A 57,671-nucleotide genomic window follows, 5' to 3' on the forward strand; every position below is an offset into this window, starting at 1 on the left:
GAATCGCGCGCGCCAGCACGTCGTCGCGATGCTCGTCCGGCCAGCCTTCCATGTCCGCCAGCCGCTCGATGCATCCAACGAGATTCGCGCGGAAGCGCTGAACGCCACCAGCACCAAGGTATTGTCCCCACGGTAGGTAAGGCGCGCGACTGTCCGGATCGGTCAACGTTCCAGACACTGCCTTGACGCATTCCAGCAGATCGTCACGGTGAGCCCTCATCGCGGGCAACTTCCGCTCGATAGCCTTTTCGGGACCCTCGTAATGCAGCCGGTCGCCATTCAGACTCAGCCTCATCGACTGTCTTCGGCATTCGTGCCAGAGGTCCATGGCGTTCACAGGTCACCTCCCGCGATGTTCTTTTTCTCATCGTCGGCAACCGGATTTTCGGGGGATTGGGTGGAGGAGGACAAATAGCCCTCGGATGGCGCTTCATCTCCCGTTACGAATTTTTCTTCTCCGCCCAATTCTCCGTTTCTATCCGAACATCGAAACAAGCCTTATCTGGCAAGGGTTCCAGCGTTTCGCCACCGACTTTCGATACGAAACTCGATTTCTCATTCGAAACATCGAAATGCCCGCCGATATTGGTTTGTATCGATGTTTCGCTTGAAACGGGGGGAGTGGCGGTTTCGCTACATCGGTGAAATGATCGTTGGCAGCGCGATTGCGGCCGGCGTGATGGTGGCAGTGGTTCGTCTGTTTGGACACCCCGTTTGCCACGACTGCGTCTACAAGACGTATCGAATTCCGGGCACGGCTTTACTGTATGCGGCTGGATGGATTTTCGGCTGCCTGATCGCGCGGAAACCCAGCGCAACTCGGAGCAGTCCCACGTCCGTGGCGCGTATTCGCCGCTCACCATGCTGATCAAGCGCGGCCTCGATCGGTCCACTCATTACCTGGCAAACCATCTGGTTGCGCTGAGAGTGACGGTTGTCGCGACCGGGGCGGCAATCATGATTTTGCTGTCCAGATCGAATCTCAAGCCGGCAGTTGTGCCGCAGATTACGCCCGATATCACGCTTCCGCTATTTCAGTTCCTTGCGGCAATCTGGATCGCGGCGGAGACAGCCACGCCGTCCAAAGCCGGCGTTTGGTCCAAACTGGCTGCGTTCGGGGCGTGGTCGTATAGCCTCTATCTTTGCTACAAGATTGCGCTTGCAATGCTGGAAATGACCGGATTCGACGGCACGTCCCCATCCGCGTGGCTCGTACAGGTGTCGTTGGCGTTCGTCATCAGTTATGCGTTCTACCGGATGATCGAAAGGCCTTCGCATCTGATTTCCCAGCGACTACGGAAATACAGGCCGGCTGCCTAAGCTGAGAGATATGGGCAAACTGTTGAAAAAAGAAACTCCACCTGGTTCCTAGCGCTTCTCCGACGCTTCGTCCGTAGCGCGGAGGGCCGCATTCGCCAAGACCAGCAGCCCCGCTTCGTGGTCGCGCAACGCTCCATCAACTGAGTCAAAAGCCTTCTCCAGCGCCTTGTGCCCTGGCTTCGTCGCCTTGCCGCCTTCCGAAATGGCTTCGGCTTCCTTTTTCAGTCGCTTGACCAGCTTTGTCGCGAACCGGCTATCGAGGGTCCCTTCGCGAACGAAAGTGCTGATCTGCGCTGCCAGCGACGCAAGTGTCGCCTCTGTTGTCTCTGTCGAGTCGCTAGTGACCTCAGGCGAAGGCTTCTTGCTCATCAGGATTCTCCAGGTAGTCGTGCGGGGGTTGTTGCCGGACCTGACAGATTCTAGCCCGGTGCGCAGGCTATCAGCGGCGCGGGCAGCACATTGGCCGCACTGGTCACGAGCTGGTCTCCGCATCTCGACGGCGCGAACGGCACCCGGAGGCCAAAGTTTCTCTCTCATCACCACAGGCTGAAGTTGTCCACTATTGCCAGACCGGCTTAGCGTCATGTTTTTGTTACCGTTTTATGACGGGTGAATGAAGGTTATGCACCGAAAAGGTGGATGAACCTGTGGACAACTTTGTAGTAACGCGCCCAAGCCCCTGATCGCACGGGGATTTGCTGCGCTGCCCCTGGAACGAGCATGGCCTGACCATCGACGGACTGCGGAAGGCGCAACAAAAGCAACATCGAGCATCGCTAGACTGGCGATGCCATTGTGCGTTTCTTGACACCCGCCCGCCTTTCTGAGCGGGCTTTTTTTCGTTCTGAGCGACGACCGCACCAGCCCGCCTGCCTACGAATTGATGCCGGGGTAGCGGATGAAGTGCGTGGTAGAGCTGAGCGAAGCCGAGGAAATGAAAAGCGGCCCGCCGCATGGGGGGCCGCCAGACGTCACACAGATGCTATTGTTTCGTTGCTATTCTGCGTTCGTCGCCGTTGCTCCCTGGCTTAGCGGTGCAGCATCGGCAGCACCGCATAGACCGAGCTCACGCAGAAGTAGTTGGCTGCGAGCAGCCAATACATCAGGTTCGCTGTACCCATGTGCCCTCCGTGAAAAGCGGGTTCGTGACAGAAGGGACCGCCTCGACTCCCGGCCAAGGCATCCGGGCGAATTCCTTCCCCTTTCCCGAACGGCGCGATCCTCGCGCCGTTCGTCTTATGAGCGTCCGAAGCTCATACCTCACACCATTCACACGGAATTCTTCAGGGACGATGGCAGTAGTGTGTCGATTCGATGACAGGGCAATTCGCGGGTGAGAAAGGTGCCGTCCGCGCTGGCCTATTCTGTGCGGTTAGCGGTCCGGGGAGCAACGATGCGGTTTCTGGGCCGTGGCGGTTTCCGTTTCCACCCTCGCTTTCACCAGTGAACTATTGCCGCCGCTGAGGTAGCATCGATCCGATCGTGCAAGCATCAAGTCTGCTGCGATGTGGCTTTTCAGAAGGGATCGGCCATGAAACCCGGAACGTTCATCGAACAAGCCGAGCGCGACGCCAAGGTGGTCGACGCAGTGCATCACGCCCAGTACGCCCTCGTCATCCACAACGGGCTCATGGTCCGTTCAGAGGGCGAGGAGTGGCAGATGGAATTTGAGCGGGAAATCGACAGGCTGACAGAGGCGATGACGCTCCTGGGTATCGACATGTCGAAGCCATTGATTGCACCGGTACGCGGCGACCCGCTGGAGGACGAGGACTAACTATTACAGGGTGGTCTTTCAGCCCAGCGCTGCCCGCTGGAGCGGGTCTCAGTCCAACGGATAGCGCCATGTCACGCCGGACCCTGCCAAGATGAGTACACGCTTTCTATTAGGTATGCTGATTGTAGTAGTGCTAGGGTGCACTGCCCTGACCTGTCGTGCTGATTGTTTTGACATCGCTGCCAAATACCAGCATGTGAATCCAGCCATCCTGCGCGCCATTGCGCAGGTTGAAAGCCAGAACAATCCGCATGCGATCAGCCGTAATAAGAATGGGACGGTGGACATGGGTCTCATGCAGATCAATTCAATCCATTTGCCGGAGCTAAACCGGCGTGGGATTCACCGGCGCGACCTCATGAACGTGTGTAAGAACATCTACACGGCGGCCTGGCTGTTGCGCGGGAAGATGGATCGCTACGGCAATACGTGGAAGGCCGTGGGCAGCTACCATTCCGTGACACCTCAATATCGCGGGCTGTACGCCACCCTGGTACGAAGAGAGATCGAACGGGAAGCCGAGACCTACAGGGAAGCCGAGACCTACAGGGAAGCCTCCCTTTATGTGCACTAAGCCACCGCTCACGCTGAGTGACGTGCAGCCAACGCTACTGGTTGAGGAATAGAGCGCGGCTGGGACAAAAGCAAACAGCGGGGGTGAAAAGTGGCGGCGCCACGCGGAGCCGTTCTCCGATCCTCATGGGCGCGAAATGCGGAAAAGAAAAGCGGCCCGCCGCATGGGGGACACAGATGCCATTGTTTCGTTGCAATTCCGCGTTCGTCGTCGTTGCTACCTGTCTTAGCGGTGCATCATAGGCAGCACCGGCTCGGGAACCGCGGACTGACGCGGGCGCTCGCCGCGCTGGCGCTCAGATGTTTATGAAGTGATTTGCGCCTTTCCAGGCTAGTTTCGATGAGGGGCGCTGCCCCTTGATCGCTATTACTTCTTGTCGTGTATCTGTAGCCACTGCGTCGCGCCGCGGTCCCCCGTGCCCAAGCGCCCGGCAGCCACGGTAAGCCAACACAACTGACTCTTGTCGACCCACTCCGGCCGTTGAACCCCGTGCTACCTCAATGGCAGCTCCTGAGGGTCCAGCGGTCATCCGTGCATTCGTCCCGGTCGGCAGGTCCCCTTCGGCCAGAAGAGAAATTCGCGCCACCACCACTCCACATGATTGCGAATGTCCGCTTCGGCACGACGTGTCTGGCAGCCATCGCTAAGGATCGTTCGATGCCTGGCCCCGTCTACATGTCTGTCAGTACGACGTGGTGCGGGCGGGCGTCAGACAAGGCGCGATGGAGGAAATCGCGGAGTACTCCATTGTGGTCGGAGTCTTGCGCTGCTATGGGGATTGAAGAGCTTGGCGTGGTTCATCAAGCGCCGATTCTGGATTACAGGAAAATCGCCAGTGCAGCGCTGCAAAAGGTATTCGGCGTTTCGAGCTTAACCTTTAATTGAACCACGCCGCTTTTTTTACTCACTGTTTAGTCATATTGGTGATGTTTGTGATGGCGCTTGCCCGGTCGGTAGCCGCGGGCATAGTCGTCCGCGTACGAGTTGGACCGCGAGATGTTGCCGCCAAGCGCTGAACCCGCGCCGCCGCCCACGGCCGCGCCGACGAGGCCTCCGGCGCGGCCGCCCATGGCATTGCCTGCCGCCGTGCCGGCGCCGCCGCCGAGCGCGCCGCCGACGATGGCGCCTGTGCGCTCCCTGCGGTTTGACGTGACTGCGCCGCCGGCACCGCCGCCGACTGCACCGCCAATGACGGCACCCGTGCTGCCGCCTACTGCGCCACCAACGGCAGCACCGGCCACGCCGCCGAGCGCGCCGCCAAGAGCGTTGTTCATATCGCCGGCCACTGCCGGCAACGACGCCGCAGCGGTGAGCGCTGCAATGGCAACAATCTGGATGATTCTCTTCGACATAAAAAGGCTTTCGTTTTTGGGACGGCGCCGAGTATAACCGGCCCTCCGAAAGGCTGTTGTAACTCGTCGGTTCCACCTCGGTAAGAGGTGTAACAAAATGATCCGGTGGGCTTTTTAGCGAGACGCTGACGGCACCGCGGTATCGGCCTCTCTGCCGGCGTCGAGCCTGGTGTGGCACTGATGGCAGAAGGCGACAGATGTCCGTGATGTCGCGACAAGCATCGATTTGGCGCATTGCGGTTGTTCGCGCCTGCGACTTTCTACGTACCGGACGCGACCAGATAGTGCGTAAGCGCCTCCCATCGCTTGAGGCTATAGTCGTGTGCCATCGCCATCGCCATCGCCATCGCCATCGCCATCGCCATCGCCATCGCCATCGCCATCGCGACGCGCCGAACATGTTCGGCGGGGGAAAGTCCGTTTCCTGGGTGGAGCAGACGTCCAAACGTCCGTGTGAAGGCGCCGGCCAACGGCCGGAGATGGCCGGACACGGCCCGATGCCGAATGGATCAAATGCCTCGCCCGGGATCGACCCGCGTCCGACCCTTGCCGACCCATAGCCGCCGTCCGCGGCTTCCGAAAGCTGCCCGTCACGGCTACTCGTCGTCGGGGGCTAGCGCGCAGCAGGCTTGGGCGCGAGAATCATCGGAACCACCTGCGCACGCGATCCCTTTCAATTGAGGCGTCCGCGTCTTTGCACCGGAGCTTCGATGCGAACGTTCTTGCGGCGGGCTTTCCATGACAGGCGTGGAGTGCTGTGTTGGTGACCGGGGCGAGCTGTAAGGCGGTGATGTCGACCGGTGCACGAATGGGGGAGCGAGACGATGACGACCGTCATCACGACTGTCCACGGCACTTTTGCCAGGCAGGCGGCCTGGGCCCAGCCCGATTCGCCGCTCAGCCAATATCTGACTGCGCATCTGGGCGGGGCGGTTCGGATCGCGCCATTCGATTGGTCGGGCCGCAATTCGTTTGAGGCCCGCGACGACGCCGCAAAGCGCTTGTGCGACCACCTCGAAGCCATCGGCCGCGCAGAGCCGGACAGTCGTCAGTTCGTCGTGGCGCATAGCCACGGCGGGAATGTCGCCCTGCTTGCGGCAGCGAACGGCAGGCTGTCTAAGCCTGTCGCGGGGATTGTCTGCCTGTCTACCCCGTTTCTGCAGGCATGGCCTCGACATCTCGGTGCGGCCCGCATCGTGAGCGCCGCCGCCGGAATCGTCCTGCTCTTCGCGAATCTGCTCTATCTCATGCTGCGCAACCGGGTGGGGAGCTCCTTCCTCATGGCATGCGTAGTCGTGGCGGCCATCCCTACGATCTATATCTTCATGAAGGCCGCGGCTACCTTGGCGGACAACGACAAACCGCGCTGGGTGCTCCCAGAAATGGATCCGCATCGCATGCTCATCTTGCGGGCCGCTGCCGATGAGGCATCGGCCGCCCTGGGCGCGGCGACCCTTGCCTCATCGTTAGTGGCGAGATTCTGGGCGCTCACGTCAGTGGGTGCGCCGCTGTGGATGCGTGCACTGGAACAGGACGAGGCCGACAGGGCACGTCAGACCCGCTACTCGTGGCCGCGGCGCGTCCACGGTCTAAGCGTCATGGGTCTCTTCGTGCTTGGCATCGTTCTTTGCGTGCTTAGCCTGCTGCCGATCAATCCGCCCTGGGTCACCAGAAACCAAGCAACCGCTGTCCTCGTCGCGTCTTTCGTTCTTAACCTTCCGTTCGCTTGGCGCAAGGTACTCGCGATCGCCGTGTTGGCGCCGTTATGGTGGCTTTCGATGCTCTTGGCCGGCCCGGTACTGCTCTTGCTTTCCGTCTTCGCGATGTCGTTCGGGTCGTCGCTTGCCCTGCGTCATTTCCTGTGGATCGTTTCCGCCGAGCCAACGCCTCCCGGCGTGTGGATGACGGTCCAACTGGACCCCGAGAGCACGCCCCGAGGGTTTCGAGGCCTCATGCACAGCTCCCTGTATGACGATCCGCGAGCGCACTCCGTGATCGCCCATTGGATGAAAAAGCAGACGGGCGTTTCACCTGCCGCGGAGCGCAGGGAGGGATCGGCCCCTCGTCGCGAGGCGTAATCGTCATGGGGCGGCTGCGCGTGGTCCGACTACTCAGGACTCGGTCGCCGGCGGGCCTCTTTCCCGACAGAGTGTGGCAAGCCGTGGCTACCCAGCGCCTCTCGCGCGGAAACAGTCTTGTCGGCTTATCCGCTTTCTCGCGGATCATCGCCGATCTGCCAACGTCCGCTGTCTGGCCGACCTCTGCCGGACGCCGATCGGCTGAAGGCGACCCGAAGCAGCCGGTTGTCGTTCTCTTAAGCTGACACTCGGCGAAGAAAGGCGGCTTAACGAACGAAACCAAGGTCTGAGCCTCGCACACCGACAGAGGGAGGCAAACTGTTCGTGCATCAACAACTCGGCGAACGCCGCCCTTTGGCAAGAATTGCTTACTGGCGATTCGCTGCGACCTAAAATGAAAATGAAAGGATGGGTGATCGGCCCATCATGGGGACATTGTCGCCCTACCTAATCGGCAATATTGATCAGTGGATAACATGATGCCTAACAAAAAAGGAATGAGTTTCATTCCGCGTTGGGTTGTCCTTGGAGTGTATGGAATAGCATTGTCGATATTTCTCCCCGTCATGAGCCATGCGCAGCCTACGGAGAACGTAAAGCAGGCCATGAGCATGCTGAAGGCAAAAACCGCCAAGTTGGGTGCACCAGGAATCAAGGGAGAGGATGCTGTTGCGGGAAAACCTGTCCCGGCGTTGTACTTTGGCACGACCAAGATCAATAACAACTTCGCCGTGGTCGATGAAGTGAAACAGGAGATTGGCGGAACTGCGACGTTATTCGTGAAGAGCGGCGATGACTTCGTCCGTGTGGCGACGAACGTGCAGAAAGACGACGGGTCGCGGGCTATTGGCACCGTTCTCGACCCAAAGGGTAAGGCCATCGCGGCCATCCGCAACGGCAGTGCCTACTATGGCGAAGCCGACATCCTCGGTAAGCCTTACGTGACGGGCTATGAACCGATTAGGGATCCCGGCGGAAACACTATCGGCGTCTATTATGTGGGATATCTCAAGGCGCAGTGAGTCGAAGTATGCCATCCCTTAATATCCCGCGTCGCCCCCCCGGCGACGCGGTTTTTGTCGCCTACGTTCCCGCAAGCTTCGAGATTTGAGCATCGATTAACGATCTAGGCGTCGATGTCGATCGGCTGCTCCTGGCCGCACTGAGACGTTCCCCTCGATTCGCTTTGCGGCAAAAGTTTGGGCAAGTACCGCTGCGCGTTCGGTCGAGCCGCCTCGCAGTGACCACAAATCCCGTCAAAGTGTAAGCTCCCGGCCAAGGCATCTTGAACGTGCGTAGCGAGAGGAAGGAGTATCGCGTCCATCAACTTGATGGACAGGCGTACACGGTGATCGCTGCCGAGATAGTGGGATAAGAGGTACAGCAGACGACTGGTCGGCAGCGAATTACCACCGGTGCCTACCGTGCACGCCAGCTGACCCTACCTTTTAGGGGCGGTGGCGCAGCTGCTACCCAACAAGCTTTGCCTTGATCCACGGACATTTAAATGCGGTAGGTCCATACAAGGAACACCGCGATGGCGGCTGCGACGATCATTCCCGCCCAGGCGAGCGGAACGATTCTCAGGGCGAGAAACACTAGCGCAAGCAGAATGACGATCAGCAAGCCGATCAGCGCGAACCTGAGCCTCTTGCCCGGGGCGGCCCCACCATGCGGCCACCACTCGCCGCGCGCGCCCAGCCCGTAGTCGATGAGAACATGATGAATCGCGTGCAGATCCTCGAAAAGGTAACCCGTGATTGACTTTGTATTGTTGTCGATCCGAAAGCTCACAAGCTCGAGCCCATTGACGCGCACCTCGGGCGAGACCGCGCGGATCGCGAAGTGCGCGCCATGGATCGTCACTTCGGTGGCTTGACGCGGACCGAATGAAGTGTCGACGGTGATACGGCGATGCGTGACGTGATCGATGCGTGGCGCCGGGTAGCCGCTAATGTTCACGCCCGGCGGGACATTGAAGTTGGGTGCAGTCCTCACGTTGCCTCCCCTCATTAAACCGTGAACTCCACGTCGTCGCCGCTGATCGCGCCGAGCGGCGTCACGCCGAAGTTAAGCCGCACGCCAGTCACCGCGCCGAGGCGCAACGCCGGGTTGATGCCGGCAAACGCGGCGAGTGGAACGCGCACTGTCTTGAGCGCTGCCTTGGTGATCCAGTCCTGGCCGGGGCGCTGATCGGGAAACGGAACATCCGTGATCGTCCCGATGCGCACGGTTGCCGCTCCACCCGACGTGAGCAACGTGACCAACAGGTCTTGTGGCTGATTCGCGGGGTTGAGGACGGCGCCGCTTTGATACTGCTGCCCAAGCCTGAGCGACAAAAAGGTGAACGCGCGCACGTCGCGGCTATCGACCTCCGAAGAGTATATCTGCGGTACGCTCCAGACGAGCTCGGTCATGTCCGAGTCGTGTGGATTCTGCGATAGCGCCTGCGACGACTGATTTGCCCAGGCGCTCGTGCTAGTGTCGCTGTAGGCTACGGGCTGCGCGAGCCTGTTGAGGTCGCGGCGCAGCGGCGTCTCTGCGGCCAGACCGAGTTGCGCGTCCGCGTCACCGAAGTTGTCAACCACGAGTCGGTTCACGAGCTGGTACTGATGGTGAATTGAGTATGTTTCCAGCCCCGGTGGCCGCGACGGCCCCGAGACGTAGACCTCGTAGCCAGGACTCGCGAGCAGGAGGTCCTGAAAATACGCACTCACGTAGCCTTTCAGGATCGCCTGGTGCTCATCGGGTGAGAGCGTCCCCGGTAGCACCGTCTCGTTATCGGTTGCCACCCATACCGTGTTGAAGCCGTTATGGCGTGCGCGGTGAATGAAGATCATCGCCTTCGGGCACTGCGCATGGTCATAGATAAAGAACGGATTGACCACTACCGACGCGCCCGACACGTCGTTGTCGAACGCCCCATAGACGATGAAGAGCGACGACCCCGTGAAGTCAAGCGAGAGGAAGTTGGTCGGCGCGATCGGCACCACGCAGCGGATCTGAAACGGCGTGCCGCGCTGAACGTTCTTGACCTGCGCATCGACGACACCCTCGGCGCCACGGGAGTGACCGATGAGGCCGATGCGCGCCGGATCGATCATGTTCTGGAGCAGATCGCCCGCAGCGCCGTTGCGCTGCAGCAGCATGCTCACGGCCGCGAGGATCGCGTCACCGCGGTGATCGATGTTGGTGCCGCTTTCAATCGCGTTGACCGAGTTGAGATCGATGCTGAAACAGATCATCCCGAGGCTGGCAAGCTGGCTTGTGAGGTAGCGATAGCCCTGATAGCTCGGCACTGACGAGTCGTGCATGCCGTGCGCGATCACCACGAGCGGATATGGCGCGCCGCCCGGATCGACTGCGCCCGGATTGCCGGGCGCCTGCGGATAGGTCAGCTCGCCGCCGAGCGTGAGTGTCGCGGACGGGCCGTCGGGCGTCGCCGGAACGTTGAGCGTAAACGTCGGCACGTCGCCTGGCGCAGACGGAGTGAACGGTCCTTGCTGCGACGGATCGCCGATTGGCGACGGATCGCCCGTCGAGGTCGGGCTTGTCTGAGCGCACAGCGTTTGACGAGCGTGGAGCTGTGACGCCGCCGTGATCGCCTGCGCGAGCGGAACGGTGACTACGCCACCCTCGGCACTGGCAGTGCCAACGAGCTGGGTGCCGTCCAGCACCTCGACGTACGCGCCTGGCACCGCGCCGGCGACGTTCGCACTGCGATCTCCAATGCGCACCGGAGCGAGCACCTGCGGCGCCGGCAAGGACGCCAGCGAGCCGACGGTGACCGCCGCCGAGAGCGGCCCGTCGACACCTCCCACCCTCTGCGACGCAGTAATGTCATTGCCGTTCTGCAGCGCCGGCCCGACATGCACTGTGACCGTCGAGCCGCCGGCCAATGCGAAGCCGACGGGAAACCCGCTCTGGAACACTCGGACCTGAGCGCCCGGCAGTACTCCGTCGACGGGCACAAGCGTGCCGCAGTCGTAGAGCGGAGCGCGCACGACTGGCGCTGCGATCGACACAGGCCGCGGTTGCACAGTCTGTGGATCGGAGAACTCGTCATGTCCGCACAGCGACTGCTTCGCGCGTACGATCTGGCCAACGGTAAGCGGTGCATTGAGCGCGATTATGTCGAATTGCGACGCGCCCGCGCGTCCAAGCTCGTTCTCCGGCGCGCTCGCGTTCGCCCGTGCGTAAAGCGTAATGACGCCGCCGCCGATCTGGTTGTCGACGCGGACGAGCTGGTCGCCATCGTACAGCACCGGTTCGAGCACTGGCTTGATGCGCGCGTCTGGCGCGATCACAGTAACTGCTGACGACATTGCGCCGTCCGTGGTGCAACCCGCGCGCGCCATCATCGACTGTTTGGCGGTGATCGCGTGCCCCGTGGCGAGTGCTGTTCCGACATTGCAGTGGACCGCACCCCAGCACGAGCAGAACGTGCCGAGCGATACACCGCTATCGAATACCTCGACAGTGGCCCCCTGCGTGAGGCCGTCCATATCGACGAATGTCTGGCAGCCGAAGATCGGCGCGGACAGGTTCGGCGCCGGCAGTGACGCCGGCGCCGCAATCACGTTGCTGGGTGGCGAGAATACGCTCGTGCTCGCGCAAACGGTAGCGGTACCGAACACCTGGTCGGCGGACAGATCGCTCGGGCTGAAGCAGGCCGTACCGTCGCCATCAGCGACCGCGCTGCCCAGCGTGCGCGTACCGTCCACGCCGCCGGTCAAAAGCGTGACCGTTGCGCCCGGTGCCAACCCGTCGACATACACGCAGTTGGCGCAGCTAAAGATGTCAGGCGTAAGGCGCGGGGGGGGCGGCGGGATCTGTACGTCGCCAACCACAACCGCGGGCGAATCGTTGCTCGTTGGGTCGGGCGCCAACGTTTGACGCGCGCTCACGCTTTGATTCGCGGCGAGTTCGCTTGCTAACGTGAAGACTATCCAGGAGTCATTGACCGTCTGCGTCTGAACGGTGGTCCCGTCGACGCGAAGCTCAACACTCGCGCCGGGTACGATGCCCCAGACGGCTACACTCGTGCCGCAGCGAGCCAGTCGCTCCCCCACCGTCGGCGGAAGTAGTGCCATCGCGCCTCCCAGTTAGCTTGGGATAGTGTAGCCATCCCCTTACGTGTTCCAACCGTTCTCGCTAGTTGAAAGGTCGGTGGCAAGCGGCTAGTGTATCGCCACCCATAAGACGAACTCGACCAGTCTGCTTTTAAGCAGTCAAAGTGCTCGATAGGAAGAACCAAGCCAGTTCGCCGTCCGGCACGGGCGCTTCAGGCCCTCTGTAGAATGTCCATTGCCTTTTCGGCATCGTCCACGTCGACCGCGAGATAAGCGATGAACTGTGTGCCTGTAAAGCGGCCGAAACGCCGCGGAGGTTGATCCCCTCATCTGCCAGCATCTGGGTCAATTGCGCGATGATCCCCAGTAGGTCCACACCCATTACACGAACGGAGTGAAGGCTCGGGGTGACGTTGAACCCCACCTGTGTGGCGGCCTGGATCTCCTTGTCCCCCTGCAGCGGTGCGACAAACACGCCCCCTTGCCCAGTGCTTCCGGCGTGCGCCGTGCGACGACGAACGGCAGGCCTACGCCAGCACCCCGCAAAGCGCTTAATACTTGCGCAAGCCCGCCCCGTTTGCCCTCGATGGTAGCTGCCCAAACATCGACACGTTCCACGCTTAGTTCCATGGCAGTCCCTCCCGCCTGTCGCATCTCAACAAAAAAACTACTTCACCACCGGCACGCGAGCAAAGCCCGCGGCCCTCAGCGTAAGCGACACACTGGAATGCTGGGAATCCCCGGGCCGGCATTGGCGGATTTCATGTTATGCAACGCTGGCCCGTGCGCCCAAGAAACCACCCGTGTCGGTTTGCCACCACGTGTCCGCGTCATCCGGTGATTTGCGACGGCAACGAGCCTGCGCCATGGTCAATTGCGACGACTTCGATTTACCTGCAGAGCGACGAGATCAAGCGGGCACGCATGCCCTCGGAAAAACCTTGACTGACCGCCTCAGGGCGTGAAGCGGTCTCTCGCGTTTTCCCGAAACGGACGTTCGCCGTTGCTACACTTTTCATCACGGCGGTCACGCCCGAAGCCCCTGTTCTCCTCAAGAGGCTTCGCAAGCCTCAAGCAGCGGTCATTGTGGGGGAAATAGCTGTTCTTGAGGCGGGTGAACTAAGGACCACAGCGACTCGAATGCTTGGTCGGCGTTTCTGGGAATGATAGATTCGTTCGCTAAACGTTCAAGGTCTTCGTAGGTAGCAACATAAATTCCCTTGCTAGATGCTATTTCTTCATCCGTCAGAGCCTCGCGCTTCATTGTTGTAACGACGACTGGCAGAACCTTCAGATGGGGATTGCCTGTCTGCTTTAGCTTTTCTAGTAGAGCCACCGCTCGGGCAAGTAACTTGGATAACTTTCCATTGTTATTGATCGCTCCGGTTGTGCACTCGATAACCGCAATGTTGCCATTCGGACTTACGGCAAGTAGGTCGGCAGCGTCGGTTGTGAAATGGCTTGAGAGCGGATTGACGGCGAAGCCGTACATGAACATCAGGTTGCCAACACCCGCTTCAAGCACTCGAGCATCTTGTTTGTGTGACTTTGCATCAAATAAAGATTTCTTTGTTCCCTCGAGCTCGGGATCGAATACCTCATGCATCGACCGGCGAACGTTCGCCGCATTGTCGGGGTCGGTAATCCAGCCCTGGTGCATCCAACGACCTTTATACGACGCAAATCCCTGAATGACCGATCCCTTTGGCACTTCGATGTCGACGGAGCCTACGGTCACATACTCCCCATCATCTGACCATGTTAATTCGCTCGAATTGAACGCTCCTCGCTCTGTTGCTTTCGCATCTGGGGCTTGCACTCGATAACCGAGCCTTGCTTGCGTACGATCCACGTCCTTAGCAACACGAATAGCCAAATGGGCAACACCGTTCTGTATGCGTGCGCGTGGACCCAGATCTACCGCGACGACTCCTTCAGCCGTGACATCAAGAGAGCAAACGTCCCACCTCAAAGGGTACAAATGCAATTCGCCCGCCAACTCAACGATTGAGTCGTATGGCATCGCTCCTGAGCGAAGATCGCTCTGGAATTCTGTTAGACGATTCTGGAAAACGTGTGAGCCAGTCGATATCGACAGCCGCAGTGGATGAACGATGGGTGTATAGAAATTCGGCGGAAACTTCTCAAGATATGTCGAAAAACTGCTGTGAGGTTGCGCGTAGCGCCCAAATCGTAGGCAGCCAATGGGCGTCTCAATGCCGTCACCTCTCAATGCTGTGACCAGACTCAGATAGTCAATTCCGAGTTTGGATAGGGGTATCGAACAACCGCATATGGACGGTGTTCTGACCGTGAGTTCCGGCAGCGATTGATTTCCAACTGGATGATAGATGTGGCCTTGAGCAAGCTCAAGGCCGTCCGACCCATTAATCGCAATAAAACTGAAGTTCGTATGCTTGTAGGCATCGGCGCCGGTTGCGTACAGCAACGAGAACTCATCCAATTTCTGCTGTTCATGGGGGGGTAGTGGCGGCATTTCTAGCCCCTCTGTAAACGGGTCGGTCATGACGGTTTCTCTCGTGGCTCAGCCTTGTATGCGCTTTCAGTTCGATTGCCATGTCGATTAGGTTTGTTTCGAGCCGCCGGGCAAAAAGTCGACCTCGGCATACCTAGTGGCGCGGCGATGCGACCACTGCACTTGGACGATTGTCGACGATTTTGCCTCGGACGTCGAACGGCCGGTTATGGCCGAACACGGTCCGATGCTGAACGGGCGATGCGACCATCATCGATCCGGCTGCATCCGGCAGCAATCGACCCACTCCAGACGTTGGACCCGGCACCGGCTCAACGGCGGCTTTTAGGGTAAAGCCGACGTTCGAATGCCCGAACGAGAGCATGGTCGAAGGGGCCGTAGATGGCCCGGTGCCTGCCTTTGGCGACAGCGATCCGTCGTGGTTGACGTCGCCGAAGGCACATTGGTCGAAAAACCGTCGCGAACCGTTGCCGATAGTCGTCGCGGCTGCCGTGCAGAAAACGTCATCTCGCACTTACTGGAGCGAGATTTCGCCATCAAACTCCACTTTCAGCTTGAGCCCTGCAACTTCCAGCGTTACTTTTGCGGGAAACGATTCCGTACCTGCGATGGTGCCGTCAGCAAGGGCCTTGGCTACCGCGTGCTCGATCTCGCGCTGCGAATTGACGCCAACCATTTTTAAGAACTTGCGTATGCTGAGGTTGAAGACTTCTTCATTCATTGACAGCTCCCATTTTCCGATGAAGGAGAGATTCCCGACAGTGAAGTTAAGCCCAGCCGGCGGGCATCGACATGCTATCGAGAGCAACTGCCCCCGATGACGATGGCGACGACCTTGTCGCCGCCGACGGTGGTGAGTTCGACTTCCGCATTCACTGCGCCATCGGCGAGGGATGTGATCTTGCTGCCACGTTACGCGGCTGCTACGCGGCCTGAGCTAGTTCAAAAGGTGAGCGCGGCAGGGATTCGCCATCCACGAATGCAGTGGCACTGCGCGCGGCAAACGCGAAAGCGCATTCTTGACTCGCGAACTCTCCGAGATTCCCGAGTGAAGTAGCTTCACCGTCTTCCGCTAAGATCGATGCACGCGCTACAAAGGCTTTGCCATGCTTCGTGACGCAGGGCTGAATTGCTGCGCCGCGGTGATATAGAACCATGAAAACTCCTCTCATTGATGTTCGCGGAATCGGCGATGGCAGTTTAATGTCCCATCTTCGTCAAGGGAAAAACGTTACCTTTCCTCGCAGGACGCATAAATAATACATAAAGGCTCTGTCTGCAGTGGTCGAACGTGACGCCTCGTTGCGGGTCGACAGGCCTTGTAAAACGGACGGGAAGCGATAGTGCCTTCTCCCGCCCACAAGATAAAGTTGAAGTTTCTTATCGTGTGCATTAGCGATCGTGCATGGATCGGTGTGAAAGCAGCAGCATTGCCTTGTCACCCTTGATGGGCATACCGTTCCCAAGTGCATTTACTTTGATATGCCAAGTATCGTCAACGTGATGTAATCGATAATCAGAAAGTACGTTCTGGAAATACCATCCTTGCACTAATCGCTCAACGCCTTTAACCACGCGGGTTTCGACGCCCGATCATCACTGTGGATTCGCTACAACCCGGCTCCCCTCTCCATCCCTTACAGGGTATCGGCTAGACTTCCACCTGTGAAGCAGGTCCTATTGGAGAAGACATGCGCGACAACCTGATTCCCGTCATCGTGGGCCGGAAATGGCAAATTGCTAAGGGGTACCATGCCGTTGAACTTCGAACAACGTCCAAATCGGCGCTTCCGCCGTTTAACGATGGGTCGTGCGTCACTCTCTGTCTGAACAGCGCTGGCGACAAGCAAAGAATTTATCCTTTGCTCGGTGTTTCGTCCCTGTCCGATGGTTACGTGGTAGGCATGAGACAAGAAGGTGATGGCAGAATGGATAGTCTGCTATCCAAGTTTCCGTTGAATGAACGAGACGAAGTGTTTGTCGGCACCCCCCAAAGCCCGCCGACAATTTTGGACGATCGTGCGCGATCTATCCTTTTTGCTGGCGGAATAGGCGCCGCATCGATCGCGGGAATCGCGAAGCGGCTTGCATCGGCGGGTCAAAGGTTCGAGGTGCACAACTTCGCCCGATCGGCCGACCGCGCAGTTCTTCGAGAAGAATTTGACGCGCTTCGAAGTCACGGTAAGGTCTATCACCATTTCGGCCTGTCCGATGATCTATTCGCGCAGAAGAGTTCCCACGCAATGAGTCCAACTCATGCCAACACACAGGTTTACTGCAGCGGCCCCCCTGCTTTCATGGATCTCATTGAGCGCCAAGCCCGCGAATGGGTGTATGCAGCGAACGTTCATAAAATCGCCCTTGGCGACCAAACGGCATGGTCAGCGGCAGTGCGACGGCACGGTAACTGAGGCGCGCTTTCCGCAGCTGATGCACAATCGCTCGTCGGTCTCGCCCGCTCACGCCTATCTGGGGCTTTGGAATACTCGTGAGACGCTTGGACGGTTCTAGAACCGTGGGTTGACGTCATGCGCATCTGACCGTTGGCGACCCGGAGCGGCCGCCCACATTGTTTGACATTAACGGCTGGTATGAAGCAGGTTCGGTCATCGGAGCCGCGCCTAACTAACGTCCAAGCAAGGGTGCGTCTGTGTGTGCAAATCGGGGGCTGACTACGCGCGCGAAACCGGCTTGCAGTGGAACGCTCAGCAGGAGCGCGCTAAGTTGTCCCGCTTCGCAAGCTTGCTGCATGGCGTCATTGCGTTCGCTGTCGACGAACGGTCCTAAGCGGGTCGCGTGTCGCTCCAAAATAAAAGCTCGCGATTGCACCCGGCCTCGCGCTCACGTTGGCTGTGACGAGCTTCGACTTCGTCGGAGAAGGGCTGCAGGATGAGCTTGATCCTCGCAATGAGATGTAGCGCGTCGGCGGATCGTTGATCCGCTATCCGGGCGTGTACCCCAGCTAGCACACGTGCCGCGCACAAGGAAACGGCAGGAGCTCGCGAGTCGACGACGCCGGCTTGTCTCGAGGCCGGCAGTTACGCGATGCGCTAACGTGGATTAATGTGCTTGACAACATCTGCCACGATGGCACGGGTCTGCCTGTCGGTAGTCGGTGCGAAGATGCCCTGCCATGCCGAAGACTTAGTGTTGTAGGAGCGTTCCCCGAATACCTGGTCAGTCTGCAGATCGCGGAAAGTCACCTTGGCTCGCATGAAGGCATTGCCGGTCATGATTCCAAATGCGATCCGTGCACCTTGCGAGACGAAGTGGTAGTCGTCGACATAGACATCAACGACTGTGCCGGCGCCGCTCCGGGTTGCCATTCCCGCGGTTTCATCGATGAAGCTCAGTCCTGCCGGGTTCGAGGCACCTTGCATGGCTTCCCGCCATTCCGTCTGCACCCGCGGCCAGTCGGACGAGGCCGTGGCTACCTTCGATCCGGTCATGCGCAGGACAACTGTATGGGTCGAAGCAGGCGGCACGACGATGCTGGCTTCTGAGGTCCTTTCACCCGACGACGCATTGTCTTGGGTCTGCAGCGTGGCGGCGCATCCGCCGAAGAAAGCTGTGCTTGCGCTCACGATAAGAATCGGGAGTAGTCGTCTCTGCATTTGGGTGTTCCGAATGATGAAATCGATTTGTCGAATGGAATTACAGGCTCTTTATCGGCATGAGATTGTCGAACTTGAGCAGCATCCGCTGCTGTCAGCGTTCGCTCGCTGCAATGACGGGGCAACTCGAAATCGGCCCCACCAGCAGCGTGGTCGACTACCCGAAGATCGAGCGCGTATCGCTAATCGGCCATCCATTGATGTGGATGTTGCCCGCGGGTGATCGGCTCGAAAGTAGACGACAATAGACGTGCGCGATTCAGCCGGTGCGCGCGCCGTCGTCGGGAGTCCGGATGGGTCCAGCCAAACTTAGACTGCTCGCAATGCATGCTTTCGACCCTGAGTTGCCGTTCGACACGAAGACAAGTCGGCGACTGCTTCGGGACCTACTACGGCCGTTCGCGCTTCCGTCATCTCGACGCTGCTGGCGGGGCAGCGAGATTGTCCATACGTGCGTTCCCGGCGCCATCTTTCCGATGGTCGTCAAGTCGCGATCACCGACGCTTAAGCCCCGTCATTCAAGCCGTTTCACGCGTTGTCCCACGGCGGCAAACCCGAAAATGCGTTGACCAGAAAATCAATTGCCGCACGTACTTTGGCGCTCACGTGACGACGGCTCGGATACAGGGCAAGCACATCGATGTCCGGCAAGCGGTATTCACGCAAAACTCTAACGAGCTTGCCCGTGCGAAGGTCGTCGCCAATCAGAAACGTGGGCTGCCAGATGACGCCGTGTCCGGCAAGCGCCGCCGCGCGCGCTGTATCGCCGTTATTGGTGTGCATGCGACAGTTGACCTGAAGGGGGTGGAGCAAGCTGAGCGCCAAATTTCTATCATAAGCGCCGGAGTTATATAGATTTGCCGAATTATTCGGGAACATCGCAGTCGGTGCCGTTTCTGGATACCGGAACAGTCCTGACGTTGCGACGACGGTCCACAGAAGTGTTGTCCGACGCCGTCATCGGCAACTTGATGGGACTGAATGCCGTCCGGGAACTGCGCAACTCTATGAAAACGATGGACTTTACGACTGCGAGGCTTATGAGAGAAATTTGCGCTCAGCTTGCTCCACCCCCATGTAGGGCTGGCTTGAAGCGCAATTTGCGGATCGGCCTGCAGTACCAGCGCAGCGGTGAAATCCTGCTCCGAGAACGATTTCATCGACATCGGCGGTGGAGACGCCCGCATGCGCCAGCGCCTCGTTCGTCACCCTGACGATCAGGCTCTCCACGCTCTCGTTGTCGTACTTGCCGAAGGGCGTATGCGCCCAGCCGGCGATTGCGGTTGCCATGCAGACTCCTCCGGTATTCAGATCTGCTTGCGCAATTCGCGCTTCAGCACCTTGCCCGTGCTGTTCTTGGGCAACTCGTCGATGAAGAGGTAGCGCTTGGGTCGCTTGAAGCGCGCGATGTTGGCCAGGCAATGCGCGTCCAGTTCCTCCTGCGTCACCGACGCGCCGCCGCTGAGCGCGATGAAGGCGACGACGATCTCGCCCCACTCCGGGTCCGGCGCGCCGACCACACATACTTCGGCCACGCCGGGATGACGCAGCAGCACTTCCTCGACTTCGCGCGGATAGATGTTGCTGCCACCGCTGATCACCACATCCTTCGAGCGGTCACGCAGCGTCAGGCAGCCGCGCTCGTCGAAGGAGCCCAAGTCGCCGGTATGCAGCCATCCTCCGCGCAGGGTGTCCGCCGTCGCCGCCGGATTGTTCCAGTAGCCCGCCATCACTACGTCGCCGCGGCAGACGATCTCGCCGATTTCGCCGGCGGGCAGATCCCTGTCCTGGCCATCGACGACCCTGACCTCGACGCCGGTGCGCGGCCAACCAACCGAACCGAGCACGTTCTCGCCGGCGTCCACGTGGTCGCTACAGCGCATGCCGGTGATCGTCATCGGCGCTTCGCCCTGGCCGTAGATTTGTGCAAGTACGTGGCCGAAGGTTTTGATGGATTTTGTCAGCTCATCGACGTACATCGGTCCGCCGCCATAGACGATGCAGCGCAGGTGGCGGGGACGCAGCCCGCTGCGCTCGACCTCCTGCCGCAGGCGTTGCACCATCGTCGGCGCGAGAAAAGCGCCGCAGGATGCATGCACGTTGCACAGCGTGAGGAATTCGTCCGGCTCGAACGCACCCGAAGCGGGAATCACCTGCCGCGCGCCACGCGCGATGTAGGCCGGTATGTACATGCCCGAGCCGTGCGACATCGGCGCGGCATGAATTTGCGATGCGTGCTCGTCGATCTGCTCGATGTCGGCCAGGTGCGCCACCGCCATCGCCAGCAGGTTACGGTGCGACAGCATGGCCCCCTTCGGTCGACCGGTCGTGCCGCTGGTGTAGAACAGCCATGCGAGCTGCTCCGGCCGCACCTCGACCGGCATGGCAGGGGCGGCATCCAGGCATTGCTGGTAAGCCGTCTCGCCGATGGCCACTACCGGACGCTGTGCGCGCAACTGCCCTGCTAGCGGCAGCGCATGTTTCGGCGAGGCAAACACCACGGCGGCTTGCGCATCCTCGGCGATCTGCGCCACTTCCTTCGCATGCAGCTTGGCGTTCAATGGCACGGCCACCATGCCGGCCCCCCAAACGCCGAACATCAGCTCGACATATTCCGGCCGGTTTTCGCTGACGATGGCGATGCGGCTGCCGGGATCGTACACGCTGCCCAGTGCATTCGCCAGCGCCAGTGCGCGCCGGCGCAGTTCCGCATAGGTGGCAAACAGTTCCGTGCCGTGGAACACCGCCTCGCGGTCGGCAAAGCGCCGCGCGGAACCGTCGAGCAGGTGGAAGAGGTTCACTTGCAATCTCCGGGGAAAATCAATGCATGCCCATACAGCGCGCCGACAGCCAGTCGAAAATCAGGGAGGTCGCCTCGGCCAGCAACGCGGGTTGCCCGGCGTAGTAGTGGGTCGCTCCCTTGACAACGTGGAAGGTCTTCTCGGTCGACAGCGCGGCGTCATGCGGCATTTTCGAATGCGGCTGCGGCACGGCGTTGTCGGCGCTGTTTTCAATCACCAGTAGCGGTGCGCGCACGCGCGCAGCGCAGGCGAGTCCGTCCGCGCGGGAACTCGAACGACCATTGCGAAAGCCACGAGCGCAACGTCGCCAGCGATCCGCCACCGCTCCAGCCGGCCAGCACGATTTTTTTCCTCGCCGAGTAGCGCCTTCCATAGGATATGACGCGGCGGCCTGGTGTTCAAGGAAGATGCCGGAAAGAAGGTCCGCGCCAGCCCTGGCAATCAAGCTCCCCGCCCCAAGGAGGCTGTCGCGAAAGTCCATTGCCGATAAAATCCGGTAACGCAACCCTGATGAAGAGATGAGCGATGAGCACGGCTCGCAAAGTACCGTCACCGGACAGTAAGCAACACGATCTGTTTGGTGGAGTGCCGGCTCAAGATGCCAGACCCAGGCCGAAAGCGTCGGATACGGGGCGCCGGTTTGTAACGGGCAACCCGCACGAGATTGTCCTGGGCACGACGCGCCTGGAGGACTATCTGAAGCAGGCCGGTCAACGTGCACCATTTGTCGTAGCGCATTTGCTCGGGCAGCACAGGACTGGCTACCGTTCGAGCAGCGCTATGCTGCCACCGGGCGCTCCTTACGCGCCACGCCTGATGATGGGTCTGATCCTGTATGGCGTCATGCAGGGTGTTCATTCGCTGCGTGAGCCGGAGCGACTGGCGCGACTGGATTTGGGATGCATGTGGGTAACAGGGGGTATCGCGCCGGATCATGCCAATATTGGTCGCTTCGTCGACGGCGCCCCCGTTATGAGGTGGGTCGCGGTATGTTGTCCGACGCCGTCAACTGCAACTTGATGGGACTGAATGCCGTCCGGGAACTGCGCAACTCTTTATGAAAACGATGGGCTTTACGACTGCGAGGCTTATGAGAGAAATTTGCGCTCAGCTTGCTCCACCCCCTACTAGAGTGCGATGCCATTCGCCAAGGGCCGCAGCCGACCCTGAACTGCCACTCGAACTATCTGCATATCAACGCCCCCTTTGGGAGTGGTTGGGACATTGATTGTCATCATTCGCGCGCTCAGCGCTCAGCTGCCTATGCAAGGAATGGGCGCGCTCGACGCCATCACGGCCCTGCTTAACAGTCTGAGGTAAGGCGGCGCAATGTACGCACTAGGCGGCATGCCCACCGCCGCCGATCAGCCCACTATTGAGCAACCGGCAAGCGCTCCGCGGAAGAAACGGAAGGAGGCCGTCGCCGATGGCGACAGCGCAGGAATCGCTTTTCTAGCCCGCCGCAACGAGCAGCGCGATTACACCCAACAGGCCCACAACGACAACGCCATACCCGGCGTGAAGGTAGCGGGCCTGCCGCTTGTAGCGCGCCGTGTACATCGGTGCGAAATCCTTCATACGCTCGCCAAAGACGTTGATCGGGTTCGCCGCATGTTCGGCGTACCGGTCGCGGTTGCGCTCATAGATGAGGCGTTGCGACTCCGCGACGTTGCCCTGTTCCACCAGTTCGGTCGAGCGCGAGCTTTTCTTGATACGGTAGAGGTAAAGCGGCTCCTTGATGTACTGGACATGGGACTCCGGGCGCAACATGCGCACATAGAATTCCCAGTCTTCGAAGCCGTGGACCATGTCAGGCGAATAGCCGCCCGCGCGCAGGAACGCCTCGCGCCGGTACATGGTCGTGTTGACGATCATGTTTTGCCACAGCAGCTTCTTATAGCTGTATTCCGGCAAGCGCCACACCTTGCGACTCTCCCCAAAGCGCTGCGCGCCGGTATGCACGAGCACGGTATCGGGGAACGCCTCGAAGCACTCCACGACGCGCCGCAGATAGTCGGAGTGAATCCTGTCGTCGCCATCGAGCGGCACAAAGAGCGTGCCGCGCGCCTGGGCGAAACCGAAGTTGCGCGCTGCCGCGACGCCGCCGTTTTCCTTGAAAAACGACAGGAACCGGCAATCTTTCTTTGCGTATTCCTGGATAATGGCTTGCGAGCCGTCATTTGAGCCGTCATTGACGACGATGCATTCCCAGTCGCTATAGGATTGGGCGAGCACCGATTCAAGCGCGTCAGCAATGAAGGCTTCTTGATTGAAGCAGGGGACAACGATGGAGACTGTAGGCTTTGGGCGATGAAAATTTTTTCCGGCCGCTTTGCTGCGGGTTACGGGGATGCCGCGAAGTTTAACCGATTGACGCGCCGGGCATGGCCGGGCGATTTGATGGGTTAATGACGTAACGGCTCTGATGCAAATAGGTGCTCTGGAAGAGTTCAGATCAGGTAGAAAGGATTGCTTATCGGGGCAGACAGGGCCGAACGGTGTGTCCGCAGTCCTGCAGGCGCCGGGACCGGTAATGAGCGCTGGCGATGCCGATCAGGCATGCCGGCAAGTTTGTGAAGTACAGAATCAATTGGTCGCGCCTGATCTGCTTCTTCAGGACGGCCTTGCCGTGTGCGTCGACGCCGTGGACCTGGAATACGTTCTTTGCGAGGTCGATACCAACAGTCGTGACCTTGATGATGGGCGCTCCCACTGGTGAAGTGGTGGCTTTGACACTTCCACTAATGGCACATCGATGCCGTGCCGGGCGGGGCCGTCCATTCCATTAGCAAAGCTGACGCAGTTGGTCGTTGGTCGCGCCAGCGGCAGCTATGGCCGCTGACAAGCAACACGTCACAATTGCGAATTGAATGGCCGGTTCCTGAGTGGAGCCGCCACCTGAATGTCTCAGCGACGGTGCGAGTGAATGACGCCTCATGGCCGACCACTGTCTAATGCACGCCGCGTATGCCGCCTGCACCTCACGAGCTTCGGGGGCCGGCGGTCGACCCTTCCCTGCCACTCGACACTCGGCCGTCTCAATGTCTCTTATGCAGGCAGGACCGTCGCTCGAATGACCTCCGTTTTGTTTCTACTGTGTTCGAGGCCATCCAGCGCGCGAAGCGCCAAGTGCACTCAGTGTGACTGCCCGGCTGAGACCATTGGGTCTAGCGACAACTGCTGGAGGCTCTCTTCGATGTCGTGATCCCAGCGAACCCGTACTACGGAGAAGCCGCAACTGGCCGCCCACCCGTCTTTGACCTCATCCCGCCGCACAGTCGCCTCGTGTACCCGAAGCGCCTCTTCTTCAGACATCCCGGCATATCGCACAGGTGCGAAGTGGTGAGGACCGTCGACTTCGACGAACATGCCGAACGCCGGTAGATAGAAATCGAACCGGCCCCACCGAGTCTGACCGCCAGCCGCAGGGATGAGCACACGAAACTCGACTTCGAACTCAATGTTCCTGCTTCTGAGCCATGCGGCTACGCGCGTCTCGCCGCTGGATTGACTGCATTGCGGGCATCCTTTTGCTTCCAGATGCGCCTGCGGTGTCTGCCGGAAAACTCCGTGCTTCCGACATTCCATTTCGACCGGCTGGTTGTACCGCTGATAATCTGTCCGAGAGTAATCGTAACGATCGCCGTGAAGCAACCTGAAGCGCCTGACGATCTCGGTCGTCGTGAGAACCCGTTGAGCGGCTGCTGCCAGTCGCGCTTCGCGGCCGCAATCCGGACAACCCTTACCAAGCCAATGATCGCGTGGTGACTGCAGGAAAGCCCCATGCTCTTTACACACTATGCTCACCCGTCGGTTTGACTGCTCGTAGCTCATCGCGGAGTAGTCGTATCGGCCTCCATGGATGTCGCGAAACCTTGACAGTACTTCGTCGGCCGATAACACGAGTTTCGGGGTTCGAACGGACGCGGCGCTTTCCCCGCCGCAGCCCGGGCAACCTGTGCCAGCCAGATAGTTGACTGCGGTCGGATAAAAGGGACCGTGACGGCGGCATACGACGGTGATGGGATCGCACATCCTCTGATACCGAATGAGACTGTGGTCGTATTTTGCGCCATGGACTGCCGCGATTCGGCTCATATACGTATCCGGCGTCACGCGATGCGCGAGCCCCTTCGCCCGCAACGCGCAGACAGGGCAACCACCCTCATTCCACAAGTTGTATGGAAGGATCGAGAAGCCTCCGTGTTCGGCGCACTCAACGACGACATGGTCGTACTGCGTCTTGTACACAGCGGATGACAAGTCATAGCGGTCGCCGTGGGCCGCGCGAGCCCGAAGCTCGAACTCAGCCTGGCCCAACCGGTGCTTGTTCGCGGCCACGAGAGAGCCGCATTCGGGGCAACCGGAACCGCGGAGATGGTTGTTGGGTAACTGCTGAAAGGGGCCATGCGCACGACAAACAATCGTTACCGGGCGCTTCGTGCTGCGGGCGTCGACCAGGCTGTAGTCGTAGACAGCGCCATGACGGGCTACGAAGCGATCGACCAGTTCTGTGGTTGTTAAGCGCCGCCTTACAGCGCTCTTTCTGTTCGCTTCCTGGCTGTCTTCGCGTCCGCACAGTTGGCATCCGCGCCCTTGGATGTGTGCTTGAGCCCGCTGACTAAAACTAAACGGACCATGGCTACGGCAAACGATATTTACCTTTTCTGCCATCCCCACGTAGCCGCAGTTGTCGTACCGGTACCGATCCCCATGGCGTGCCTTCGCGAGGCTGATCCACTCCTCTTCTGTAAAGCGTCGCGTCACTCTCCGATCCTCTCTTCTACCTTCAACGATGTCACGCTAGAAAGCGCGCCGATTGACTATATCCGCGGTATGGGCTCGCGGACCGTGGGGCCGCGCACAGCGGCGTCGGCACGACCGGTCAGGGCGGCAACGTTTCCATGTCTTATTATTCAGCGACTGGCATGTCAGCAACAACGACTTCGTAGAGGAGGGGTTAACGTTGCGACCAATGTCCTGTTCCACGCGTATATGAGTCACTCGGAGGACAATGCGCCGCGCTATCGGAATGTCCGTAGTTGGCCGAACCCGGTCCGACAGCAAGCTTTGGGTGAGGGGGCTGAACACCGCCGGTCGCGATCGGCAGCACCCGACCCGCTCCGGCCGTCGGCGTCGCCCCAGCCTACTGGCGGCTTTAAGGGGCGAACGGTCGTCCGCGCCGCGGGTCCGCTAACCGGTGCTTGCGTCACGTGTTGATAAGTCTCACTCTTCCCGTGCGTTGACGTTCGTCGCCTTGTTAAGTAACTTGTTCCATTTGCGGTAAAAGTGGCAGTATTGATCGGTCGTTGTCCATTTCGAAAACGAAGTCAAGTTTGCCGAGTACGGCAAGAATACGAAGTCGTCGCAAAGTGGGGTGTTGGCAGAAGTTCTCCACGTGGCACAGCCGACCGCCACACAGGAGCCGGTCTTGGATCAACTCGGTCATTTGCTCGTCGTAGGTTTACTTCGCGCGCTCTCAATACTGCCGTACCCATTGGTTGCGAGGCTTGGCAGCGCGCTCGGCGCGGCCCTGTATACGCTTCCCAGCCGCCGCAAACATATAGTCCTTGTCAACCTGCGCCTCTGCTTTCCCGAAAAGTCAGTACGTGAGTACGATGAGCTTGCGAGGGAACACTTCCGGCATGTCATCCGCAGCTATCTCGAACGAGGCGTTCAATGGTTCGGTAGCGCGCAAAGGATAAGAAATCTCGTCCAGATCGAAAGCGCCATTGATCTCGAAGACAGGAATGCTCCGCCTACCATCTTTATGGGGTTTCATTTCGTAGGCATCGAGATCGGGTGCATACTTTACTCGCTGAAAATGCCTGCCGCTTCCTTGTACACACACATGTCGAACACGCGTCTTTGCGACCTCGCCAAACGGCAGCGCGGCCGATTCGGCGCTGAGATGATCGAACGTTCGACAAGCGCCAGAAAGATCGTGAGAGTCCTTCACGAGGGCAAACCGGTCATGCTTGCTGCGGACATGGACCATGGCATCGAAAACTCTGTTTTTGTGCCTTTTTTCGGCGTCCCTGCGTGCACTCTGACTTCTGTTTCGCGACTTGCGAGAATGGGGCGCGCGCGCGTTGTACCGTTCGTCACGGAAGTACTGCCGGATTTCAAAGGGTATCGGTTGACCGTCTTTGCGCCGCTCAGCGATTTTCCATCGGGAAGCGACACGAATGATGCGTGTCGCATGAATGCGTTTCTCGAGACCCAGATACTGAAATTCCCAGCCCAGTATTACTGGGTGCATCGACGCTTCAAGCATCGTCCACCGGGCATGCCTGCGGTATATTGATCGTGCGATGGGCCCAGCTCGCTTTCACGTTGCCGGCAAGCTACCGAAACCCGCAAACGAAACCAACGCGAACGGCCGTGCCGGCCGACGACGCGACCGACATGGTCCGCGCACGAAGGTCCGTACAGGGGCGGAGCGGCCGCTTGAATGGCCGCCTGAGTGCTACACCGAACGTCAGCAGCTTTGGCCGACTACTGCCCGATGCGGTTGGCCGAAGCCGATCCGAAGCAGTCCTTTAACCTGAAGGGCAACCGGTGACAGGAACCAGCGGGAATCGGCCATTCATCTTAGCGGATCGTTTGTCCCTGCTGTATTCGCAGCCTATTGTTCGTTTTCGTCGAAATCGTCGTCGTGCCCGTTGTTGCGCTCGTGCTCTTCCCCCGACACGAACCTGGAGTTTCCTTTATCGTCGACGCAGGTTTTCTTGTCCGACTTCCTGATCTGGTTCTTGTTTTTGTCCTTAACTTCCTTCACAACGTCCACCACATCACAGTTCGCAGTGCTGAATCCCACTGAGCTCCCGGTGTTGGACCCTCCAGAGCTTGCTGCACCCGATTCCACGGTATAGGTTTCCTCGACAGTGCCAACCATCGTCTGTTCGCTCGAGTTTGAGTACTCTATGCCTTCGCCAAGCACACCGGAACTCCCCACCGGTGCAGAGATTGGAATGGGATCGATTTGAGTGATGACATCGACCGACCCGTCATCATTGATCTGACCGACTTCAGCAGACGTCTCGGGATTGGTGAAGATCTCTTTTGTCTCTGTAACCGTAATGGGCGTACCGTTTTCCAGCACGATGTCGGTGATGGTTTCCATGGTTTCAAGGACAGCAGCATCATTAAACGTAGCCACAACAGGTGCGGAGTCCGTCAGCGTCCCCGATCCGGTGACAGGAACGCTGTCTATCGTGCCAGAGACGGAGAAGCTCGCGGTGTCGCCGTTATCAACCTGATTGGCAATAGCGGCCTGCAACGGCACCGAAACCGGTTGTGCGGATGTTGTAGTTGCATTGTTATTACCGCCGCCACAGCCGCCGAGCAGCATCGCGGAAGCCACGGCCACCAGGGCGCGTCGCGTGGGCAACGCCCGCCGCGTAACCTCGCCCCGATGCTCAGCTGATACCGCCCACACGGGATAGCGGTGCCGCGTTGCAAGGCAAACGGCCCGTGCAGTTAAGAGAGGATGACGTTTCATTACGAACTCCCCCGGTGGCCATTCGGGACTTATTTCGATTGAAGCACGGCGCCACTTCTAAATTAGCGCGCTGGACGTGTTCGTTCTATCGGACCAAGGTCCGATACGTCTGCAAAGAATAGGCGGTTCGGCGGGGGCAAGCGTATGCTGCGACACAACCTGCTCAAAAAATCCCCCGACTTTGACGGCTTTAGCCTGTGAACGAGCGTTCGCCCTTTACGATTGGATGGCCGTTCACGGCATGGAACCGACGCTTGAACGTCCGACCGACGACGCATGTGAACGGCGGTTTGTGGCCGGTCACTGCCTCATGCGATTCGCATACTCGGCGTGATCCTCAGATTCTCGGCGGACGGCAGCACACGACCCCTTCGAGTCACTCAATCGACGTTGACGAATGTCCCCTTGCTGCTGTGCAGCAGTCCTTCGTAACGGACGCGGCGTCTCGCTCCGCCGCATCAGTTAGACAACGGCCGAGCTAAGAGCTTTGCTAAGCAGTGGTCGCGTTCTAATGGTCCGGTGCCGTACGTGTCCCTTAGGACTTCCGCTTTCGCCGCGCTCGCCGGCAATTTTCCTTCTCCATCTTCGATCTGTTCGCCACACAAGGTTTTTCAAGTCAAGGCCGAAGGTAGTCCACTGGCGGCACTTACTGGTGGATCAGTCATACCTTTGCGGGGATTCAACGGCATCGGGAGCACCGTCAAAAAAAGTTCATGGTCAAGCGGCGCAGATGGACTATATACAAACGAGGGGCGGCGAACGGCTGTACGTCCAACCAAGACCGCCCTTGACTCAGGCCCGCGAGAGCCGCAGTCAGCCGAACGGAGATGTACGACGCCGAATAGTCGCGACCCGTCTTTTCCCACATAGACCCGTCAGTGGATCGCAGCGTTAGCATCATTTCCGGGGCGAGGCGTTCCTGACCAATCCACCCTGCCCGATGTTCCCTGTTCGACCTCCTTAACCACTGTGTAGTGAACGCGAAGGGGTGAGGTAGTGAAACAGCTCGCGAACCGGGTAACGCTCTTGCAGGTCTGCCTGTAGCCCAAACCTATCAAGGACGTAACGTACAGCTACCTTCTCTGCCCACTCGTCCATCCGACGTCACCCGTTCGGTCGTCGCCCACGCAAGGAGTACGCCATGTCATTAGTCACGTGCCGTTTAATGTTTATATTGCGAGCCATCGCGTTCGCGACGGCGTTAGGATTCGCTTCTGTCAGCACTGCGCAAGCCGACTCGGAGGTCGATCCGCCAGGAGCGGTTTACGTTCTGTCAAACCAGCCGTCCGGGAACTCGGTTCTTGTCTATTCGCGCGCTGCCAACGGAATACTGAACTACGAGGCCACGTACCCAACTGGCGGTAAAGGAGCAGGCACAGGAGCCGATCCACTAGGCTCGCAAGGTTCCCTAACCTTGGCAGCGGGCTTTCTCTTCGCCGTGAATCCTGGCAGCAACGATGTTTCGCTGTTCGCGGTCGACGGCAGCAAACTGACGCTGCTCGACAGAAAACCATCGGGCGGTCAGATGCCCGTCAGCGTGACAGTCAAGGGACCCATCGCGTATGTGCTTAATGCCGGAGGCACACCGAACATCAATGGCTTTATCGTCGACGCGTTCGGCAAGCGTCTCGTTCCATTACCAGGCTCACAACGACCGCTTGCCGGTGGGAAATCCGCCCAGCCCGCGCAAGTGAAGTTTGCGCCGGAAGGCAACGAACTGCTCGTGACCGAAAAGGGCACACAACTCATTGACACGTATTATGTCGGCTTCACCGGCTACGCCTCGACTCCAACGCCCCATGCGTCAAACGGCGTCACGCCGTTCGGCTTTTCTATCACGACCCGGGGTTATGCGATCGTCTCCGAGGCCGGGTCTGGTTCCGTTTCCTCATATGAGGTCGAGGACAGCAAACATCTGACTTCGATCAGTGCGGCAATTCCCTTGGGCCAGAGCGCCCCTTGCTGGCTTGTCACCACGGGCGATGGACGTTTTGCCTACACGGCCAATGCCGGTAGCGGCTCGATCAGCAGTCTGCGGATTGCGGCGGACGGTACAGTACGCTTGCTTAATTCGACTGCGGGCACGCTCAGCGCTCCCCTTGACATGGCGCTCAGTCGTCACAGCAAATTCCTCTACGTTCGGGAAGGTAACGGCGCTTTAAGTGGCTTTCGCGTGATGCCAGACGGAACACTCGAGCCACTTGGCTCAGTCACCGGCGTACCGCCGGGGGCACAAGGGATCGCGGCGCGCTAGACACATCTCCCCCCGCGCGGGGAGATGTGCACGCGGGACCGTGCTTTCGTATCCCTGAATCGGCAGCCTCCGCGCAAGAACGTTGCCAGTGCCGCTGAGCACCTGCCGTCCGCCTTGATTAGATTAAAATCGAGGCTCCCGGTCAAGCGGGTGTTAGGTGAGCCCCAACGGGCGACGGTGAGCGAGTCCAATCGCATCAGTTTCCTCGAGGCTTCCTGGAGCCACATTGACTACCGGTCTTCCGTGGCTGAGCTCTGGAAAGTGGCCGCGTGGGCCGCGGCGCCGAGCAACCTTTGGCCGCCCGTTAAAGAGGTCCCGAATCGCCCCGAGAATGTCCGTTTGAGTTCGAACAAGCGACGTAGCCTCCCGCCAGGAGCCTCAGTTGCGGCAGATCGGGCTTATGAACGTTGCGGTGACGAACGGCGTCCGCCATTCCGTCCTGCGAACGAGGTAAGCGCCGCTCGGGGTAATTCTTCAACTGAAAGCGCCCACAGCGAATACGCGACGCTGCGCTGGAACAACGTACCGACAGCAGCGCGAAGCTCGCCCCTGCCCAGCGCGTACACCGAGTCGGTCACGGCAATGGCGCCGTGCATCAGGACGCTGGCATGCCGGTAGCACCCCATCATGCAGTCATTGCAGGGCTCCCGTTGATCGGGCAGGCGGTCGAGGTCGAAGACGGAGCCCATTGGCTCAGGCCACGCCTCGCAACGCCAGACATCGAGGTTCCAGTCGATATAAAAATACTTGCTGCCGCCGATACATGGAATCAGTTGCTGTTCGCCGCGCACGAACCGCGCGACCTCGGCCAGCGCAGCGCTCGGGTCCATTACACGAAAGTACTTTTTGAGGCGGGCGATTGCGCTCAACGCTTCAAGTAGTTCGTCACGGCTTAGGTCGACGAGCGTCGATGTTTCGTCGTAGACGAGCGATGTGGAACCGAACGCCTCGCGCCTTGGATAGGAAAACGTGACGGCATCGACGCCGAGCCGGTCGAGCGTTTCTGGAAGCGACGCGTAACGGACCAGACGACTGACCGTCACCGATGCACAGACCGGGATGCCGAAGGCGTGCGCCTGAGCGATTCCCTCACGGATGCGGGCCTCCAGACCGCGCAGGCCGCGATTGCGCTCGTGCTCGCCCATGTCCGCACTATCGATCGATATCAGGAGACGCTTGAGTCCGGCCGCCGCCAGTTGCTTGATGTGGCGCGGGAGGAACCAGCCGTTCGTGATCAGACCGCAATCGATGCCGGCTTTCGTGGTCGAGGCCACGAGCGATTCGATCTTCGGGTGAACCAGAGGCTCGCCCCCCTGCAGCGTCATGTAGCGAATCCGGCGTCTGCGCAGGATCGGCAGCGCACGCGCGAACTCATCAGGGTCGAGATAGCGACGCGGGCCTGCCAGGTTTTTGTCGCGCGAGAACCCGCAGAAGTCGCATGCGGCGTTGCAAACGTTCGTTACCGATACGTCACAGACCGCAGGCAGTGGATTGCGCGGCTCGCTGGCGACACCCTCTGCGTGCCGCAGATTGCGCCACTTGATGATCCGCTCTGTCGTATCCATGGAACCCTCACGGTCGGCTGACGAATTCGGCACGAGGCATGCCAGTATACGCTTCACCCGCTAGCCTGCGCGCGATAGATGCGGGTATGGAATCAGGTAAAGGCGGACTGAAGCGGAAGAGATTACGGCGGACCGGTGTAGGGCGGAAGACGGCCATCCGGCGTCGACTGGCGGACGTCTCTTCCTGGCCGCTCTCTGCCCGATCAGCCGGCCGTCCGAAAACAAACGCAGCTATGCCTGGATCGGGCATCCGACCCATGAACGTTTATTGAATCCCGCCGCATCGTTATGGAAACGCCCCTCTTCCTACTGTTACTTAATGGTCACAACCCTGTGCCGCACAGCTTCGGGCGAACCGGCAGTTGCTGAAGGAAATATTTTTTACGCTGGTCACAATATTCGCGCTCCTGAAACGTCTTCAGACGCATGGAACCGCCACCCACCTCGCACACGATGACCAAACGAGACAGCGACATCACCGCGACCGTGGTGCGTGAGCGAACGAGGCTGGTCAATTTCATCCGGCGTCGAATACGCGATCCCGACGATGCCGAAGACATCCTGCAGGATGTGTTCCACGAATTTGTGCAGGCTTACAGGCTTCCCGCTCCGATCGAACAAGCGAGCGCGTGGCTTTTCCGTGCCGCGCGCAACCGCATCATCGATCGTTTTCGCAAGAAGAGAGAGCAGCCTCTGACTGATCTGTCTGAGGGCGAGGATGACGCCAGCAGTGAGTATCGCCTCGACCTCGCCCTACCGGCGCACAATGCTCGTCCTGAAGCTCTATACGCTCGCGCTCTAGTGCTCAGGGCCTTGCAGGATGCGCTCGATGAATTGCCGCCGAGTCAACGTGAGGTGTTTATCGCGCACGAGCTGGAGGGGCGGCCCTTCAAAGACATGGTGGCGGAAAGCGGCGTCACGCTCAATACGCTGCTCGCGCGCAAACGCTACGCGGTCTTGCATCTGCGCGCCCGATTGCAGGCCATTTATGACGAACTGGGTATTTAGAGGAGTCGACGGATGAATTATCGAATTAGATGTGCGGGTAAAGCGCTGCTTGTACTGGTCGGCATAGGCGTGCTCGGGTGGGTGGTCATGACACTATGGAACTGGGTGATTCCGGCGTTATTTGTCGGCGCCCGTGCGATCGACTTCGCGCATGCGTTGGGCTTGCTGGTTTTGAGCCGCATCCTGTTTGGCGGATTCCGCGGACACGGCGGCTGGCGCGAACGGCGTCACTGGCGCAAGTGGGAAGCCATGACGCCTGAGGAACGGGAGCATTTCCAGACGGCATGGCGATCGGGCCGCGCCCGGCGCGCGGGAGATTGAACATGCGCGAGAAATCAGCGGCCGACTGCAAACAGAAGCCGGGCGCGATTGCGCCAATCGTCGACCTGAAACGTTGCGAAGGCAAGGGCGATTGCCTGGAGGTCTGCCCCGAAAATGTGTTTGAGATCCGGCGCATCGACGAGATCGATTATCTCAGCCTCGATTTGATCCATCGCCTGAAGCTACGCGTGCATGGAATGAAAGTCGCCTACACGCCGAACGCGGACGCCTGCCGGTCGTGCGGTATTTGCGTGACGGCGTGTCCTGAACGCGCAATCAAGCTGGCCAGAACCGCATAGCGTCATGCTTCTTCGCTGATGCAGCAAACGCACCAACTTCGCGCATGAAACGCACACAACACGCCCAACCGTAGTGCACTTCCGCGCGCCGCTCATCGCTCGCGCTTGCTGCACCGTCATGGCACACGGCTTGCTCCATATGGCGCCTCGATGCTGCCGCACTCTCGACGGCAGCCGACCGGCCCGTCCGACCTACACGCCCATGAAAAACAAACTCACCCATCCCATCGTCCGTCGCACGCGTCGCGCGTGGCTCGCGGCGCTTCTCGTCTCACCCGCGCTCGCATTCACCGCAACTGCTGCGCATGCCGACGCGCTCGATAACATCGCCAAAGCCGGCGTGCTGAAGGTCGCGGTGCCGGAGGACTATCCGCCGTTCGGCGCAGTCGGCCCCGACATGAAACCGCAGGGCTACGACATCGACACCGCCGCGGTGCTCGCAAAGGCGATGAACGTGAAGCTCGAACTTGTGCCGGTCAACAGCGCGAACCGCATTCCGTATCTGCAGACGAACAAGGTGGATCTCGTGATCTCGTCGCTCGGCAAGACGCCGGAGCGCGAGAAGGTCATCGACTTCTCGACGGCCTACGCGCCGTACTATCAGGGCGTCTTCGGTCCCGCCGACGTCAAGGTGGGCGGGCCGGCGGACCTGACCGGCAAGACCGTCGGCGCGACGCGCGGCGCACTCGAGGAAATCGCCCTCACGCAGATGGCGCCGAACGCCACCATCAAGCGCTTCGAGGACAACAACGCAACCATCGCCGCGTTCCTGTCCGGTCAGGTGCAACTGATCGCGGCGGGCAACATCGTCGCCGCCGCGATCCTCGCGAAGAATCCGCCACGCCGCCCGGAGCCGAAGTTCGTCATCAAGAATTCGCCGTGCTTTGTCGGCCTCAACAAGGGTGAAACGCGACTGCAGCAAAAGGTCGACGCGGCCATCACGACCGCGAAGCAGGACGGCACCCTCAACACGATGTCGAAGAAGTGGTTTGGCGCGCCCCTGCCCGCCGATCTGTAAGCCGCGCGTTAGTTCAGCTTGTCAAGTTGTTCCGTTGCGCTTTATTGTGCGGCATGTCGTTGCCATCGCCACGTCCCACACCAGCACGTTGCAGCAACCATAGCGAAGAACAACCACTGACCGACCACCAGAGCCCGTACCACCGTGCGGGCTCGCTTACGTACCCATCCGATGAAGCTGACACCTCGCGAAAAGGACAAGCTCCTGATCTTCACCGCCGCGCTGCTCGCTGAGCGGCGCCGCGCACGCGGCCTGAAACTGAACTATCCGGAGGCCATCGCGTTCATTTCGGCGGCGCTCATGGAAGCGGCGCGCGACGGCAAGACAGTCGCCGAAGTCATGCACTACGGCACCACGCTCCTCACGCGCGACGACGTCATGGAAGGCGTGCCCGAGATGATTCCCGATATCCAGGTCGAAGCCACCTTCCCGGACGGCACGAAGCTCGTGACCGTCCATCATCCGATCCCGTGAAGGAGCCCGCATGATTCCCGGCGAACTGCTGACCGACGACGGCGAACACGAACTGAACGCAGGCCGCGCCACCATCGTGGTGACAGTGTCGAACACAGGCGACCGCCCTGTGCAGATCGGCTCGCACTATCACTTCTACGAAGTCAATCCGGCCTTGTCGTTTGATCGTGAAAAAGCGCGCGGCTTTCGCCTCAATATCGCGGCCGGCACCGCGGTGCGCTTCGAGCCCGGCCAGGAACGCACCGTCGAGCTGGTCGAACTGGCGGGCGAGCGGGTCGTCTTCGGTTTCAACGGCAAGGTGATGGGCAAGCTCTGAGGCATAGCGCCTCGATTCGATCATCGCACCGATATTTTCCGGATCACACCATGACATTACGCATTGGCCGCCGCGCATACGCGGAGATGTTCGGCCCCACGACCGGCGACCGCGTTCGCCTCGCCGATACCGAACTGCTGATCGAAGTCGAGCGTGACTTCACAACCTACGGCGAAGAAGTCAAATTCGGCGGCGGCAAGGTGATCCGCGACGGCATGGGCCAGTCGCAACGGGTCGCGGCCGACGTCGTCGATACGGTCGTGACGAATGCGGTGATCCTCGATCACTGGGGCATCGTCAAGGCCGATATCGGCATCAAGAACGGCCGCATCGCCGCGATCGGCAAGGCCGGCAATCCGGACATCCAGCCGGGCGTGACGATCGCGATCGGCGCGGCCACCGAAGTGATCGCAGGCGAAGGGTTGATCGTCACCGCGGGCGGCATCGATACGCACATTCACTTCATCAGCCCGCAGCAGATCGACGAAGCGCTCGCGAGCGGCGTCACGACGATGCTGGGCGGCGGCACCGGTCCCGCGACCGGCACAAATGCAACGACCTGCACGCCCGGGCCCTGGCATCTCGAACGGATGCTGCAGGCCGCGGACGGCTATCCGATGAATCTCGGCTTTCTCGGCAAGGGCAACGTGAGCCAGCCGGCGCCGGCCACCGAACAGATCGCTGCCGGTGCGATCGGTCTGAAGCTGCACGAAGACTGGGGCACGACGCCGGCTGCCATCGATAACTGCCTGTCGGTCGCCGACGATACCGACACCCAGGTCGCGATCCACACCGATACGCTGAACGAAGCCGGTTTCGTCGAAGCAACGGTCGCTGCATTCAAGGGCCGCACGATTCACACGTATCACACCGAAGGCGCGGGCGGCGGCCATGCGCCCGACATCATCAAGGTCTGCGGCGAAGCGAACGTGCTGCCGTCGTCGACCAATCCGACGCGCCCGTATACGGTCAACACGCTAGACGAGCATCTCGACATGCTGATGGTGTGCCATCACCTGGACCCGTCGATTGCGGAAGACATCGCGTTTGCCGAATCGCGGATCCGTCGCGAGACGATCGCCGCCGAAGACATCCTGCACGACCTCGGCGCGCTGTCGATGCTGTCGTCAGATTCGCAGGCGATGGGGCGGGTCGGCGAAGTGATCATCCGCACGTGGCAGACGGCGCACAAGATGAAGGTGCAGCGTGGCGCGCTGCCCGAAGATACGGGGCGTAACGATAACTTCCGCGCAAAGCGCTATGTCGCGAAGTACACGATCAATCCAGCCATCACACACGGCATCTCGCATGAAGTCGGTTCGATCGAACCGGGCAAGTGGGCTGATCTGGTGTTCTGGGAGCCGGCGTTCTTCGGCATCAAGCCGTCGCTGATTCTGAAGGGCGGCATGATCGCGATGGCGCAGATGGGCGACCCGAACGCGTCGATTCCGACGCCGCAACCGGTCCATTATCGCGACATGTTCGCGACGCGTGGTGGCGCTTTGGGCCGCACTTCGCTGACTTTCGTATCGCAGATGGCCGCCGACGCAGGCATTGCCCAGCGCTATGGCCTCAGCAAGCGTATCGTTGCAGTGAAGAACTGCCGCAACATCTCCAAGGCGGACATGATCCACAACGCGTGGCGGCCTTCGATCACGGTCGACCCTGAAACGTATGAAGTTGTCGCGGACGGCCAGTTGCTGACCTGCGAACCCGCCACCGTGCTGCCGATGGCACAACGCTATTTCCTTTTCTGACATGCGCACGATAAACAAACGCATCGACCCGCACATCAAGCTCGCTGCCGTGCTGGTGAAGCGCGCGCCGACGCTGACGCTCGCGTTCGATGCTCGCTGCAAAAGCCGTCTGGCGGCGACACTGGATAACGGCGAAGAGGTGGCATTGCTGTTGCCGCGCGGCTCGGTGCTGCGCGATGGCGACGTACTCGTTGCGCAGGATGGCGGACTGGTGCGTGTGGTGGCCGCCGCGGAAGAAGTGCTGTACGTACGTGCTCCCGACCGGCTCACGCTCACGCGCGCGGCGTATCACCTCGGCAATCGTCATACGCCCGTCGAAGTGGGCGACGACTACCTGAAGCTCGAATTCGATCCGGTGCTCGCGGATATGTTGAAGCGCCTCGGCGCGATGGTGGATCAGGTGTCGATGCCGTTCCAGCCGGAAACCGGAGCATACGGCGGTGGCCATAAGCACGGCCACGACGAGACGTTCGCCGAAGACTACGCCATCGCGCAGCAGGTGTTCGATGAACATCACGGGCACGGACATTCGCACGATCATGACCATGGGCATTCGCATGCACATGATCACCCGCACGATCACCAGCACGACCACGATCACGACGACTGCGATTCGTCCTGCGGACATACACATCATCACCATGCGCATCGCTGAACTCACGGCGCTGTTGCATCTGGCGTCGCCAGCCCTGCCGATTGGCGCGTTCAGCTATTCGCAGGGACTCGAAGCGGCGATCGAAGCGCAACTCATCACCGATGCGCACGGCTCACGTGAATGGATCGCGAGCGGTCTGACGAACGTGCTTGCTCGCGGCGAGTTGCCATTTCTCGCGCATCAAATCGGGCGTTGGCGCGCCCACGACGTCGCAGCCCTCGTCGAAGGCAACGTGGAATTCCTCGCGAGCCGCGAATCCGCCGAACTGCGACGCGAGACCGGGCAGATGGGCTGGTCGTTGCGACAGCTGTGCACATCGCTCGAATGGGGCGACGCCGACAGGCGCGCGACGCTCGCTTCGATGACGCCGGTCGCGCAACCGACGGCGTTCGCGTTTGCCGCCTATGCGCACGGCGTGGCGGATGACGCCGCCCTCGCGGCCTACGCGTTCAGCTGGGTCGAAAACCAGGCCGCCGCGGCGCTAAAAGCCGTGCCGCTCGGGCAGCTTGCCGGCCAGCGCATCATCGTCGCGTTGCGCGAGCGCATCGACGAAGCGGTAGCGCGCGCGCTCGCGACGCCGCCTCAGGACATCAACACCTTCGCGCCGCAGCTCGGCATTCTGTCGGCGCGTCACGAGTCGCAATATTCGCGGCTCTTCCGCTCATAAGCTCAGCCACCATGAACGCACCTCAGCACCCCAGCATCAAACGTACGAAGAAACTGCCGCCGCTGCGCGTGGGCGTAGGCGGCCCGGTCGGCTCCGGCAAGACGACGCTGCTCGAAATGCTCTGCAAGGCGATGCGCGAGCGCTACGACCTCGTCGCGATCACCAACGATATCTACACGAAAGAAGACCAGCGTTTGCTGACGATCGCCGGCGCGTTGCCGGCCGAGCGGATCATGGGCGTCGAAACGGGCGGCTGTCCGCATACGGCGATCCGGGAAGACGCATCGATCAACCTGGAGGCCGTCGACCGCATGCTGACGCGCTTTCCCGATGCCGACATCGTGTTCATCGAATCGGGAGGCGACAACCTCGCGGCCACCTTCAGCCCGGAGCTGTCGGACCTGACGATCTACGTGATCGACGTGGCGGGCGGCGAGAAGATTCCGCGCAAGGGCGGACCAGGAATCACGAAGTCGGACCTGCTCGTGATCAACAAGACGGATCTCGCGCCGATGGTCGGCGCGAATCTGGACGTGATGGCATCGGACGCGAAGAAGATGCGCGGCGAACGGCCCTTCGTGATGTGCAACCTGAAAGCACTCGATGGACTCGCCGACGTCATCGCTTTCATCGAGAAGAAAGGGTTGCTGACGGTCTAGCCCATTGCAGCAACCCGACAACGTTCAGGCCTGCGGCAGGAGCGTCGTCAACACATCGACGGTTCTTGCCGTCGCGCCGCGATGGCGCGCGGCAAATGCCGACGCAGCGCCGCTCATCGCGATGCGGCGCGACCTGTCTTCGAAGAGTTCACACAGCACACGTGCAAGATCGGCTGGATCCTGCACCTGCACCGCCGCGCCCGCGGCCACCGCATCAGCGGTCGCCTGCGTGAAGTTGAATACGTGCGGCCCGATCAGCACGGGTACACCTACCGCACACGCTTCGATCAGGTTCTGGCCGCCCAGCGGCAACAGGCTGCCGCCGATGAACGCCAGATCCGACGCTGCGTAATACGCGCCCAGCTCACCCATCGAATCGCCAAGCAGCACGGTGATATCGCGCGGCAACGGATCGATCGTCTGCCCGGAAGCCGCGGCGCCTGCCGGCGTCCACTTCGAGCGCCGCATAAGACGCAGACCGGTCTTCTGAACCAGTGAAGCGACTTCGTTGAAACGCTGCGGATGCCGGGGCACGAGAATCAACAGCGCATCCTCGACATTGAGCGCGGCGAATGCCTGCAACACGAGCGCTTCCTCGCCTTCGCGCGTGCTCGCAGCCACCCAGACCGGACGCGGGCCGATGGCCGCCCGCCAGGCATGGCCGCGCGCCGCGAGTTCCGGCGGCGTGCTCATATCGAACTTGAGGTTACCCAGCACCGCGACATTGCGCGCACCAAGCGCGGTCAGACGCTCCGCGTCGGATGGACTCTGCGCCAGCACGCGGGCAAAGCCGCCGAACACTTGGCGCGTTCCGCCGCCGAACTTCGCGGCACGACGGTACGAACGCTGTGACATCCGCGCATTGGTCAGCACGAGCGGCACGTCGGCGCGGCGGCATTCGTCGATGAGCGTCGGCCACACTTCGGTTTCCATGACGATACCCAGCGAGGGCCGCCACGCACGCAGAAAGCGCCTCACCGCATGCGGCATGTCGTACGGCAGATAGCTGCGCAACACACGGTCGCCGAATATCTCCTCGCCGGTCGCGCGTCCGCTCGGCGTCATGTGCGTGAGCAGGATGCGGGCATCGGGCCGCGCCTTCATCAGCGCTTCGATCAGCGGCTGTGCGGCGCGCGTCTCGCCCACCGATACCGCATGCACCCAGATGAGCGGCGTGCCGTCCTCCGGCAGACGGCCGCGGGTACGGCCGAAGCGTTCGCCGATATGCTCACGATAACCGCGCTCGCGACGCGAACGGATCAGAAGCCGCAGCACGGCGAGAGGCGCAACGATCCACCAGAGCGCGTTATAGATGACTCTCAGCATTCAGCCCCCGGGTGGAGGCGAAGCACGCCATACGGTGCAAAACGGGCCGCGCTCAAACCAGCGCCCTGCCCTTCAGGCGTTCGAGGATGCCCAGCGGCGCGCACTCGGGCTGCGCCATGGCCTTGACCGGCAGGAAGAACGTCTGCTCCAGCATGAACTGACCGGACATGACCGCGTGCGACGTCTGGTCGGAGAAGCAGACCCAGACGCTGCCAGGCGGAAACGGCATGGTCTCCTGCGGGCTCGCCTTCTGATAGGCGAGGTCGGCCTTCATGCCGTCGTGCAGGTTCAGCATCAGGTGGTCGTACTCGCTGCGCCGCGACTTGGTCACCTGCAGCAGGTTCAAAAGCCATGCGGAACCAGGCGCCTGCGGCTTGATCTTCGGCAGGAAACGCTTCGCCATGTCTTCGAACGGTTCGCCGACACGCCACACACGCGGCGCGCCATGCGGGTTCACGTTCGTGAAGACGCGCAAAATGCGCTCGCCGTAGTTCGGACGGGACGGAAACGCGTCGACGTGCAGACGGCTGTCGTCCTTACGCCACGACGTCTGACGCGTTTCGACCTGATGCAGACGCAGGCTCGTGGGCGCGACGCGCAGTTTGCCGTCGTACTCGGGAAAGAGTCCGTCGACGAGCGTGCGCGCGTTCGTTTGATAACGCGCGATCAATGCCCGCACGGCCGATTGCGTAACCGCGTCGCCCAGTACGCCGTGAAGCGCGCCGCCATTCGGCTCGAGGCTGATGTTCTTGCGTTTCGGATCGGCCAGCGCAGGGTCGAGCAGCGCCTGCTCACCGCCTTCGACCGCAAAGCGCAGGTTCGGGAAATACAGCACCTTGCCGCGTTCGACGCCGGCGATCAGCGTCTCGCGCGGGACGGACAGGTTGCCGCCGTGCCAGTCGGCGGTTGCGACTTCGATGATCTGTGATTGGTTCATGGTCGCCCTTTGAAGCGGGTTGAGCGTAGCGTGTTGTCTGACGTGGCGGCGTTGCGTCTGCGCGGCGCGCTCCTGGTGCGGCATTCCACGTGTGGCGGACAACGAGCGGTCGCTCGTGTTCGCCCATTTCACGCAGCGCGCCTTGAAACGCGGTGCAGCGATTCCAGCGGCCGCGCACAGCGGCAGCCGCCGCGCCCGTTACAGCAGGCCGAAACCGGCCAGCGTGGACTTCACCTCTTGCAGCGTCGGCGGCTTGCCGGCCGTGCCGAGATTGACGACATTCGGCGACCAGTAACCGCCGGTGCGCCACGCGGTGGCGAAATTGTACAACTCGACCGTCGGCCGCTTCAGCGCCGCCGCGATGTGGACCAGACCTGTGTCAACCCCAACGGTCGCCGCGGCCCCATCGATCAGCCCGACGACAGCCGGCAACGACAGCCGCGGCGGCACGATCGCCGCGGCGCCGAATTCACGCGCGAGCCGCTCACTGGTCTCGCGTTCGGCGTCGCTGCCCCACGGCAGAACGATCGACGCGCCACGCCGCACCAGCGACTGGCCCAGTTCGATCCACGCGGTATCCGGCCACTGCTTGTCGGTCCGCGACGTGGCGTGCACGAACACCACGTAAGGCACGGGAAGATTCAGCCCGAGCGCGGACAGCGCCAGCGACGCGCGGCGCGTGTCGAGGCCGAAGTCGATATCGTCGGTAGGCTGCGGCATGGGTGCGCCGAGCGCACCCGCGACCAGCTGGCGCGTCCGCTCGACGACATGCGTGCGCGGCGGAACCGGCACGCGCCGGCCATAGAAAAAGCGCACCGGCCATTCAAAGCCCGCGCCGTCCGTACGGTTCGCGAGACCCACGAGCGGCCCGCGCGCCCAGCTGGCGACCCACGCGGTCTTGATGAGCCCCTGGCAGTCGATCACCAGATCGTACTTTTCGGCGGCGAGCGCACGGCGAAACGCGCTGATTTCGCGCCAGTTCTCCAGCGAAAACAGCCGCTTGCGCCAGCGACGCAGCGAAAACGGGATGGCCCGGCGCACCCCGTCGACCAGTTCCACGAGGTCGATGAAGCTTTCTTCGACGAGCCAGTCGATCTGCGCATCAGGATGCCGGCGGCGGATATCGGCAATCACGGGCATGTTGTGGACGACGTCGCCTAGCGACGACACCCTCACGATCAGGATCTTTTGTACGCTCAAGTGGAAAATGCCGGCAAAGCCGCTCGAAGGGGCATGAACAGGAGCGCAATTCTATCGCGACGGGTCGGGAAACACGCTCATAAACCCGGACACGATACGAAAAAACGCGGCGCGATGGCGCGAGCCATGCGCCGCGTCCGACGGCGGTGTCATCACGGGCGAGGTGCAACCCGCCCGGCATGCCGCGCGTCTGACCGTTGTCTGCCGCCTAGAACGGCAGTTTTGCGTCGGCCTTCTCGGCGAGGATCACGCGCCGGAAGTCTTCCTGAATGCGCGCAAGCGCGGCGTCGTTATCGGCCTCGAAGCGCATCACGACCACCGGCGTCGTGTTCGACGAGCGCGCGAGACCAAACCCGTCCGGATACTCGACGCGCAGGCCGTCGATCGTCACGACATCGTCGGCGCCAGTGAACTTCGCGTTCTTCTGCATGCGGGCGATGAGTTCGAAGTTCTCGCCCTCTTCCAGCTTCAGTTGCAGCTCCGGCGTGGAATGCGAATTCGGCAGGCTGTTCAGCAGCTTGCTCGGGTCGGCCACGCGCGCGAGGATCTCGAGGAGACGCGCCCCCGTGTACAAGCCATCGTCGAAGCCGTACCAGCGGTCCTTGAAGAACACGTGGCCGCTCATTTCGCCCGCGAGCGGCGCGCCGGTTTCACGCAGCTTCGCCTTCACGAGCGAGTGGCCGGTCTTCCACATCAGCGGCTCGCCGCCTTTTTCACGCACCCATTTCGCGAGATTGCGCGTGCACTTCACGTCATAGATGATCTGCGCGCCCTTGTTGCGGGACAGCACTTCTTCGGCAAACAGCATCAGCTGACGGTCCGGATAGATGATCTGGCCGTCTTTGGTGACGACGCCGAGACGATCGCCGTCGCCATCGAAGGCGAAACCGATTTCGGCATCGGTTTCCTTCAGGGCGCGGATCACATCCTGCAGGTTTTCCGGGTGGGCCGGGTCCGGGTGGTGATTCGGGAAGTTGCCGTCGATCTCCGTGAACAGTTCCACGAGTTCGCAGCCGAGCTTCCTGAAAAGACGCGGAGCGAGCCCGCCCGCCACGCCGTTGCCGGTATCGACGACGATCTTCAGCGGCCGGGCCAGCTTGATATCGCTGGCGATGCGGTCGAGATACGCGTCCGCGATATCGTAGTCGGTGTAGCCTCCACTGCCCTCGCTGAAGTTTTCGTCGACGATGCGCTGATGCAGCGCCAGAATCTGGTCGCCATAAATGGCCGCGCCGCGCAGGACCATCTTGAAGCCGTTGTAGTCGGGCGGATTGTGGCTGCCGGTGACGACGATGCACGAATCCACGCGGCGCTCGCCGCCTGCGAGCTTGAGCGGCACGCTCGCGGCAAAGTAGCCGACCGGCGTCGGCACCATGCCGACGTTGACGACGTCCACGCCTGCTGCGCGCAGACCGTCGGAGAGCGCGGCGATAAGCTCAGGGCCTGACAGACGGCCGTCACGGGCCACGACGACCGCATCGCCGCCCTGCGCACGCACTTCGCTGCCGAACGCACGGCCGATCGAACGGGCGGTGTCGGCGTCCAGCGTCTTGCCGATCACGCCGCGGATGTCATACGCCTTGAAAATCGATTTGGAGATCATGAATTCGCTCACTTGCGTGCAATGGAAAAAATTGACCCGGAAATAACGGAGCCTCTACGGAGCCTCTCTACGGAGTCTCGACTGGTCCTCGCATCGCACCCTTGCCGGAAGCCTTCCGGTTCCAACTTATAATTGCGGTTTTTCGGACACGCCTATCTGGCGCCTATTCTAATGCTTAGACGCCTTCCTCTCATAAAGTTGCCGCGACCTGGATGCTGACGCTCAAGCGCTTTGCCAATCCGGATGTGACCAAAGCGGTCGCCAATATCGTCTGGCTGGGACTGGAACGGCTCACGCAGATCGCCGTCGCGATCGTGATCAGTGGCTTGCTGGCCCGCTATTTTGGCCCGGACACCTTCGGCAAATGGCAATACGCCAATACGCTGCTGCTCGTTCTCTCGCCGGTTACCTGGGTCTGCGGCGCGGAAATTCTCGTACCGACCATCGTCAAACGCCCTCCTGCGCAACTGGGCACCGTGCTGGGCAGCGCGTTTGCGCTGCGGATCTCCGTCTCCGTCGCGGCGTTGCTGCTTACCTGGTGCGGCATTGCGGCCGGGATCGCGATGGACCTGACCGATCCGCTCGTCGGCGCAATGCTCGCGGGTCTTGCCGTGACGATGCTGTTTCGCGAGCCGTTTGTCGGCGTAATTAACGCGTGGCTGCAAAGCATGACGTACAGCAAGCCGCAATTGCGGACGAGCATGACGACGGCTATCGTGAAGGCCGCGCTCGTCTATCTGCTCGTGCGCGCGGCCTCGGCGCCATCGCACTTCGGCTGGCTGTGGGCACTCGAATCGGCGGCCATCAGCGCGATATTGCTCGCGTACTTTATGCGGCAGCATAACGGCAAGCTCGGCTGGCACGTCGAGCGCAGCCTTTTCCGCCATTTCGCGACCGCCGGCACCGTATTCTGGCTCGGCCTGATCTGCATGTACCTGTTCCTGAAGCTCGACCGGCTGATGCTCGAGCGCGCGATCTCGTTTGCCGATCTCGGGCGCTATTCGGCCGCGCAACAGCTGAACGAGAACTGGATCACCCTTGCCCTCATGCTCGCGCAGACACTCGCACCGGCTTTCGTCTATCGCGTGCAGGACGCGGCGCACCTGCGCCGCAATATGTGGCGGTTGATGGGGATGACCGCGCTGCTGATGACCGGCGGGGCACTCGTTCTCGATCTGCTGGCCGGTTTTATCATCAGCCGCGTGTTCGGCCCGGCCTTCGATGACGCGATCGGGATTTTCCGCTGGGCCGTGTGGCTCTCCGTACCGGCCGGCATCGAGGCAATCGGTAATCTGGTCGTGCTTAAATACCAGGCGAAATTTGTCCTGCTGTCGAAGTGGCTGCTGGCGCTTGCCGTGGCCTTCGTGATCAATCTGCTGACGATTCCGCATCTTGGCGCGTATGGCGCGCTCGTCGGACTCGCCGGCGGCTATCTGGCCGCCACCGCAGTCAATCTCTATTACATCCGCTTCAAGCTGCGCCCTTGACTGCTCCCCTTCCTAAAGAAAAGGGGATTCCCACTTCGCGGAGCCCAGCCTATGCCTCAAAGAGACACGGGACTTACAGCCTCTCCATGGGCTGACACCGCCAGTCCGGCGGCCAGAACATTACGCGCAGCGTTGACGTCGCGATCGTGGATCGACCCGCATTCCGGGCAGTTCCATGCACGGATCTTCAACGACATTTTGGCGACGGTGTACCCGCAATCACTGCATCGCTTGCTGGAGGGATACCAGCGGTCGATACCGATCAGCGTGCGCCCATGCCACCGCGCCTTGTACTCCAGTTGCCGTGTGAACTCGGACCAGCCCGCATCGCTGATCGACTTCGACAGGCAACGGTTCTTCTGCATGTTCCTGACCGACAGGCTTTCGATGGCGATCACCTGGTTTTCGTTGATCAACCGGGTCGAAAGTTTGTGCAGGAAGTCCCTGCGGGCGTCTGCCGTCCTGGCATGCATGCGTGCAACTTTGAGCCTCGCCTTCCTGCGATTGGTCGAGCCCTTTTGCTTCTTCGCAAGGCGCCGCGACAACTTTGCGAGCTTCGCCTCGTTCTTGCGGAACACGTTCGGCGCGGCAATCTTCTCGCCAGTCGACAGAATGGCGAAATGGGTAAGCCCCAGGTCGACGCCGATCTTTCCTGCGGCGACCGGGCGCGCGCTCACCACTTCGTCGCAAAGCATTGAGACGTGGTATCGGCCCCCCGTGTCCTTCGAAACGGTGACCGTCGTTACCTTTGCGCCCCTGGGGATCGCGCGTGACCAGCGGATCGCGAGCGGCGCATCCATCTTCGCCAGCCTGAGCGCGGCGCCGTCCCACCTGAAAGCGCTCGTGGTGTATTCGGCCGACTGCGGGCCATCCTTGCGCCTGAAAGTGGGGTACTTCGCACGCCTGGCGAAAAGTTGGCGAACGCGGTTTGCAGGTGCCGAAGCGCCTGCTGCACCGGCACCGAACTCACTTCGTTCAGCCAGGCGTGCTCTTCGGTCTTTTTGAGCGCCGTCAACGCCGCGGAGGTCTCGTGATAACCCATGCGTTCCTGCCGCCCATACCACGCATCGGTGCGTTGCCGGAGCATGTGGTTATAGGCGAAGCGTGCGCATCCAAACGTCCGGGCAAGAATCACTTCCTGCCCGGGCGTCGGATAGAACCGGAATCGGTATGCACGCTTGATGTCCATTCTTCACACAATACCATGGATATGTGCGTTAATTGGAGCACGGGAGCAACGTCAAAACCGTCTCCTTACCTCCCCGGCCTGAAGGCCGAGGTTTCTCCGAGACACTGATGAACTCATTCCTGCCTTCGTCCGCGTCCTCATCCGGGTCCCTTCCGGGATCCTCAGCAGCGCGGCTCACGAACACGTCACGCGACGGCGCGCTCGACGACGTCGCCGTGCTGATGCCCGCCTACAACGGCCAGGCTGACGTCGATCGCACGCTCGCGTCGTTCAGCGAAGCTGCGCCGGTTCACGTACTGATCGTCGATGACGGCAGCACGCCGCCGATCGTCGCGCCTCGCCTGCCGAACATGTCGATCGAGGTGCTGCGCATGCCGCAAAACGGCGGCATCGAACGCGCGCTGCAAGCCGGCATCGATGCGCTTCACGAGCGCGGCTATCGCTACGCCGCGCGCATCGACGCGGGCGATCTCACGGTGCCGCACCGGCTTGCGAAGCAGCGCGCGTATCTCGAAGCGCACCCGCAGGTCGCGGGCCTCGGCATGTGGACCCAGGTCGTCACGCGCGATGGCCTGCCGCTCTTCGTGCTGCGCCCGCCTGTCGAACCCGACGCGATCCGCCGCATCCGCTTTTTCCGTGCGTGTTTCGTGCATCCGTCGATGATGCTGCGTATCGACGCCGTGCGGGCTGTGGGCAACTATCGCGCGGCGTATCGCTCTGCCGAAGATCTCGATCTGTTCCTGCGCCTGATGGAGCGCCATGACTGTGCGAACCTGCCGGAACTCGGCCTCTATTACGAGCTGAACGAAGGCGGCATCAGCGCGACGAAACGCCGGCAACAGGTCACCTCGACGCTCAGGCTGCAACTGCACTACTTCAACGCGAAGAATGTCTATGACTGGCTCGGCCTCGCGAAAAACCTAGTGCATTTCGTGATGCCGTATCGCACGTTGCAACGTATCAAGCGCGTTCTGTTCGCGCCTCGCACGGGCCGCTGAATCGTGTCGCCACACACTCTCCTTTCCGATGAAGTTTGCATGAAGCCCGTCAGCGAATCCGCCAGCGCCCTTCGCATCAGCCTCGTCTGCAATACGGCGTGGGCGATTTATACCTACCGGCAGGGGCTGATCCGCATGCTCGTCGGCAAGGGGGTCGAGGTCACGGTGATCGCGCCGCGCGACCGCACCTTCGATCTGCTCGCGCAGATGGGTTGCCGCTGCATCGACCTGCCGGTGGCCTCGAAGGGCACGAGTCCGCGCGAGGATCTGCGCACGCTGTGGGCACTGTACCGGCACTACCGTTCGATCCGGCCGCATGTCGTGATTCACTACACGATCAAACCCAATATCTATGGCACCATCGCGGCAAGACTGGCGGGCGTCGATTCGGTCGCCGTGACGACCGGTCTCGGCTATGTGTTCATTCAGCAGAGCCGCGCGGCGCAGGTTGCCAAAAAGCTGTACCGTTTCGCTTTCCGGTTCCCGCGAGAGGTCTGGTTCCTGAATCGCGACGACAAGGCCGCTTTCGTCGACCAGAACCTGCTTGTTCATCCCGAGCGCGCGCGACTGCTGCACGGCGAGGGAGTTGATCTCGAGCAGTTCGCATTCACGCCGCTCGATGAGAAGACACATTTCGATTTCGTACTCATCGGGCGGCTCCTGTGGGACAAGGGCGTCGGCGAGTATGTCGAGGCCGCGAGACGGCTGCGATCGCGTTATCCGCAGGCGCGCTTCCGTCTGCTTGGGCCGGTCGGCGTGGATAATCCCAGCGCGATCACGCGCGCCGAAGTCGAGGCATGGGAGCGCGAAGGCATCATCGAGTATCTGGGTGAGGCGCATGATGTGCGGCCTTTTATTGCCGATGCTGACTGCGTGGTTTTGCCGTCGTATCGTGAAGGCGTGCCTCGCACGCTGATGGAAGCATCGGCGATGGGTCGCCCGATCGTCACCACCGATGTGCCGGGATGCCGCGAAGTGGTCGCGGATGGCGTAAATGGCTTGCTGTGCGAGGTGAAAAGCGCGAAGAGTCTCGCCGCGAAGCTCGCACAGATGCTGGACATGAACGGCGATGAACGCCGGGCAATGGGAGAACGTGGCCGCGAGAAAGTCACGTCGGAGTTCGACGAACGCATGGTGGTCGAACGATACAAAGAACTTTTGCAGACCTTGACGGGCGTTTCACTTTAACGGAGCACAGCATGTCAGCAACAGAAGCGAAGGGCACGATTCTGGTCACAGGTGGAGCAGGTTTCATCGGCTCCCATACGTGCGTCGAATTGTTGAACGGCGGCTACGACGTGGTCGTGATCGACAATCTCGTCAACAGCAATCGCGAGTCGCTCGCGCGGGTCGAACGGATCACCGGCAAGACCGTCGCGTTCTACGAAGCTGATGTGCGCGATGAAGGCACGCTGAAGCGCATTTTCGACACGCATCCTGTCACCGGTGCGATTCACTTCGCAGCGTTGAAGGCGGTTGGCGAATCCGTCGCGAAACCCATCGAGTACTACCGTAACAACGTCGACAGCCTGCTCGTGCTGCTCGACGTGATGCGTCAACGCAATGTGAAGCAGTTTGTGTTCAGTTCGTCGGCGACCGTGTATGGCGTGCCGAAAAGCTCGCCGATCGACGAATCGTTTCCGCTTTCCGCGACGAATCCTTATGGACAGTCGAAGCTGATCGCCGAACAGGTGCTGCGCGATCTCGAGGTTTCGGATCCGGGCTGGCGCATCGCAACGCTGCGCTATTTCAATCCGGTCGGCGCACATGAGAGCGGATTGATCGGTGAAGATCCGGCCGGCATTCCGAACAACCTGATGCCGTATGTCGCGCAGGTGGCTGTCGGCAAGCTCGAGAAGCTGCGCGTATTCGGCGGCGACTACCCCACGCCTGACGGCACCGGCGTGCGTGACTACATTCATGTGGTCGACCTGGCGCGCGGGCACCTGGCCGCACTCGATGCGCTGGTAAAGCGCGATGCGAGCTTCGTCGTGAATCTGGGTACGGGCCAGGGGTATAGCGTGCTCGACGTGGTGCGCGCGTTCGAGAAAGCGTCCAGCAGACCGGTGCCGTATGAAATCGTCGCTCGTCGTCCGGGCGACGTGGCTTCATGTTTCGCGGACCCTCGCGCGGCTGAAAAGATCATCGGCTGGCGCGCACAGTACGGCATCGAGCGGATGTGCGCGGATCACTGGCGCTGGCAGGAGCAGAATCCAAAGGGGTTCGCCTGACCGGCCTGCGGGTTGACGGCGCGTCAGCGCAAACAGAGGGGCGCCGGGACGCGTCCGCCCCGGCGGGTCACCCACACCTGAAACGAAACGAATCGAACGGCTGGCCGACCGGGCCAGCCCTTCACTGAGCGTGTTGATGGGTAGCCAGGCCCAGCAAGGCTGATTCGAGGCGAAGACCAAATCTCCGCGCTTTCTTGTACAAATGCCCGCAAACGTTTAAGAAAATTTTTCGCTATCGGGATGCGCGGAAAGCCCCGTCCCTGGGAGCGGGGAGAACGTTAAAGGCTCCGCCCGATTGCCCGTCGGGCAGTGAGGCCGTCAGACCGTAGGCGCTGTCCAATTGCCCGCTTCTGGGCGCTGGGTAATACGCTCGACGGGTGTCGCTGCCTGTTTTGATATCAGACTGCAAAGCAGGTTGGCGAACGGTTCGATATTGCCATAGGTGCTGGCTTGTTCGAGCGCGTCCAGATAAGCCTTGCGCGACTGGACGGTCACGATTGTCCACGGGTAGCCGCCCGTGGTCAGCATGAAGTTCATGACGAATCGTGACAACCGTCCGTTACCATCCATGTACGGGTGAATGAAAACGAAAATGAAGTGGCCCAGCACGGCTCTGACGCCGGGGTGGTCTTCGCTTTCAAGCAGGTCCATCAAAGCTGGCATGCACGCTCGTACGGCCTCCGGAGAGGGGGGCACGTGGAGGGCGTTACGGATGAAAACCTGACTGTTGCGAAAGCCGGCCAGGTCTCCTGCCTTGAGAATACCGGCCTGCACACTCGGCGAAAAAAGCGTCACGTACCATTGAAAGAAATCGGCGCTGAAGGCTTCAGCCGGTTCCAGCCCTTCTTTCACCACGCGGCCGATGAGCGCCTTGACGTGGCTGTGCGTTTCCGCGTAACCCTTTGCTGCCATGGCGCCCCGGGTCTGCCGGTCCTCCGGGTGCGTGAGAGGGCTCCACTGGCCATTGCGGACCTTTTCGATGAGCTCCGCGCTGACCCGGTAGCCTTCTATGGACAGCGAATGGTAGGCGTCCGCGACGTACCGGGCGGCAATGTCCGAGACCAGGCTGTCTGCATCAGGTAATTCCCGCCTCGGAACGTTCTCAAACCGCGTGAGGACAATCTCGCGCATGGTTGACCACATCGCCATGATGCGTAGGACGTAGGGGGATTCGTTGTGTCGTCCGTTGATTTGCGCAAGAGGCCGCTCGAACGGATTGTTCGCCGTTGTCGTGTACATCGCGGCCTTCATGGTGGTGAGCAACTGGTTTGCATCGGCCGTGCGTCCTACGGCCCTGAGCGCGCCGGCCAGCCGGCCCGCAACCAGGCTGTGCCCTCCCTCGAGCAGGCGTGCGATGAGCAGCGAGATGTCGACTTGTCGCATCGCAATCTGGGCGGCCATCTCATGCTGAGTGAAGAACGTCGGGCTGACGCGAATCAGCGCGTCAGGCAACGGCATAAGCAGTAGCCCTCTGGCGTCCGGGGCTCGCGAGGCGACGAGTTGGGATTCCGAGATGCGGTAGAGAAACAGGGAGCAACCGTGCGGTAGTTCCTGCATCTGGTTGTTGGCCTTCGGTGACTGCAACTGCAGCTGTTTCGCAATGCTGGTGTGACCGCTGTGCTTCAGAACCGACAGTTCGGCGCTGAGTTGCCAGTCGTCATCGAAGCGCGACTTGGCGTACGCCGCGACAAAGACCTCCATGTTGGCGTACCAGTGAGTCGAATCGCCGTCAGCATCCTCTGGATTGTTCGCGAGATACCATCCCTGGATGACCTGCTTCAGGAACCCGGCCTTAACCAGTCGTTCCCGATGAGTGCGAGTGAGCGAGCGCATGGCCGAAGGTTGGAACGCCCGAAAGCCTTGGTCCTGCAACGCCTTGAATACCTTCAGAGAGTCCGCCAGCTTTTCGTTGGGTGCCGCCATTTTGTTGGCCCAGGTAAGTTCACTACTTTTGCGCCATAGTATATCACTAAAACTGCGTCGCTCAATGACACTACTTTTATGTCACTCAATATCACTACTATTTTGCTGTCCGATACAACTAGTAGATCGTTGCATCAAAGTCGTTACATATTAAGCCACGCCGAGGTCGACCTTTTTCCAGCGGAAGACAACCGGTGAGGCATTGAATTCCTCGATGCCCCTCAGAATGCGCTCCTTCAGTTCATCGATCGATTTGACCCGGATGTGGCGAAGGAAAGTGCGGGCCATTTTGGAGAAGGTGCATTCGACCAGATTAAGCCAGGAGCCATGCTTGGGTGTGTGAACGTACTCGAAGCGCCCGGGGCGCGAGGCGAGATAGGCCATGGTCTGCCTGGAGATGTGGGCCGAATGGTTGTCCAGCACCACGCGGATGATGGCCTCGCTCGGATAGTACTCGTCCAGGCGCTTGAGCAGCGCGATGAACTCCACACTGCGGTGGCGGTCCTCGACGTTGGCGAAGATGTGACCCGAGTGCAAGTCGATTCCGGCGAGAATCGATACCGTGCCCCGACGCACATACTCGTAGTCGCGCCCGACGGTTGATGCCTTGCCCGGTACCGGGGGCAGATCCGGCGCGGTCAATCCGATCGCCTGAATACCCGGCTTCTCGTCGACGCTGACGGTATAGATGGGGTTGGGTCGCGCATCATGAACGGCGCCCTCCCGGTAGATCGAGACATCCCGGTAGACCATCAGGACTTCCTGCATCTTGCGGTCAAACTCCGGGTCCCGTTTTTCCAGGTAGTAGCGAATCTTGTGGGGCTTGATCTCGTTCTCGTTGAGGATGCGCCACACGGTGCTCTTGCCAGCGTTGGCCAGGCGAGCGAATCCAGCGGCCTCGGCTCCTTCAGATACAAACCGCGCCAGTGCGGAGATGCTCCACAACTCGGCCGCCAGGCCCTGATCCTTGGGCTTGGTGCACGCGATGCTCACCACCCAGGCTTTGGCTTCATCGCTGATCTCGGGTTCATGCGGCCGGTGGTACCTGTCTTTCAAACCCGCTTGCACACCTGCTGCCAGCGCCTTGTCAACGCTGCGATAGATCATCGGACGACTGAACCCGAGCTGGCGTTGCAGCTCCGTGATCGAAGTGCCCGCGGCGTAGCCCAACAGCACCTTCGCCCGTTCGACTTCGCGCGCGGGCGCTGTCCTCGATCCAGCAAGTTCCTTGAGCGTCGTCGTCTGCTCCGGTGTAAGCACCAGCGCCGCACGTTTGGACTTCCTCGCCATCGTCACCTCCGTCAAGAGTTGCGAACGAAACGAGGCTATTATCGCTTATTTAGTAACTGTATTGATGGAACGAACTACTAGTATTTTGCAGGATAGCCAGGGCCCCGTTGATACAAGGGGTTCGGCACATCGGGTAGCTTCGGATGGGGTGATTGAAGTGCCTTTATACGGCCAGCCCTCGACGCTCATAGAAATGGACCCACTTGTGCTCACCTGAGCGTACCCATCCGGTGCGCAGTACTTCGTGAAGGAGCTCGAGCGTCGGGAGCGAGAAGGTTTGCGGACAGGTTGGTGGGTTGGACGGGTTCCGGTGGCTTGCTTGCCTGTAGGGCCACGAACTGTGCAGTGACTAGTGGGGGATGAGCCGACGAACGGATGGGGGATCGCGGCGAACGGCGACGGCGTCTGGGCTGACCTCGCAAAGCGGGGCCATGATGTGACGCCCTGGAGCCGGGTCAAGGGGGGCGGAAGCCCAGCGAAGCGGGCCCTTGGCGCGGCGCAGGGGCAATACGCTGGAGCATGGCTGTGAGCGCGGCATTGGGCGCCCACAGCCATGCGGACAGCAACGCGCAACAACGAGGCGATCCTTGTTCGCGTAATGTCCGTCACAGGCTTACCGTGTAAGGCTGGTATTAACCATCATTAACATAGGCATCCTAACTATTTCAGCCGATATGAACGCTTCCGCGACGTCGTCCGTGTGCGCGGCGCTGGTTTTAGCGCGGCCGCCGGCACAGCCATCTAATTGCTTGATTTTATTGAGAATTGCTTGTGCAATTCAGAACCTGCGCATCGGCGTTGGCGCGCGCCAACGGGCTTGATCTATCCGCAACCCCACGCCGACGACCAGCAGACTTCGCGCACGCTGGCAAGACAGCCACGTGAGTCAGCGCGCAAAATAATTGCTGCTGCCTCGTCATTAACTGTCGTCGTAGCACCGGCAAACATCAGCATATCGCCGCGACCCGGCAATGAGTTCTTTGGCGATCAAGCAAGGTTAACTTTTAGGTGATGTTGACCTCTTTGGCAAGAGGTTGATCGCAATATTTTGGTCGTACAGCCAATCGTGCGGCAGCCGAATGGGTCATTTTCCGTGAGCAGACGTGGGTCAATTCCCGTGAGCGTCAAGGGCCAGCAGACACATAAGGGTGGCCGAGTACAACTGTGTAGAACGACCAAAGTGTCGGGCTCATCAATGGAGTTCGAAGATATTTTAGTGAGCCTCTCCCCCGCGCCGACGCCGCGCGAGGCGACGTAGTCGCTGTTCTGGTGGCAATCTGGGCTCTGGATGTTCTTCTGGGGCGCTCAATGATTTGACCTACCGTCTTCTTGAAGGCTACGTTTTTCGGTTCACCTTGGAGCCGGTTCGCCGCTTGCAGGCCAGGCGCGTGGTCCGCATTCTTCGCAAGCGCACAAAGCTCCTGGACAGAATGAATCGGGTTGAAGTAAAGGCGACCGTAGGGCGCCATAAAAGGCGCACCTGCATCTCGCTGAAAATCAACCACTTTCAAGTTAGCGCGCCATAAAGGCCCGGCGACCCTGTCTAACTTGGTGAGACTAGGCTACGAACGCGCCAAAGTTAGTGCGACCGAAAAATGGACGCGGCCAGTCCTTTGCCAGCGTCGGCAACCGGCCAGTTCCGGCCATTCGCGTGCCGGAAAGGACAGCCATTTAACCGTCTGCTCCACCCAAACTGCAGACGTCGGTCAACGCGACGGTCGCGATGCCCCATCAGTTTAGAGGACTCGATAAAATGACTTGCGGATATGACGGCAGCCGGATCATGCGATGGGGCACGACAATCAGCGGGTCTTGCCAGGACAGCCTCGTGAGTTTCACTGCGGCCAGGCGATCTGGTACGGTCGCTACTCGTGTCGTCAAAGATAGTGGAAAGATCGGAAATGGCCGCCGCCCAGACTGGCGCTCGGCGACCTTGACTTTGCGCCTGCCTGCCGTTGCGGCTTCTTCGATTCGCGCCAGCACACGCCTGCCGGACTCCACCACTGTGGCATCGTGCGTCATCTGATAGCGCACGATCATCCCTTCCACACACAGCATCGCCTCTGCTGCCACGGGGGCCGGCGACTGCAGGCCAAGCCGGCTGGCCAGCCCGGCGATGAACTGTTCCACTGCCTGTTTGTGCGAAACCGCCTGCTGCAGGTGACCCGGATCGCCCGTGGACCCGGCCTCCACAACCACATTGATGAAGGAGCAGCCGCGATAGTCCTCCTGGGCAAACCACTCGCCCAGTGCGTCAGCAATCGCGGACAACCCGGCCCGCTCGGCAAAGCGCGCTTCCACCGTTTCGACGAACCAGCGTATCCAGAAATCATGGCGCCAGTCCAGGAATGCCGCGATGAGTTCGTCCTTCGAGGCCGCACAGGCAAGGGTGGAAGGGGAACGGAAAAAGGAAGATTCTGAGAGGGCGACTACTATCGGGACGCCCCCTTGAAATGCAGCTTTGCCAACCGTCGACCGCAGGTCGCACGTATGCGACTGACAAGCTGTCAAGAGTATCTACGAGATCTAATCCTGGAAACAGTCAATCACCGGCCCCGACGGAAACGGGACCTAACAGAGATGCCTTGCGGCCCATTTGTCTCATCAGTAATCAGCCACGACGCGAACTGGCGGTATCCCTAACACTCGGTCTTACGGACATTAGCCTCGACGACCGTCCCACGACGTGTCTTTGATCCGCTATACGACGGCCGGTCCTCCACGCTTCATCGTAATTCGCGTCGCTGGGATTTAACCGGTTCAGATGGGATGCGAATGGAGACTAGGGGCGCTTCGACCGCTGTACCGTCTTGCTGCCTGATGTATTGGTGCGGGATGACGCGCAGGCAGCGCGTCTGGAGGTGTATAGCGCGGCGCTGCTATTCAGTGGTGGCATAAAAGAGATGCTGGTTGCGATCGACAAATCAACGAAAAGAGCCCGGAAAAGCGGCCTGTTCGCGATGCAAACCCGCGCATATGACCGATAGAATTTCGTCCTATACCCACGTGACGCACCGCCACGCGTTTGATATCTGTCGGATCGCTTTCCCACATCGGATTTCCGGTTAATTCAGCATGACACGGCTTGCACGGCACTACGTCCCAGAACAACCGCAGCACGTTATCTTGCAGGGGCTCACGGGGCCCGCATTCCTGGACGAAGGAGACTACCTGTACTTCCTCGCCTGCCTGGCCGACGCAGCGCGCGTCGCCGATCTGGCAGTCCACGCGTGGGTACTCATGCCTGACGCGGTACAGTTCCTCGTCACGCCTTCATACGAGTCGAGCGTGGCCATGGCGATGCAAGCGGTCGGCCGCCGCTATATCGAGACCTTCAACCGCCGCCACGGACGCCGCGGTACGGTGTGGCGTGGCGGGTACTGCGCAACAGTGATTGAGCCCGACCGGTATTTCCTGCTCACGAGCCAGGCCATCGATCATGCGCCGGTGCGCAACCGCCTTGTCGCCGACCCGGGAAACTACCAGTGGTCGAGCTATACGCACCATATCGGGCTGCATGTCGATAGCTTCATCAAGGACCATCCACTCTACCGGGCGCTCGGCAATACGCCGTTCGAGCGCCACCAGGCTTACCGCGATTTGGGCGCACAGCCTCTTGACGAACGCGAGGTCAATAACCTGATGCAGTCGACGCTCAAGGGCTGGGTGCTCGGCAGCGCCGCGTATTGCGAGTGGGCGGCGCAGACAGCCAACCGGCGTTTGATGCCCCTGCTGCTGCGCGACCGGCCGCCCAAGGATTCGCACGACACGCGCCCTCGCACACGTGAGCTAACCAAAAGATAAACAAGCAAGGAGACCTTGCTTGTTTGAGAGGTTCTACGTCAGGTCAGAGCGTTTCAATCCGCTCGGCCGGTGCCGCGAAACCTCCCTGCCCACTGCGTTCA

50 protein-coding genes and 4 pseudogenes (2 of these 54 only partly in view) are annotated in these 57,671 nt (G+C 60.6%); 25 read left to right on the plus strand and 29 right to left on the minus strand.

Annotation, left to right across the window (positions count from 1 at the left end):
- Positions 1 to 295 carry the 5' portion of a hypothetical protein gene (locus B0G77_RS01325; RefSeq protein ID WP_133660514.1) on the minus strand. The gene continues 122 nt to the left of window position 1, outside the view, so 295 of the gene's 417 nt are visible here — the first part of the coding sequence; the start codon lies at positions 293 to 295; the stop codon falls past the left edge of the window.
- Positions 296 to 777: 482 nt separating this feature from the next.
- Between B0G77_RS01325 and B0G77_RS01330 the strand changes: the two genes are divergently transcribed.
- Positions 778 to 1,320 carry a hypothetical protein gene (locus B0G77_RS01330; RefSeq protein WP_208116379.1) on the plus strand — a complete coding sequence of 181 codons (543 nt, stop codon included), beginning with the start codon at positions 778 to 780 and terminating at the stop codon, positions 1,318 to 1,320.
- A 48-nt stretch (positions 1,321 to 1,368) separates the two neighbouring features.
- Here the strand turns inward: B0G77_RS01330 and B0G77_RS01335 are convergent, their stop codons facing one another.
- The gene (locus B0G77_RS01335; RefSeq protein WP_133660515.1) at positions 1,369 to 1,689 is read right to left on the minus strand and encodes a hypothetical protein; all 321 of its coding nucleotides are present in this window, start codon (positions 1,687 to 1,689) and stop codon (positions 1,369 to 1,371) included.
- A gap of 1,162 nt (positions 1,690 to 2,851) precedes the next feature.
- On the opposite strand from B0G77_RS01335, the gene B0G77_RS01340 reads away from it, so the two are divergent.
- Both B0G77_RS01340 and B0G77_RS01345 read left to right on the plus strand, forming a co-directional pair.
- On the plus strand, positions 2,852 to 3,097 hold the full coding sequence (locus B0G77_RS01340; protein ID WP_133660516.1) for a hypothetical protein: 246 nt from the start codon (positions 2,852 to 2,854) through the stop codon (positions 3,095 to 3,097).
- Positions 3,098 to 3,212: 115 nt separating this feature from the next.
- Positions 3,213 to 3,671 (plus strand): lytic transglycosylase domain-containing protein, encoded by a 459-nt coding sequence (locus B0G77_RS01345; protein ID WP_243751087.1) that lies wholly within the window; start codon positions 3,213 to 3,215, stop codon positions 3,669 to 3,671.
- A gap of 911 nt (positions 3,672 to 4,582) precedes the next feature.
- Here B0G77_RS01345 and B0G77_RS01350 read toward each other — a convergent pair.
- A complete protein-coding gene (locus tag B0G77_RS01350; RefSeq protein ID WP_133660518.1) occupies positions 4,583 to 5,023 on the minus strand; it encodes a hypothetical protein in 441 nt (146 codons plus the stop codon).
- A gap of 260 nt (positions 5,024 to 5,283) precedes the next feature.
- On the minus strand, positions 5,284 to 5,406 hold the full coding sequence (locus tag B0G77_RS45200) for a hypothetical protein (protein WP_279571256.1): 123 nt from the start codon (positions 5,404 to 5,406) through the stop codon (positions 5,284 to 5,286).
- A gap of 441 nt (positions 5,407 to 5,847) precedes the next feature.
- Here B0G77_RS45200 and B0G77_RS01360 point away from each other — a divergent pair, with 441 nt between their 5' ends.
- A complete protein-coding gene (locus B0G77_RS01360) occupies positions 5,848 to 7,101 on the plus strand; it encodes an alpha/beta hydrolase (protein WP_133660520.1) in 1,254 nt (417 codons plus the stop codon).
- Positions 7,102 to 7,580: 479 nt separating this feature from the next.
- Positions 7,581 to 8,123, plus strand: coding sequence for a Cache 3/Cache 2 fusion domain-containing protein (locus tag B0G77_RS01365; RefSeq protein WP_243750886.1), 543 nt, complete (start codon positions 7,581 to 7,583; stop codon positions 8,121 to 8,123).
- Between the two features lie 481 nt (positions 8,124 to 8,604).
- Here the strand turns inward: B0G77_RS01365 and B0G77_RS01370 are convergent, their stop codons facing one another.
- The 5 genes and pseudogenes from B0G77_RS01370 to B0G77_RS01390 all read right to left on the minus strand — a co-directional run bounded on the left by B0G77_RS01370 (position 8,605) and on the right by B0G77_RS01390 (position 15,391).
- On the minus strand, positions 8,605 to 9,099 hold the full coding sequence (locus B0G77_RS01370; protein WP_133660521.1) for a hypothetical protein: 495 nt from the start codon (positions 9,097 to 9,099) through the stop codon (positions 8,605 to 8,607).
- A 14-nt stretch (positions 9,100 to 9,113) separates the two neighbouring features.
- Complete coding sequence (locus B0G77_RS01375) at positions 9,114 to 12,194, minus strand: hypothetical protein (RefSeq protein WP_133660522.1); 3,081 nt, start codon at positions 12,192 to 12,194, stop codon at positions 9,114 to 9,116.
- A 191-nt stretch (positions 12,195 to 12,385) separates the two neighbouring features.
- Positions 12,386 to 12,803, minus strand: a pseudogene (locus tag B0G77_RS45475) (ACT domain-containing protein).
- Positions 12,804 to 13,254: 451 nt separating this feature from the next.
- Positions 13,255 to 14,700 carry a hypothetical protein gene (locus B0G77_RS01385; RefSeq protein ID WP_133660523.1) on the minus strand — a complete coding sequence of 482 codons (1,446 nt, stop codon included), beginning with the start codon at positions 14,698 to 14,700 and terminating at the stop codon, positions 13,255 to 13,257.
- A 484-nt stretch (positions 14,701 to 15,184) separates the two neighbouring features.
- Complete coding sequence (locus B0G77_RS01390) at positions 15,185 to 15,391, minus strand: DUF6494 family protein (protein ID WP_133660524.1); 207 nt, start codon at positions 15,389 to 15,391, stop codon at positions 15,185 to 15,187.
- Positions 15,392 to 16,361: 970 nt separating this feature from the next.
- Between B0G77_RS01390 and B0G77_RS01400 the strand changes: the two genes are divergently transcribed.
- Positions 16,362 to 17,081 carry an oxidoreductase gene (locus B0G77_RS01400; protein ID WP_133660526.1) on the plus strand — a complete coding sequence of 240 codons (720 nt, stop codon included), beginning with the start codon at positions 16,362 to 16,364 and terminating at the stop codon, positions 17,079 to 17,081.
- Positions 17,082 to 17,720: 639 nt separating this feature from the next.
- Here the strand turns inward: B0G77_RS01400 and B0G77_RS01410 are convergent.
- Positions 17,721 to 18,254, minus strand: a complete 534-nt coding sequence (locus tag B0G77_RS01410; RefSeq protein ID WP_133660527.1) for a hypothetical protein — start codon at positions 18,252 to 18,254, stop codon at positions 17,721 to 17,723.
- Positions 18,255 to 18,358: 104 nt separating this feature from the next.
- Between B0G77_RS01410 and B0G77_RS43025 the strand changes: the two genes are divergently transcribed.
- Complete coding sequence (locus B0G77_RS43025; RefSeq protein WP_166656098.1) at positions 18,359 to 18,532, plus strand: hypothetical protein; 174 nt, start codon at positions 18,359 to 18,361, stop codon at positions 18,530 to 18,532.
- 280 nt (positions 18,533 to 18,812) lie between these two features.
- Here B0G77_RS43025 and B0G77_RS01415 read toward each other — a convergent pair whose 3' ends face one another.
- The 4 genes from B0G77_RS01415 to B0G77_RS01430 form a co-directional block, all read right to left on the minus strand.
- Complete coding sequence (locus tag B0G77_RS01415) at positions 18,813 to 19,163, minus strand: LysR substrate-binding domain-containing protein (RefSeq protein WP_243750888.1); 351 nt, start codon at positions 19,161 to 19,163, stop codon at positions 18,813 to 18,815.
- 159 nt (positions 19,164 to 19,322) lie between these two features.
- Complete coding sequence (locus B0G77_RS01420) at positions 19,323 to 19,574, minus strand: hypothetical protein (RefSeq protein WP_208116380.1); 252 nt, start codon at positions 19,572 to 19,574, stop codon at positions 19,323 to 19,325.
- Between the two features lie 17 nt (positions 19,575 to 19,591).
- Positions 19,592 to 21,085: a long-chain fatty acid--CoA ligase gene (locus tag B0G77_RS01425; protein ID WP_133660528.1), complete on the minus strand. Its 1,494-nt coding sequence runs from the start codon at positions 21,083 to 21,085 to the stop codon at positions 19,592 to 19,594.
- A 19-nt stretch (positions 21,086 to 21,104) separates the two neighbouring features.
- A complete protein-coding gene (locus B0G77_RS01430; protein ID WP_133660529.1) occupies positions 21,105 to 21,320 on the minus strand; it encodes a hypothetical protein in 216 nt (71 codons plus the stop codon).
- Positions 21,321 to 21,610: 290 nt separating this feature from the next.
- On the opposite strand from B0G77_RS01430, the gene B0G77_RS01435 reads away from it, so the two are divergent.
- Positions 21,611 to 22,105: a transposase gene (locus tag B0G77_RS01435; protein WP_208116381.1), complete on the plus strand. Its 495-nt coding sequence runs from the start codon at positions 21,611 to 21,613 to the stop codon at positions 22,103 to 22,105.
- A gap of 432 nt (positions 22,106 to 22,537) precedes the next feature.
- Here the strand turns inward: B0G77_RS01435 and B0G77_RS01440 are convergent, their stop codons facing one another.
- The 3 genes and pseudogenes from B0G77_RS01440 to B0G77_RS01450 all read right to left on the minus strand — a co-directional run bounded on the left by B0G77_RS01440 (position 22,538) and on the right by B0G77_RS01450 (position 25,852).
- Positions 22,538 to 23,620: a glycosyltransferase family A protein gene (locus tag B0G77_RS01440; RefSeq protein ID WP_133660530.1), complete on the minus strand. Its 1,083-nt coding sequence runs from the start codon at positions 23,618 to 23,620 to the stop codon at positions 22,538 to 22,540.
- Positions 23,577 to 23,783: pseudogene (locus B0G77_RS01445) on the minus strand (IS110 family transposase); the annotation flags it as partial. The gene B0G77_RS01440 and the pseudogene B0G77_RS01445, both read right to left, overlap by 44 nt.
- A 437-nt stretch (positions 23,784 to 24,220) precedes the next feature.
- Positions 24,221 to 25,852, minus strand: coding sequence for a hypothetical protein (locus B0G77_RS01450; RefSeq protein ID WP_133660531.1), 1,632 nt, complete (start codon positions 25,850 to 25,852; stop codon positions 24,221 to 24,223).
- Between the two features lie 664 nt (positions 25,853 to 26,516).
- Between B0G77_RS01450 and B0G77_RS01455 the strand changes: the two genes are divergently transcribed.
- Positions 26,517 to 27,392: a lipid A biosynthesis lauroyl acyltransferase gene (locus tag B0G77_RS01455; RefSeq protein ID WP_133660532.1), complete on the plus strand. Its 876-nt coding sequence runs from the start codon at positions 26,517 to 26,519 to the stop codon at positions 27,390 to 27,392.
- Between the two features lie 321 nt (positions 27,393 to 27,713).
- Here the strand turns inward: B0G77_RS01455 and B0G77_RS01460 are convergent, their stop codons facing one another.
- A complete protein-coding gene (locus tag B0G77_RS01460) occupies positions 27,714 to 28,589 on the minus strand; it encodes a hypothetical protein (RefSeq protein ID WP_133660533.1) in 876 nt (291 codons plus the stop codon).
- 1,141 nt (positions 28,590 to 29,730) lie between these two features.
- Here B0G77_RS01460 and B0G77_RS01465 point away from each other — a divergent pair.
- On the plus strand, positions 29,731 to 30,843 hold the full coding sequence (locus B0G77_RS01465; RefSeq protein ID WP_133660534.1) for a beta-propeller fold lactonase family protein: 1,113 nt from the start codon (positions 29,731 to 29,733) through the stop codon (positions 30,841 to 30,843).
- 398 nt (positions 30,844 to 31,241) lie between these two features.
- On the opposite strand, the gene B0G77_RS01470 is transcribed toward B0G77_RS01465, so the two are convergent.
- Complete coding sequence (locus B0G77_RS01470; protein WP_133660535.1) at positions 31,242 to 32,408, minus strand: radical SAM protein; 1,167 nt, start codon at positions 32,406 to 32,408, stop codon at positions 31,242 to 31,244.
- 426 nt (positions 32,409 to 32,834) lie between these two features.
- Here B0G77_RS01470 and B0G77_RS01475 point away from each other — a divergent pair, with 426 nt between their 5' ends.
- The 10 genes from B0G77_RS01475 (at position 32,835) to ureG (ending at position 39,582) form a co-directional block, all read left to right on the plus strand.
- Positions 32,835 to 33,416 carry a sigma-70 family RNA polymerase sigma factor gene (locus B0G77_RS01475; RefSeq protein WP_208116382.1) on the plus strand — a complete coding sequence of 194 codons (582 nt, stop codon included), beginning with the start codon at positions 32,835 to 32,837 and terminating at the stop codon, positions 33,414 to 33,416.
- A 12-nt stretch (positions 33,417 to 33,428) separates the two neighbouring features.
- The gene (locus B0G77_RS01480) at positions 33,429 to 33,737 is read left to right on the plus strand and encodes a hypothetical protein (protein ID WP_133660536.1); all 309 of its coding nucleotides are present in this window, start codon (positions 33,429 to 33,431) and stop codon (positions 33,735 to 33,737) included.
- 2 nt (positions 33,738 to 33,739) lie between these two features.
- Positions 33,740 to 34,036 carry a ferredoxin family protein gene (locus B0G77_RS01485; RefSeq protein WP_133663995.1) on the plus strand — a complete coding sequence of 99 codons (297 nt, stop codon included), beginning with the start codon at positions 33,740 to 33,742 and terminating at the stop codon, positions 34,034 to 34,036.
- A 202-nt stretch (positions 34,037 to 34,238) separates the two neighbouring features.
- On the plus strand, positions 34,239 to 35,054 hold the full coding sequence (locus B0G77_RS01490) for a transporter substrate-binding domain-containing protein (RefSeq protein WP_133660537.1): 816 nt from the start codon (positions 34,239 to 34,241) through the stop codon (positions 35,052 to 35,054).
- A gap of 171 nt (positions 35,055 to 35,225) precedes the next feature.
- On the plus strand, positions 35,226 to 35,528 hold the full coding sequence (gene ureA, locus B0G77_RS01495; RefSeq protein ID WP_074266173.1) for an urease subunit gamma: 303 nt from the start codon (positions 35,226 to 35,228) through the stop codon (positions 35,526 to 35,528).
- 10 nt (positions 35,529 to 35,538) lie between these two features.
- On the plus strand, positions 35,539 to 35,844 hold the full coding sequence (locus B0G77_RS01500) for an urease subunit beta (RefSeq protein WP_133660538.1): 306 nt from the start codon (positions 35,539 to 35,541) through the stop codon (positions 35,842 to 35,844).
- Between the two features lie 50 nt (positions 35,845 to 35,894).
- The gene (gene ureC / locus B0G77_RS01505) at positions 35,895 to 37,601 is read left to right on the plus strand and encodes an urease subunit alpha (protein ID WP_133660539.1); all 1,707 of its coding nucleotides are present in this window, start codon (positions 35,895 to 35,897) and stop codon (positions 37,599 to 37,601) included.
- Position 37,602: 1 nt separating this feature from the next.
- Positions 37,603 to 38,256 (plus strand): urease accessory protein UreE, encoded by a 654-nt coding sequence (ureE, locus tag B0G77_RS01510; protein ID WP_133660540.1) that lies wholly within the window; start codon positions 37,603 to 37,605, stop codon positions 38,254 to 38,256.
- Entirely contained in the window at positions 38,243 to 38,923 is a 681-nt protein-coding gene (locus tag B0G77_RS01515; RefSeq protein WP_133663996.1) for an urease accessory UreF family protein, read from the plus strand. Before ureE ends, B0G77_RS01515 begins: the two co-directional genes overlap by 14 nt.
- 11 nt (positions 38,924 to 38,934) lie before the next feature.
- Complete coding sequence (gene ureG, locus B0G77_RS01520; RefSeq protein WP_133660541.1) at positions 38,935 to 39,582, plus strand: urease accessory protein UreG; 648 nt, start codon at positions 38,935 to 38,937, stop codon at positions 39,580 to 39,582.
- 24 nt (positions 39,583 to 39,606) lie between these two features.
- Here the strand turns inward: ureG and waaA are convergent, their stop codons facing one another.
- From waaA to B0G77_RS01540, 4 genes are all read right to left on the minus strand, one after another.
- Positions 39,607 to 40,908, minus strand: a complete 1,302-nt coding sequence (gene waaA, locus B0G77_RS01525; RefSeq protein ID WP_133660542.1) for a lipid IV(A) 3-deoxy-D-manno-octulosonic acid transferase — start codon at positions 40,906 to 40,908, stop codon at positions 39,607 to 39,609.
- Between the two features lie 52 nt (positions 40,909 to 40,960).
- Positions 40,961 to 41,845 (minus strand): Kdo hydroxylase family protein, encoded by an 885-nt coding sequence (locus tag B0G77_RS01530; RefSeq protein ID WP_133660543.1) that lies wholly within the window; start codon positions 41,843 to 41,845, stop codon positions 40,961 to 40,963.
- 198 nt (positions 41,846 to 42,043) lie between these two features.
- Positions 42,044 to 43,045 carry a lipopolysaccharide heptosyltransferase I gene (gene waaC, locus B0G77_RS01535; protein ID WP_133660544.1) on the minus strand — a complete coding sequence of 334 codons (1,002 nt, stop codon included), beginning with the start codon at positions 43,043 to 43,045 and terminating at the stop codon, positions 42,044 to 42,046.
- 208 nt (positions 43,046 to 43,253) lie between these two features.
- Positions 43,254 to 44,648 carry a phosphomannomutase/phosphoglucomutase gene (locus B0G77_RS01540; RefSeq protein WP_133660545.1) on the minus strand — a complete coding sequence of 465 codons (1,395 nt, stop codon included), beginning with the start codon at positions 44,646 to 44,648 and terminating at the stop codon, positions 43,254 to 43,256.
- Between the two features lie 212 nt (positions 44,649 to 44,860).
- Between B0G77_RS01540 and B0G77_RS01545 the strand changes: the two genes are divergently transcribed.
- A complete protein-coding gene (locus B0G77_RS01545) occupies positions 44,861 to 46,135 on the plus strand; it encodes an oligosaccharide flippase family protein (RefSeq protein WP_133660546.1) in 1,275 nt (424 codons plus the stop codon).
- Between the two features lie 56 nt (positions 46,136 to 46,191).
- Here B0G77_RS01545 and B0G77_RS01550 read toward each other — a convergent pair whose 3' ends face one another.
- Positions 46,192 to 47,199, minus strand: a complete 1,008-nt coding sequence (locus B0G77_RS01550) for a transposase (protein ID WP_243750890.1) — start codon at positions 47,197 to 47,199, stop codon at positions 46,192 to 46,194.
- Positions 47,200 to 47,246: 47 nt separating this feature from the next.
- Positions 47,247 to 47,324 (minus strand): annotated as a pseudogene (locus B0G77_RS44025) (helix-turn-helix domain-containing protein); the annotation flags it as partial.
- 221 nt (positions 47,325 to 47,545) lie between these two features.
- Between B0G77_RS44025 and B0G77_RS01555 the strand changes: the two are divergent.
- Genes B0G77_RS01555 through galE form a run of 3 tightly spaced genes read left to right on the plus strand, consistent with a single transcriptional unit; the run spans position 47,546 to position 50,553 of the window.
- The gene (locus B0G77_RS01555; protein ID WP_243751090.1) at positions 47,546 to 48,322 is read left to right on the plus strand and encodes a glycosyltransferase; all 777 of its coding nucleotides are present in this window, start codon (positions 47,546 to 47,548) and stop codon (positions 48,320 to 48,322) included.
- 39 nt (positions 48,323 to 48,361) lie between these two features.
- Entirely contained in the window at positions 48,362 to 49,510 is a 1,149-nt protein-coding gene (locus B0G77_RS01560) for a glycosyltransferase family 4 protein (RefSeq protein WP_133660548.1), read from the plus strand.
- A gap of 11 nt (positions 49,511 to 49,521) precedes the next feature.
- Positions 49,522 to 50,553: a UDP-glucose 4-epimerase GalE gene (galE, locus tag B0G77_RS01565; protein ID WP_133660549.1), complete on the plus strand. Its 1,032-nt coding sequence runs from the start codon at positions 49,522 to 49,524 to the stop codon at positions 50,551 to 50,553.
- Between the two features lie 318 nt (positions 50,554 to 50,871).
- Here galE and B0G77_RS01570 read toward each other — a convergent pair whose 3' ends face one another.
- The 3 genes from B0G77_RS01570 to B0G77_RS44030 form a co-directional block, all read right to left on the minus strand.
- Positions 50,872 to 52,476 (minus strand): Fic family protein, encoded by a 1,605-nt coding sequence (locus tag B0G77_RS01570; protein WP_133660550.1) that lies wholly within the window; start codon positions 52,474 to 52,476, stop codon positions 50,872 to 50,874.
- Between the two features lie 150 nt (positions 52,477 to 52,626).
- Positions 52,627 to 53,766 (minus strand): IS630 family transposase, encoded by a 1,140-nt coding sequence (locus tag B0G77_RS01575; RefSeq protein WP_133660551.1) that lies wholly within the window; start codon positions 53,764 to 53,766, stop codon positions 52,627 to 52,629.
- 1,731 nt (positions 53,767 to 55,497) lie between these two features.
- Complete coding sequence (locus B0G77_RS44030; protein ID WP_243750891.1) at positions 55,498 to 56,277, minus strand: hypothetical protein; 780 nt, start codon at positions 56,275 to 56,277, stop codon at positions 55,498 to 55,500.
- A gap of 564 nt (positions 56,278 to 56,841) precedes the next feature.
- Here B0G77_RS44030 and B0G77_RS01585 point away from each other — a divergent pair.
- Positions 56,842 to 57,559, plus strand: a pseudogene (locus B0G77_RS01585) (transposase).
- A 54-nt stretch (positions 57,560 to 57,613) separates the two neighbouring features.
- On the opposite strand, the gene B0G77_RS01590 reads toward B0G77_RS01585, so the two are convergent.
- Positions 57,614 to 57,671, minus strand: the final stretch of a protein-coding gene (locus tag B0G77_RS01590) for a hypothetical protein (RefSeq protein WP_133660553.1). Its footprint extends 128 nt past the window's final position; only the last 58 of its 186 coding nucleotides appear in the window; the start codon falls outside the window, past its right edge; the stop codon is at positions 57,614 to 57,616.

This window comes from Paraburkholderia sp. BL10I2N1 (assembly GCF_004361815.1).
Lineage (GTDB): Bacteria > Pseudomonadota > Gammaproteobacteria > Burkholderiales > Burkholderiaceae > Paraburkholderia.

Coding starts and splice junctions, on each gene's coding strand:
- B0G77_RS01330 (WP_208116379.1), top strand. CDS start 778: ATGGATTTTCGGCTGCCTGATCGCGCGGAAACCCAGCGCAACTCGGAG.
- B0G77_RS01335 (WP_133660515.1), bottom strand. CDS start 1,689: ATGAGCAAGAAGCCTTCGCCTGAGGTCACTAGCGACTCGACAGAGACA.
- B0G77_RS01340 (WP_133660516.1), top strand. CDS start 2,852: ATGAAACCCGGAACGTTCATCGAACAAGCCGAGCGCGACGCCAAGGTG.
- B0G77_RS01345 (WP_243751087.1), top strand. CDS start 3,213: ATGCTGATTGTAGTAGTGCTAGGGTGCACTGCCCTGACCTGTCGTGCT.
- B0G77_RS01350 (WP_133660518.1), bottom strand. CDS start 5,023: ATGTCGAAGAGAATCATCCAGATTGTTGCCATTGCAGCGCTCACCGCT.
- B0G77_RS45200 (WP_279571256.1), bottom strand. CDS start 5,406: ATGGCGATGGCGATGGCGATGGCGATGGCGATGGCGATGGCGATGGCG.
- B0G77_RS01360 (WP_133660520.1), top strand. CDS start 5,848: ATGACGACCGTCATCACGACTGTCCACGGCACTTTTGCCAGGCAGGCG.
- B0G77_RS01365 (WP_243750886.1), top strand. CDS start 7,581: ATGCCTAACAAAAAAGGAATGAGTTTCATTCCGCGTTGGGTTGTCCTT.
- B0G77_RS01375 (WP_133660522.1), bottom strand. CDS start 12,194: ATGGCACTACTTCCGCCGACGGTGGGGGAGCGACTGGCTCGCTGCGGC.
- B0G77_RS01385 (WP_133660523.1), bottom strand. CDS start 14,700: ATGACCGACCCGTTTACAGAGGGGCTAGAAATGCCGCCACTACCCCCC.
- B0G77_RS01390 (WP_133660524.1), bottom strand. CDS start 15,391: ATGAATGAAGAAGTCTTCAACCTCAGCATACGCAAGTTCTTAAAAATG.
- B0G77_RS01400 (WP_133660526.1), top strand. CDS start 16,362: ATGCGCGACAACCTGATTCCCGTCATCGTGGGCCGGAAATGGCAAATT.
- B0G77_RS01415 (WP_243750888.1), bottom strand. CDS start 19,163: ATGTTCCCGAATAATTCGGCAAATCTATATAACTCCGGCGCTTATGAT.
- B0G77_RS01420 (WP_208116380.1), bottom strand. CDS start 19,574: ATGGCAACCGCAATCGCCGGCTGGGCGCATACGCCCTTCGGCAAGTAC.
- B0G77_RS01435 (WP_208116381.1), top strand. CDS start 21,611: ATGAGCACGGCTCGCAAAGTACCGTCACCGGACAGTAAGCAACACGAT.
- B0G77_RS01460 (WP_133660533.1), bottom strand. CDS start 28,589: ATGAAACGTCATCCTCTCTTAACTGCACGGGCCGTTTGCCTTGCAACG.
- B0G77_RS01465 (WP_133660534.1), top strand. CDS start 29,731: ATGTCATTAGTCACGTGCCGTTTAATGTTTATATTGCGAGCCATCGCG.
- B0G77_RS01470 (WP_133660535.1), bottom strand. CDS start 32,408: ATGGATACGACAGAGCGGATCATCAAGTGGCGCAATCTGCGGCACGCA.
- B0G77_RS01475 (WP_208116382.1), top strand. CDS start 32,835: ATGGAACCGCCACCCACCTCGCACACGATGACCAAACGAGACAGCGAC.
- B0G77_RS01480 (WP_133660536.1), top strand. CDS start 33,429: ATGAATTATCGAATTAGATGTGCGGGTAAAGCGCTGCTTGTACTGGTC.
- B0G77_RS01485 (WP_133663995.1), top strand. CDS start 33,740: ATGCGCGAGAAATCAGCGGCCGACTGCAAACAGAAGCCGGGCGCGATT.
- B0G77_RS01490 (WP_133660537.1), top strand. CDS start 34,239: ATGAAAAACAAACTCACCCATCCCATCGTCCGTCGCACGCGTCGCGCG.
- ureA (WP_074266173.1), top strand. CDS start 35,226: ATGAAGCTGACACCTCGCGAAAAGGACAAGCTCCTGATCTTCACCGCC.
- B0G77_RS01500 (WP_133660538.1), top strand. CDS start 35,539: ATGATTCCCGGCGAACTGCTGACCGACGACGGCGAACACGAACTGAAC.
- ureC (WP_133660539.1), top strand. CDS start 35,895: ATGACATTACGCATTGGCCGCCGCGCATACGCGGAGATGTTCGGCCCC.
- ureE (WP_133660540.1), top strand. CDS start 37,603: ATGCGCACGATAAACAAACGCATCGACCCGCACATCAAGCTCGCTGCC.
- B0G77_RS01515 (WP_133663996.1), top strand. CDS start 38,243: ATGCGCATCGCTGAACTCACGGCGCTGTTGCATCTGGCGTCGCCAGCC.
- ureG (WP_133660541.1), top strand. CDS start 38,935: ATGAACGCACCTCAGCACCCCAGCATCAAACGTACGAAGAAACTGCCG.
- waaA (WP_133660542.1), bottom strand. CDS start 40,908: ATGCTGAGAGTCATCTATAACGCGCTCTGGTGGATCGTTGCGCCTCTC.
- B0G77_RS01530 (WP_133660543.1), bottom strand. CDS start 41,845: ATGAACCAATCACAGATCATCGAAGTCGCAACCGCCGACTGGCACGGC.
- B0G77_RS01540 (WP_133660545.1), bottom strand. CDS start 44,648: ATGATCTCCAAATCGATTTTCAAGGCGTATGACATCCGCGGCGTGATC.
- B0G77_RS01545 (WP_133660546.1), top strand. CDS start 44,861: ATGCTGACGCTCAAGCGCTTTGCCAATCCGGATGTGACCAAAGCGGTC.
- B0G77_RS01555 (WP_243751090.1), top strand. CDS start 47,546: ATGCCCGCCTACAACGGCCAGGCTGACGTCGATCGCACGCTCGCGTCG.
- B0G77_RS01560 (WP_133660548.1), top strand. CDS start 48,362: ATGAAGCCCGTCAGCGAATCCGCCAGCGCCCTTCGCATCAGCCTCGTC.
- galE (WP_133660549.1), top strand. CDS start 49,522: ATGTCAGCAACAGAAGCGAAGGGCACGATTCTGGTCACAGGTGGAGCA.
- B0G77_RS01570 (WP_133660550.1), bottom strand. CDS start 52,476: ATGGCGGCACCCAACGAAAAGCTGGCGGACTCTCTGAAGGTATTCAAG.
- B0G77_RS01575 (WP_133660551.1), bottom strand. CDS start 53,766: ATGGCGAGGAAGTCCAAACGTGCGGCGCTGGTGCTTACACCGGAGCAG.